This is a genomic window from Acinetobacter sp. SFD (assembly GCF_001647575.1).
In the GTDB taxonomy this organism is placed as follows: domain Bacteria; phylum Pseudomonadota; class Gammaproteobacteria; order Pseudomonadales; family Moraxellaceae; genus Acinetobacter; species Acinetobacter pecorum.
Map to the genome: position 1 here is coordinate 1 of NZ_LSZJ01000003.1, position 50,027 is coordinate 50,027.

A 50,027-nucleotide genomic window follows, 5' to 3' on the forward strand; every position below is an offset into this window, starting at 1 on the left:
TCAGTGCCAGAAGCTGGACTTCGATATACTTAACAACTCAGCAATCTGCTTCGTTCGTTTCCGTCTATCTCGTCGGTATGTGCTCATTATAGGGCAATTTCTTACACGTGCAAGCGCTTTTAACGCACAAGAATCACGAGTGTTTTATTTTTATGCACCAAATTGGTTCAATTTTATGCAAATAATTACATAAGTACATATTTTTAAAACAGAAATATAAATTAAATATTTCTGTTTTATTCTATGCCTAGTTTTTCACAACTGGTGCTTTAATCGTCACACTGGTGATTTTTACAGGGTTTACTGGCACATTTTGATGCATTCCATAGTTTCTAGTGGGTACTTTAGCAATCTGATCGACGATATCCATACCTTTAGTGACCTTACCAAATACCGCATAGCCGGCATTTCTAGCAGAACGATCCAGAAAATCATTATCGACCAGGTTTACAAAGAATTGTGCGCGGGCAGAATCCGGCTGATTGGTACGTGCCATGGCTAAAGTGCCACGCTTGTTATGCAGACCATTTGACGATTCGTTTTTAATCGGTGCTTTGGTATTGGCTTTTTCCTGCATGTTCACATCAAAGCCACCACCCTGAACCATAAAGCCAGGAATGACCCGGTGAAAAATGGTGTCCTTATAAAAGTTGCTCTTTACATAATTTTCAAAATTTTTTGCCGAGATGGGGGCTTTATCATTAAAGAGTTCAATTTCAATATTTCCCATTGAAGTATTCATCTCAATAATCGTATTTGCAGCAAAGCTTGGCAGACTGGTCGCGGCAAGCGCGATCACACATAATGATTTCTTTAACATTTATTAACTCATCTACTTAGAAGTAATGGTTGTGAATGACTATATATTAATCTTTTATGATTTATATTGCAGTGACCTGCCGACTAAAGACAAGAGAATAAGAATGAAACATGCATTATTACAGGAGCAAAATATCCATCAGTTTCCACCTTGGCGCTTGCAGGGTGAAGGTTTTATTCTGAACTATTGGCTGACCCCCAGCTTCATTGAACAAGCAAAACAGTTCCGGATCGCGCCCTCTCCGCTGGGTCGTATGGTTCAAGTGATGCTGGTACGCTATCAAACTTCACCGATTGGTCCCTATGATGAGTTACTAATTCTGGATCATCCTTTAATTAGTAAACGGCGTCTCAGCTCGATTCCTAAAATTTATGTGTCTACCCATGAATCTGTCATACATGGTCAGCATTTATGGGGCATTCCCAAACAATATGCACAATTTAAATGGCAAGAAAAGGATCAGGAAATTCTGTGTCAGATTCAGCATCAGAACCAGCAGATGACGATTCGGTTGAAGAAAACCAAATCTGCACGTCAATTTTATATTAATAGTCACCATATTCCAGCATCTATGCTCAAGATTCAGCAGGCCTGGAAAGGTCAACGTTTTCAGTTTAGTCCCCAGTTTCGTGGACACCTCTCCACACTTTCACAAGTAGAGTGGCAAGATGCTGAGGATATATTTCCAGATTTTTCCAAAGCCAAATTGCTGCAAAGCTTTTATGTCCCCCAATTTAATCTGATCTTTCCTGAAGCACAGATCAGTAACAAGCCATAACCTGCATTTAAATTTAGCTATAAATATAAAAAAGGTGTTTCATAAGAAACACCTTTTTCTTCATGCTTTCGGCTTAACTGTTTTTGTCCCAAAATTTGCGGAAGTTCTTACTGATCTCAATCACATATTTTTTGGCACGACGGGAAATCGGCGTCAGATTGATAAAACCATGGGCCTGATCGGTATATTCATCATAATGAACAGCTACACCATTCTGACGCAACTTGTGTGCATAGATTGAACCCTCATCATGCAGGACATCATGACGTGCTGTAATCACATAACTTGGCGGCAAGTTTTTCAGCTCGCCATAGGTCGGCGAAATCAGTGGGTCATCCAGTTCAATCTGATGGGTTTGGGCATACATGAAGGTCACCAGATCAATATCCTGCTCTGAAAGTACCAGTCCATCTTTATAGGCATAAAAAGATGGATGGCGACTTTTGAAGTCAACCGCAGGATAAAGCAGAAGTTGTGCCCGTGCGGCATAAGATTTTCCTGCGCTGCGCTGCGCTACCACAGCTGCCAGATTTCCGCCGGCACTATCCCCTGCCACGGCAATACGGTTTTTATAGACTTTCAGTTGCTTGCTATGCTGATGTACCCACGCCAAGGCATCTTCACACACCTGTACCATCTGCAAGGGGCTAAATTCTGGCGTCAGCGGATAGGCTACACTTAATACCTGAACTTTGGCATGCACTGCCAGCAAGCGACAAAATTCATCGTGAGTATCCAGACCGCCGACCATAAAGGCACCGCCATGATAAAAAATTACCATCGGTAACTTCTTTTGCGGTGCAGGATGATAATGTCGTGCAAAAATACTGCCACTCTGTAGAGGAAGGCGGAGCTCTTCGACAAATTTGACCGCGGTCGGTCTGGCCCGGATGGCTTTCATGCGTGCGTCAAACAGGGCACGTGAATGTACAACATCTTTACTGATAAAACTGCTGTGCCCCTGTTTGATCTGGATGGCCATCAGGCATTTTACCAAAGGGTCTAAATCAGGATAGACATGAGGATAATCCAAAGCCTTCACTACTGCCTCCTGGGCCATACCGGGTAAGCGATCCAGCATACGGGCTGCAGTTCCCTGTCCTTTTTCCATCAAACGTTGCAGAACCGGATGATTCACTGTCATTACTTTTAGTCCTTATTCTCTTAATTCTTCATAGTTTCTACACGATTAGCGTTTCAGTGACCGTTTTCTTATAGAAGTCTTAATATCTATGTACAGATAGCTTTTACCCGATACGTTATCCTCATTTATAGAAGATGTCATTGACCGGTTAAAGGTTATTTTTGACGTAATTTTGCATGGTTAAGTATATTTTTTATTAAAAATCGGGAGAATGCCTATGGCTATTAAAATTATAGCTTTGTCTTTGGCGACTGCATTTTTAGCTGTAGGCTGCGTCGCATTTCCTGAAGATGGCGGCTATTATGACGGTCGCTATGATCAGCGTTATGACCGTCGTTATGAACAGGATCGTCGCTATGACCGGCAACGCTGGGAATATGAACAGCAGCGCAAACATATTGAACAGGATCGACGTAAACAGGAATTACAGCGTCGTAATTGGGAACAGGATCGCAAAAGACAGTTAGATCAGGATCGACGTAAAAACCAGCTAGAACGGCAACGCCAGGAACAGCAGCGTAAAAATCTGATGACGCAACGGCAAAAACAGGTAGAAGCAGATCGTAATAAGCGTCGTCAGGAGCTGGATCGTAAACGTGCCACAGATCAGCGCACGAAAAAAGTCCAGCAAAATCGTTCCAATCCACGCTGGAATGATAACCGACGCCATCAGGAGCAACGTTCACGCGATCGTCGTGATTAAGATCTGTTATTGTATTCACTAAAAGCCCGGATCGGGCTTTTTATTTGAATGCGAGAAAATATCAGGCAAAAAAAAGGCTTATCTAGAGAATAGGATAAGCCACGAAAACACATTCAAAATAAGAAGAAACTACAGCGATAGAATCTAAAATGAATCATACCGAGTTGCTTATTTTTTGTGTAATACTTTATTAGTTAAATATTAATCGCTTTTGTGTCTAATAAATAAGCAGCTAAAAAAGCTGAGTTTTTGGGAGAGGTGTAGCCGAGAAAAGTAAGTTAAAAACAGGAGATTATGAGGCTGGTTTAGTGCATTTTTCTAATTAAGGCCACTAGGATAAGCAAAAGTGCAAGGTTACTTTTTTATAGTGACTTAAAATAAATCAAGACTGCCATTTTAATTTAAAAATACGATTATTATTATTTTCATTTTAATATTTAGTGGATTTTTCTTTTTTATATTCTAATAAATACAACATATTTACATCAGGATACTGGACTTAGACACATACAGACTAGCTATCTTTTTAAGATTTTTCCGCTGTATTTTTTTCACAATTATAAAATCTTCTCCCTTCTGTATTCGGGATTTTGCATAAATCATAAAATTTATCTGGGCTTATGCTTGAATTTTTATACCCCGCCCCGATTTCTTAAGGTAATTGACTATTTCAACCTTGGCAGTTCCATCTTAATACGATGAACACTAAGGGCCAAGGACTGTAGACTGTACATGTTTAAGAACCCATTCAAACGGAGTAAATCAATGGCGACTGAGCAAAATGAGCAAGCTCAAGAATTTGAGCAAGAGCAAGCGGAAAAAGATATAGCGCAAACTCAAGCTGAATCCGAGCAGGCAGAAGTTTCTGTTGAGTCTTTACAAGAACAGATTGCGCAGCTTGAAGGCGACTTAAAGCTAGAGAAAGCACGTACGGCCAATGCAGTCTATGAAGCACAGAAAAGCGTGGAACGTATTCAGCGTGAATCTGAAAAACATAAAGATACAGTATTAGAAAAATTCGCCAAAGAGCTTTTGGATACGGTTGATAATCTTGAGCGCGCAATTAATGCTGCGAATGAAGAAGAATCTCCTTTGCTTGAGGGCGTCAAACTTACCTTGAAATCATTACTCACTACACTGGAAAAATTTGGTGTTGTGGTTGTAGATACCAGTAGCGGATTTAATGCTGAGCTTCATCAGGCTGTAGGCATTGATGCAAATGCTAAGGCCAATGAAATTGGTAGTGTTTTGCAGAAAGGCTATACGTTAAACAGTCGCTTATTGCGTCCCGCAATGGTGATGGTTGGCGCTTAAGCTGAATAAATTAGGGAGTTTGTACATTTTTTTCAAAAATGTTACTTGAAAAAAAATGAATGACTCTCATATCAGATAACAAGTGGAAATCACAAGAAAATTTTTGAGGAAACATCCAAATGGCTAAAATTATTGGTATTGACTTAGGTACTACCAACTCATGTGTTGCAGTACTTGAAGGCGACAAAGTTAAAGTAATCGAAAATGCTGAAGGCACACGTACTACGCCATCTATTATTGCCTATAAAGATGGCGAGATTCTTGTGGGTCAATCTGCAAAGCGTCAGGCAGTAACTAATCCGAAAAATACACTATTCGCGATCAAACGTTTGATCGGTCGTCGTTATGAAGACCAAGCGGTACAAAAAGATATCGGTCTGGTACCTTATAAGATCATCAAAGCGGATAATGGTGATGCCTGGGTTGAGGTCAACGACAAAAAACTTGCGCCACAACAGGTTTCTGCTGAAATCTTGAAAAAGATGAAGAAAACTGCTGAAGATTACCTGGGCGAGACAGTGACTGAAGCAGTCATTACTGTCCCTGCTTACTTCAACGATGCACAGCGTCAGGCTACCAAAGATGCAGGCCGAATTGCTGGTCTAGAAGTTAAACGTATCATCAACGAACCAACTGCTGCGGCACTTGCGTTCGGTATGGACAAGAAAGAAGGCGATCGTAAAATCGCAGTTTACGACTTGGGTGGTGGTACTTTTGACGTATCAATCATTGAAATTGCAGACCTTGATGGCGACCAGCAAATTGAAGTGTTATCTACCAACGGTGATACATTCCTGGGTGGTGAAGACTTCGATAACGCGTTAATCGAGTACCTGGTTGAAGAGTTCAAGAAAGAACAGAACTTCAACTTGAAGCAAGATCCTTTAGCGTTACAACGTTTGAAAGAAGCTGCTGAGAAAGCGAAGATCGAACTTTCATCTTCTAATGCAACTGAAATCAACCTTCCATACATTACCGCGGATGCAACTGGTCCTAAACATTTGGTGATTAACGTTACCCGTGCAAAACTTGAAGGTTTGGTGGCTGATCTGGTAGCACGTACGATTGAACCATGTAAGACTGCACTTAAAGATGCAGGTCTTTCGACTTCTGATATTTCTGATGTGATTTTGGTCGGTGGTCAATCACGTATGCCACTGGTACAACAAAAAGTTCAGGAATTCTTTGGTAAAGAGCCACGTAAAGACGTAAACCCTGACGAAGCAGTAGCGATTGGTGCAGCAATTCAAGGTGCAGTATTGTCTGGTGATAAAACTGACGTACTTCTTCTTGACGTAACTCCATTGACTCTTGGTATTGAAACAATGGGTGGTGTGTTAACTCCAATTATCGAGAAAAACACTACAATTCCGGCGAAAAAATCACAAGTGTTCTCTACAGCTGCTGACAACCAGCCTGCAGTAGACATTTCGGTTTACCAAGGTGAACGTAAAATGGCTCAACAAAACAAATTGTTGGGTAACTTCCAATTAGGCGATATTCCACCGGCTCCACGTGGTGTGCCACAAATTGAAGTATCGTTCGACATCAATGCTGATGGTATCTTGAAAGTATCTGCGAAAGATAAGAGCACAGGTAAAGAGCAATCTATTCAAATTAAAGCAAACTCCGGTTTGAGTGATGCTGAAATTGAAGCGATGATCAAAGATGCTGAAGCGAATGCTGAAGAAGACCGTAAGTTTGAAGAGCTTGCAAAAGCACGTAACGAAGCTGATGCATTAATTGCTTCTGCTCAAAAAGCAGTGAAAGATCTTGGTGAACAAGTGACTGCGGACGAGAAAACTGCGGTTGAAACTGCGGTTTCTGAACTTGAAGCTTCAACTAAAGAAAATGACGCTGAAGTGATTAAGTCTAAAACTGAAGCATTGCAAAACATCATCATGCCGATCACACAACGTGCATATGAAGCAGCACAAGGCCAAGGCGGTGCACAAGGTTTCGACCCGAATGCATTCCAAGGTGGCGAAGGCCAAGCTCAAAAAGCGGATGACGGCGTTGTAGATGCTGAGTTCACTGAAGTGAAAGATGACAAAAAATAATTTGTCGCTTTAACTGAAAAAACCGCGCGAAAGCGCGGTTTTTTATGTCTCGAATTGAGGGAATAAAATAAAAATTACTAAAATTTGATCGTATTTTCAGGAAAAGCTGTTTAAGTTAAATCAATCATTAAAATACCTTGAACCCATGAAAATTCTGATTTTGCTGCTTTTACTGAGTTGCTTGGGCCTGACAGCATGTAGCCTGCCCGTTTCATCTTCCCCATCTCAAAGCACTTTGACTCAATCCACCCAAGCCATCGCCAGCTTATTTGATCAAGCACAAAGCTCTGGCGTTCTAGTGATTCAGCGTGGTCAACAGTTACAGGTCTATGGCAATGATTTGAGCCGAGCAGATACCGAATATGTTCCTGCTTCAACCTTTAAAATAGTGAATGCCCTGATTGGCTTGCAACATGGCAAAGCCACAGCCAATGAAATCTTTAAATGGGATGGCAAGAAACGCAGTTTTGCCGCCTGGGAAAAAGATATGACGCTCGGCGAGGCCATGCAAGCTTCTGCGGTACCGGTCTACCAGGAACTGGCACGTCGTATCGGTCTGGAATTGATGCAGCAGGAAGTGCAACGCATCCGGTTCGGCAATCAGCAGATTGGGCAGCAGGTCGATAACTTCTGGCTGATCGGGCCTCTAAAAATTAGCCCGAAACAGGAAGTCGAATTTGTCTCTGCTCTTGCTCGAGGAGAGCTCCCCTTTGATCCTCAAGTCCAGCAGCAAGTTAAAGCCATGTTACTTTTACAGGAACGGCAAGCTTATCGCCTGTATGCCAAATCCGGTTGGGGCATGGATGTAGAACCGCAAGTTGGCTGGCTCACCGGGTGGGTCGAAATCCCTCAGGGGGAAATCGTGGCATTTTCCCTGAATATGCAAATGCAAACCAATATGAATCCAGCCATTCGCCTTGAAATTCTACAGCAGGCTCTGGGCGAATTAGGGCTTTACCCAAAAGCGGAGCAGCAAAGCAAATAAGCATGGGAAAAGTATTAAAATTAGGCTATATTTTTAAAAAATAAACATTTAAATAAAAATATGCGTCTCTTGCTCTGCCTGTTCATTATGGGATTGATCGTGTCTGCCTATCTACATATGCAGACCAAAACCCATCCACAACTGCGCTATAACTCACTGGCTGATCGCTTGACGCATCCTTTCGACACCCGCTTACGTTTTCGCATTGATCAGGTCGATTCAGGCTTTGGAATGAGTAAAGATCAGGTCATTCAGCTGAGCAAGGAAGCAGTCGAGATCTGGCATCAGGGTACAAATCGTGATGATCTGCTGGTATATGATGAAAATGCCAGACTAAGTATTCGCCTGATCTATGATCAACGCCAGCAAGACTACAATGCCTTAAAGAAAATTGAAAAACAGTTACTGGCAGATGACGCCAGGTATCAGCGGCAGGTCAAAAATCTGCAAGCCTCCCATCAACATCTGGAAAGTCAGCAGCAACGCCTCATTCAGCAAAAAAACCAGATCAATAGTGAATTTCAAGCCTTACAGCAACGCCGTCAGCAGCCAGATTTATCCGCATATGAACGCGAACAGATTGAATATGAAGTCTTGGCTTTACAGCGCAAATCGGCAACTTTTCAACGGGAGTTTCAGTACCTGCAGGAACAGCAAAGTTCCTTTAATATGAATGTTTCCATGCATCAGCATGGCCTCCAGAACCATCAGCAGAATATCATTCAGGCTCAACAGCGTTTTCCTGCCCGCGAATTTCATAAGGGTGTTTTTATGGGTGATCAAATTCAGGTTTATCAGTTTGATGCAGAAGATGATTTGCGTCTGACCTTAGCCCATGAACTTGGACATGCCTTGGGTCTGTATCATCATAATGACCCGGAAGCGCTGATGTATCCTGTACTGGGTAAACAGAATCTGCAACACTTCCAGCTACGCCCTGCAGATAAAACCCTGCTATATAACCGTTAGTTAATCAGTCTGAATCCCCTAATTAATTTAAGTGTATAAGTATTATAAAAAAGACTCCATTCTGATTTCATGTTATTGTGAACGGCTACATTGTTCAGGCCATCTTTGGAGATTCGTGTGAGTTACTACCATATTTTAATTGAAGTAAATGACCACATTAGTACGATTGATGAAACCCGTGATATCGAAATCTTTGATATCGAGGACATCCAACCCTATCTTCATTCGATTTTATTGCCTTATTTCAATGAACAACTGATTGAACTCGACGATGAAAATCTGGAATACAAAGATATTCTGCATCTGGCAATCAAACAGACTTTATTACCGATCAATGACCTGATTGAAGAAGAACAGCGTCTGTTGCCAAGCGATACCGACATTACTATTAGCGCCTATGAAATTTTTAATAACCGCGAGTTGAGTCAGGATGTTACTACCGTAATCTTTGACCTGCTTGAAGCGGTTAAACTGGATAGCTAAACTTTATCCAGATATAAAAAAGTCCTCATTAAGAGGACTTTTTTATATCTGGATTTAGATCGAGAATGAAGATCCACAACCACAGGTGGTAGTGGCATTCGGGTTTTGTACCACGAAACGTGAACCTTCCAGACCTTCTAAATAATCCACAACTGAACCGACCAGATATTGATAACTCAATGAATCGACCAGGACTTTAACATCACCGTTGGCAAATTCTGCATCATCTTCATTCTGGCTTTCTGCAAAGTTAAAGCCATAAGAGAAACCTGAACAGCCGCCACCGGTGACATAAACACGGAGCATTAAGTCTTGGTTACCTTCACTGTCACGCAACTGGCGTACTTTATTTGCGGCATTGTCGGTGAGCACAAGCGCTTGGGCATTCATGGCGGATTCCTCTGTTGAATGGAATGTCTTTAGAAAGAAAAGACCATATTTAAGTATAACACACTCAATATATGGTCAGTCTCTACAGATTAAAAGTCAAATCAGAGTAATTTTATCAGGATTATTTGTAGTTCTCATCCTGTAAGGCACATTCAAAATTTGTCGGATTCTGTTTGCAACGGAATTGCCACAGCAGTTTCATCATACGTTTGTCATAAACGCCGCGTTTGGTCAGGTCAATTCGGGAATCCCGCATCATTTTTTGATAACCCGGTTTATCTGCCGCAGGAATATCCATCCAGTATTTTGATGGAATATCTGATTTCATTTTACCCAAAATGCCAAAGGCACGCGGTAACTGGCTCTTGACCCACTCACGTGATTTTTGTCCGTATCCGGCCGGGAATTTATCGGGACGGATAATAATATTACCGGTAACCTGCAACACCGGATAATTCACAATCGCACCCTTACTACCTAACCCCTTATGTAATTCTAAAGGCTTAAATGCTGCAGCTGGTGCACCGATAATATCCACCTGACCATTGTTAAACATACTGGCAAAATTGCTGATTTCGGCACTCACCGCTTGTGCACCGACCTGCTGTACCATGATTTTTTGTGCTTCGTCATGGCTCAGTACCGCAATTTTCTTGCCGGCTGCTTTGGCAACAGTATTGATACTGCGGTCATTCACCAGCAGATAAGCGTCCCCCACCGGAATCACGCCGACAATTTCATATTTACCTTGCAGCATTTGTTTGGCGAAGGTGGGACTGGCCAGGCCCTGCATGACTTTAACCGCTAGATTCAGATCGGTGATAGCCCCAATTGCATCCAGAGAACCGGTAAACTTGTTAAATTGTCGGCCACGCATACCGGTCACACTAATCCCGTCACATTTTCCAGCTTTAAAATCTTCTGCAACCACGGCTTCATTGGTATTTACTCGCAGTTCGACATCTGCTCCCCAGTTTTTGGCCGCCAACTGATAGTCTTTCATCACACTATAGACATCACCGTTTTTACCGACCAGATCAAATACGCAAATCACCTGTTTAGCTTGGGCCAGACCTGAAACAGCCAGTGTCGCCGTAGCCAATGCCAGTGCTTTCCATCCTCTATGCATCATCCTCATTTCCTTATTGCTTGTTTTTGTTATTGCAGTTTTAGTCACATGTGACTGTTTTTTATATAAAACATGTGAATTTAATATTTAGATCAAGCTTAAGCTATTTTATTCGCTGCACAATGGCAGATCTGACCGAGGCATCCATAAAAAAAGCTTAGATGACTCTAAGCTTTTTTCTTTAAAAATCAAATTATTCGCCAGAAAGTGAACATTCAAAGTTGGCTTTATCGACAGAACAGCGCGCACGTTTTAATACCGACATCATGCTGGCATCATAGATTCCGCGTTTGGTCATATCCATCCGGCCATCACGTAACATTTTCTGATACTTGGTTTTATCTTCAGCACTCAGATTCATTTTATACTTTGACGGAATACCTGCTTCCAGACGGCTGATCATTCCCATGCTCTTTGGCAGGTTTTTGATAAACCAGTCACGCGATTTTTGCCCAAAACCTGCCGGGAATTTTTCCGGACGGATCACAAAATCAGAAGTCACATGCAGCACCGGGAAATTAAACATCGCGCCGTTATTACCCAGGCCCTTGTAGATTTCCAGCGGCTTATAAGCATAGGCAGGTGCACCGACCATATCTACCTGACCATTATTAAATTTGGCCACAAAGTTGGAAACATCGGAAATTACTGCCTGCGCACCGACACGCTGTACCATGATTTTCTGGGCATCGTCGTAGCCAAGTACTGCGAATTTTTTACCTGCGGCTTTTTCAATCGAATTGATATTTTTATCACGAACAAAAATAAATGCCGAACCCAGCGGAGAAATACCGGCGATTTCATATTTTTTGCCGCCCATATTGGTCACCATTTTGCCTGCATTACGTTTATCCAAGGCAAAACTGATGGCACGCTGGGCGATGGCATTATTCGGTGCACCACCCAAGGCATCGATGGAACCGGCAAACTTGTTATATTGACGGGCACGCATGGCAGTCATAAATACGCCATCACATTTGCCTGCCTTAAAGTCATTGTCAGCAACCGCTTCATCCTGACGCGCAATCAGATTGATGTCTGCGCCCCAGCCTTTTGCAGCCAGTGCCCATTCTTGCGCCATCTGGAAAGACTCACCGGATTTACCCAGTAAGTCAAACACACAGATATCGACTTTTTCTGCATGTGCCACACTTGCAAAACCAAATGCAGAAAATGCAGCCAATGATAAGAGTGTTTTTTTCATTGTAGTGATCCTTTGAAATCTTGTTATTTGCTGAGTGTCCGTACACGGAACAAATATTAAGCAAGTTTAATTAAAAAAAATAGAGCATTTACTCCATTCAAAAGCCGCATTTTGGCCTCTAAAGATAAATTCATTTAAACCGCTCACACCAATTTTAAATATATTATTAATTATCAATAAGTTAGTTTTAAATACTGCTTGCTTATAATTACATTTAGCTCATCATAGTTACAAAGATATACATGATTACAGTTTTATTCACCACTAATTGAACACTCAAAATTGGTTCTTTCTACCGTACAACGCGCACGCTTCAACACAGTCATCATGCCTGAATCATAAATCCCCTGCTTGGTTAAATCGATTCGGCCCTCACGCAAAATCTTTTGATAAGCCACACGGTCTTCACGGCTGAGATTCAGAATATATTTGCTTGGAATTTCAGCTTCCATGCGCTTGACCATGGCAAAGCTGCGTGGTAACTGTCTGACAAACCAGCTTCGGGATTGCGCCGCAAAGCTTGCCGGGAACTTATCTGGTCGAATAATCAGGTCTGCAGTGACATTCACTACCGGAAAATTGATCATGGCACCTCTAGAGCCCAGGCCTTTTTCCAGCTCCAGCGGTTTAAAAGCATAGGCCGGTGCAGCCACAATATCGACTTCCCCCTGATTGAACTTACGGATAAAATTGGAAATTTCCGACATTACCGGTACCGCTTCAATCCGGTTCACCATGATCTTTTGTGCATAGTCATAATGCAATACGGCAAATTTCTTGCCTTTGACCTGTTCCAGTTTATTCAGTCCGCGATCACGAACAAAAATATAAGCCGGACCAATCTGGCCGATGCCTGCGACTTCAAATTTTTCCTTGCCAATTTGGGTCATCAGGCGTTTGCTGTTGCGTTTATCCAGTACATAACTGATAGCTTTCATGGCAATGTCATTATTCGGCACGCCACCAATCGCATCAATTGATCCGGCAAATTTGTTATAGGCCCGGGAGCGCATGGAGGTCATATAAAAAGCATCACACTTTCCAGCTTTGACATCCTGATCTACCTTGGCTTCATCCTGATAGGCGCTCAACTTTACCTGTACTCCCCAGCTTTTTGCTGCCAGTGCCCATTCCTCCAGTAACTTATAGGACTCACCCGATTTTCCCAGCAAATCGAAAACACAGACATTCACACTGGCTTGACTCGAAGTCGACACAAACAGACCCAGCGCAGACAAAATTAAATATCCCTTTTTCATTTTTATTTGACTCTATCGTACTTATTGTTCTAACCATATGAACTATAAACGACTACTCACAGTAAAAATAGAGCTTTTACTCAACTTGAGCGTTTACCTCCTAGTAGGGAACAGAGGTCAAAAAACTTTTCATTTCAGTAAAAACTGCAAGATTTTTCATTTTTCTGGGGCTTTCCTTTAGAATAGGCACATCTTATTGCTTAGCCTTGATTTCTCAATGATTCAGTTAGACCAGTTATCTATACGTCGCGGTGGACGTGTTTTATTTCAAAAAGCGTCGATGCAGTTACACCCAGGATGGAAAATTGGCCTAACCGGTGTCAATGGTGCGGGGAAATCGACCCTGTTTGCAGCCTTGCTCGGTGGTATGGAATCGGACAGTGGTTCACTGACCCGACCTGCGGTATGGACCGTGGCGCATATGGCTCAGGAAATTAAAGCCCTGGATATGAAAGCCATTGATTTCGTGTTGTCGGGCGATGAAGAATACTGGGAGATTCAGCAGAAACTCGATCAGCCGGATCAACTGGATGATGCAGAACTGGCCCATTTATATGGCCGTTTTGATGAAATTTCAGGTTATTCGGCTCCTGCCAAAGCCTCGCAGCTGATGGCTGGTCTGGGCTTCTTTGAACACCAATCACAACTGGATGTTTCAAGTTTTTCCGGTGGCTGGCGTATGCGCCTGAATCTGGCGCGTACCCTGATGAGCCGGTCAGACTTACTGCTTCTTGATGAACCGACCAACCATCTGGACCTGGATGCGATTCTCTGGCTCGAAGACTGGCTGAAAGCCTATGAAGGTACGCTGGTACTGATTTCGCATGACCGGGATTTCCTCGATGCGATTACCGACCATATTTTACATATCGAAAATCAGGAACTGACTTTATATACCGGTAACTATTCGACCTTTGAGCGCACCCGTAGTGAACGTCTGGCACAGCAGCAGCAAGCTTATGAAAAGCAGCTGGAAACCCGCGCGCACCTGCAAAAATATATTGACCGGTTCAAAGCACAAGCGACCAAAGCCAAACAGGCCCAAAGCCGGATCAAACAGCTGGAACGTATGCAGGAACTGTCCGCTGCACATGTCGATACGCCATTTACTTTCAGTTTCCGTGAACCGACCAAAATGAGTTCGCCATTATTGCAACTGGAACATGCCGATATCGGTTATGGTGACAAGCTGATTGTGACCAATGTAAATTTACAGATCACGCCAAACAGCCGGATCGGTTTGCTCGGGATGAATGGCGCTGGTAAATCCACGCTGATCAAATCACTGGTCGGTGACTTAAAACTGATTCAAGGTCTGCGTAAAGATTCAGAATTGCTCAATATCGGTTATTTTGCCCAGCATCAGATGGACGCACTGGATGGCAATGCCAGCCCGATGTTACAGCTGGCACGTATTGCCGATAAAAAAATCAGTGAAGCCAGCCTGCGTTCTTTCCTGGGTAGTTTTGGGTTTAGTGGCGAACGTATGGATACGCCAAGTGAAAGCTTCTCTGGCGGTGAGCGCGCACGTCTGGCCTTGGCACTGATTGTCTGGCAGCGTCCCAATGTACTGATTCTGGATGAGCCAACCAACCACTTAGATCTGGATATGCGTCATGCACTGACTATGGCCTTGCAGGATTTCCAGGGTGCCGTGGTACTGGTTTCGCATGAACGCCAGCTGATTGCCAGTGTCTGTGATGAACTGTTACTGGTTCATAATGGTCAATGCCGTGAATTTGACGGTGATCTCGCTGCTTATGCGGACTGGTTACGCCAGGCCCGGAGCGAGATGATCAAAAACGGGCAAAAGCCGGCCGAACCGGTGAAATCCCAGGTTGAAGTCAAACCGACCATTTCCAAACTGGATAAAGAAGCTCAACGTAAAGAAGCTGCGCGCCAGCGGGAACTCAGTCGTCCGATTCGTAAAAATATTGAAAAATGCGAAGCACAGATTGCAAAGCTTCAGCCGCGTCTGGCTGAAATTGAAACCTTACTCGGTGACAGTGCTTTATATGAAGCATCACGTAAAAATGACTTACTGAAATTGATGAATGAGCAAACCGAGCTGAAAGCCAAGCTGGAAACAGCCGAAGAACAGATGCTGGAACTGATGATGGAACTGGAAAATCTGGAGCAATCCTTCTAAAGCTGTTTCTATCCCATTCATTAGCTGAGAGATGGGTAACAATCGTTACTCGTCTCTTTTTTATTTGAATAGTCTAGTTTCAATATTTTTTTACCCACTTTATTCCCCCGTGCTTTCAAGTTTCCTCTTTATTGATTAATTGACACATTTTGTATGTGAATTACGCAACTCTTATATAAGTTTATTTTTTAAACAATTGAGTGGCTTTTTTCATACATTAATTTACAGCGCCAGTTTACCTCCTAAGGCTCTAATACAAGTACTTTTAATTTTTGACAGCCTTAAATTCAAGTCTGTTTAATGTTGAACTAGAGAGGAAATCCGCATGCGTGCTCTTACTTATCACGGTACTCGCGATGTACGAGTTGAATCCGTTCCTGATCCAGTCATTCAGGAAGCAGATGATGTCATTCTTAGAGTAACGGCCACTGCCATCTGTGGCTCAGATCTGCATCTTTATCGGGGGAAAATTCCAGCAACCGAACAAGGGGATATTTTTGGTCATGAATTTATGGGGGTGGTTGAAGAAGTCGGTCCTGAAGTTACTTCAGTAAAAAAAGGTGACCGGGTTATTATTCCGTTTGTGATTGCATGCGGACACTGTTTTTTCTGTGAACATGAACTCATGGCTGCCTGTGAAAATACCAATACAGGCCGTGGTGCCATCCTGAATAAAAAGCAGATTCCACCTGGTGCAGCATTGTTTGGATATAGCCACCTGTATGGTGGTGTGCCAGGCGGTCAAGCCGAATATGTGCGAATTCCCAAAGGCAATGTGGGCCCGTTTAAGGTACCCGGCTCCTTGCCGGATGAAAAAGTATTGTTCCTGACCGATATTCTGCCGACTGCCTGGCAGGCAGTCACCAATGCCCAAGTTGGTCGAGGTTCCAGTGTCGCCATTTATGGAGCCGGACCAGTGGGTCTACTTGCTGCTGCCTGTGCGCGAATGCTCGGTGCTGAACAGATCTTCATGGTCGATCACCATCCTTATCGCTTGCGATTTGCTCATCAAACTTATGGGGCGATTCCGGTCAATTTTGATGAAGTCGATGCTGCTGAGTTTATTATTCAAAATACCGCAGGTTATCGTGGGGTTGATGCAGTCATTGATGCTGTTGGTTTTGAAGCTAAAGGTAGCGTTCTGGAAACTGTAATGACCAATCTAAAACTAGAAGGTTCGAGTGGCTCTGCATTGAGACAATGTATTGCGGCAGTCCGTCGTGGTGGTGTGGTGAGTGTACCGGGAGTTTATGCCGGCCCAATTCATGGCTTCCTGTTCGGGGATGCCTTCGACAAAGGTTTGACCTTTAAAATGGGACAAACCCATGTGCATAAATACCTGCCGCAGTTACTAGAATATATTGAAAATGGGGATCTTTCTCCTGATGTGATCATTACCCATCGCATGAAACTGGAAGAAGCCGCAGAAGGTTATCGTATCTTTGATAAACGGGAAGAAGATTGCCGTAAAGTCATCCTGACGCCATAAAGATGATTAAAGGAAAGCGCCGTCAGGCGCTTTTTTTATTTTTATAGTTATTTTATCACTTCTCTTTTTTCTACTCCTCATCATCACACTTCAGCAATCCCCTCCCTTTTTTCTCTAGAAACGAAAGAGATGTTCGATTTTCAATAATGAAGTCAAAAATAAGCCCTAAGAGAAAAAAGAAAAAATTAAGCAAAAAGCGATAAAAGTATGATTTTAAATAAAAATGAAAGTTCACTTGATTATTAAATTAACTATGTAGTTTAACTACACCCTGAATTTTGATTAAAAAATATGTTCCACGCCAATGATTAGATAAACTACACTATACCAACAAGTACATAATTTATAATAATTTATTATTTTAAAACCCATATAGAAAATAGTCTGGACACTCTACGAATATCTCGCCAAATCCATTTTTAAATTTAAAGTGCTATTTTAAATTTAAAAACACTTATCCACAAGACCATAAAGTTTAACTTTGAATTTAGAAAAAGGAATTAAGAAGTGAATTAAGACTTATTGCAAAATACTATCTTATTCACATAAAAATCGTGGATAACTTCAGAGTTATCCACATATTTAATCAGGTTTACTACACGATTAAAGCAATACCATTCACGTATTATTTAACTTCTTACACCAAATTTTTTACAAGTTATTGAAAATTTAAAAGTTTATATTCAACAATTTTTCATTTCTTTTTGGGATATTGGATTTTTTTGAACAAGCTATTTTTTATTTTTAGCCAATTCCATACTAAGTGTTTGAACAGTCCTTATTGTATTTATATTCCTTTAATTCCATTTTGACCGATACAGTGTTCACCCAGCATTTTGGACTGCATAGATACTCCTCATCATATAAAGAGCGTCCTTCTCCCTCACCTTATTATTCAAAAAATTCTCTTGAAAGTTCTGATGCAGTTCATTTTTATAATGAGATACTCATTCCAAATTTCCTGTATTCCTCCAAGCTGGTGGATCTATACCTAACCCCTTTCCTAGAATCAAACTGGCTCACTCAAGCCGGCTTTTTAAAACTAAAATGAACCAGTTCGATATCTAAAAATCTGTCCATATTTACTCTATTCTGCCTAGTCCACAGGATATGAGTAAAAAATTGATCTAAAAAAAGCGCCTCGAAAGGCGCTTTTTTATGTTTGAGTTTATCCTGAAGGATCAGGCATCAATGTCAGCATTCAAGGCATTTTCTTCAATGAAGGCACGACGTGGTTCTACATCATCGCCCATCAAGCAAGAGAACATACGGTCCGCCTCAATCGCATCTGTGACCGTCACTTGCAGCATGTTACGATTGTCTGGATCCATGGTCGTTTCCCACAACTGCTCTGCATTCATCTCGCCCAGACCTTTATAACGCTGGATCATCATGCCACGACGTGAGTCAGCCAAGATGTTTTGCCACACTTGATGGAAGCTTGAAACAGGGATTTTACGCTCGCCTTTTTGTAGGTAAGCCCCTTCTTCAAGCAAGGTGAACCAACTCTTCGAGTTTTTCAACAAACGTGCGTATTCACTTGAACCCAACAAGTTTGCATCCAGCAAATAAGAATGCGGTAAGTTATGAATATAAATCGTGATACGTGGTAAATAGGTATTTGATTTATTACCTTCAGCATCTTCTTTTTCAAAGGTTTCAATGCTGAGTTCAGGCCGCAAACTTGGTTGCATATTCTCAACATGGTCACGCATTTGCTTAGCCCAAGTTTCTACATAATCCAAATCATTGGCTTGATCAAGTTTGAACGCATCAAGAGCAAGCAAGCCATCAAGTACCGTTGCAGGATAGCGTACAGTTAAACGCGCCAAACTCTTTTGCGAGGTTTGATAATCTGCAATGACTTGTGCCAAAGCTTCACCACGAATCGCGGGAGCCTCTGCGCTAATATGCAGTTCCAGCTCATCAATCGCATTGGAGATCAGGTAAGTTTCCAGTGCATCATTGTCCTTGATGTACTGTTCCTGCTTGCCTTTTTTCAGCTTGTACAATGGTGGCTGCGCGATATAGATATGACCCCGCTCGACCAGTTCCGGCATTTGACGGAAGAAGAAGGTCAAGAGCAGCGTACGGATGTGCGAACCATCCACATCAGCATCGGTCATGATGATGATTTTGTGATAACGCAGCTTGTCCGGATTATATTCTTCACGGCCAATACCACAGCCGAGCGCAGTAATGAGAGTACCCACTTCAGCAGAAGAAATCATCCGGTCAAAACGGGCACGCTCTACGTTCAAAATCTTACCTTTCAACGGTAAAATCGCCTGCATCTTACGGTTACGGCCCTGCTTGGCTGAACCACCTGCAGAGTCACCCTCGACCAGATATAGTTCCGACAGTGCCGGATCTTTTTCCTGACAATCAGCCAGTTTACCTGGAAGACCGGCAATATCCAGCGCACTCTTACGACGTGTCATTTCACGCGCTTTACGTGCTGCATCACGGGCACGCGCTGCATCAATAATCTTGCCGGCAATAGCTTTCGCTGCTTGCGGATTTTCCAGCAAGTACTCAGAGAATGACTTATTCATGGCCTGTTCAACCGCAGTCTTCACTTCACTTGACACCAGTTTTTCTTTGGTTTGTGAAGAGAATTTTGGATCAGGTACTTTGACTGACACGATGGCAGTCAGACCTTCACGCGCATCATCACCCGAGACTACCACTTTTTCCTTTTTCAGGATATTTTCGCTGTCCATGTAGTTATTTAAACCACGGGTCAAAGCAGCACGGAAACCAGCCAGATGTGTACCGCCATCCTTTTGCGGGATGTTATTGGTAAAGCAGCGCACGTTTTCCTGATAAGAATCATTCCACTGCAACGCCACTTCCACACCAATGCCATTTTCAGCCTGTGTGGTGAAATGGAAGATATCATTCAGGTGCGTTTTGCCTTCGTTAATATATTTAACGAATTCGGACAGGCCACCCTCATAGTCATAAACATTTTCAAGATTCACGCGCTCATCGCGAAGCACAATGCGTACGCCAGCATTCAGGAAGGACAGTTCACGCAAACGACGCGCTAAAATATCAACATTGAAAATGGTCTGGCTAAAGGTTTCTGCACTTGGCCAGAAACGAACGGTAGTACCCGATTGATCTGTTGTGCCTGTTTCGCGTAATTTATAAACAGGATCACCATGACGGTATTCTTGTTCATAGGTTTTTCCGGCACGGCTGATATTCAGTAGTAATTTTTCAGACAGTGCGTTGACTACGGAAACACCCACACCATGCAGACCGCCAGAGACCTTATAACTGTTATCGTCGAACTTACCACCGGCATGCAGAATCGTTAAAATTACTTCTGCTGCAGACACACCTTCTTCAGGGTGAATATCGGTCGGAATACCACGGCCATTATCAGAAACTGAAACCGATTCATCTTCATGGATGGTGACTATAATTTCATCACAGTGGCCCGCCAAGGCTTCGTCAATCGAGTTGTCGACTACTTCGAACACCATGTGGTGCAGGCCCGTACCATCGTCTGTGTCACCAATATACATGCCCGGACGCTTACGGACTGCGTCTAAACCACGTAATACCTTGATGCTAGAGGAATCATAAGCCTTTTCAATGGTTTGTTCTGTTTGAGAAGCAGCTTGGTCTTCTGAACTCATGGTTTCTCCCTAGTAAAAAATAGGTCTATCCAAAGATGGGTAAAACTCAAAAAATATTATTGCACAACTTGAACAGTACCGTTTTCAACACTGAATAACTGATATGAGATAGACAAATCATGTAAGTGCTTCTGTACTGCTTCATGGTCTAAGGTGGTAATAAAAACTTGACTACCAAGTTGGCTCAATCGCTCAATTAAACGTTGTTGTGCGGTTAAATCTAATTCTGCTGTCACATCATCTAATAATACCACAGTTTCCTTATTACAAGAATGTAGCATTGCGATTTGCGACAGTTTTAATGCGATCATCAGCAGCTTTTTCTGCCCGCGCGACAGGATTACATCTGCGTCCCCCATCGGGGTCTTTAAACGCAAATCTGCGCGATGTGGACCATATTCGGTATAGCGTCGCTCGCAGTCTTTTTCATGATGATTGGTCAGGTCATTCAACAGACCGCTTTCACTATGGAAGCCTGGACTGTATTCCAGACTGACCTGTACGTCAGGTAACAACTGTTTCAGATCATCTTCAAAAAATGGCTTCCATTGTTCTACGATCCCGACACGCTGCGAATGCAGGATTTCTCCATATTCACTCAGCATCTGGTTCCACGGTTCCAGATCGGAAAGACTGAGAAAGCGTTTGCTTTTGAGCAGGCTGTTCCGCTGTTTCAGCGCACGCGAATAATATTGCCAGGCATGATAAAATTCCGGTTCCACGTGGAACATCAACCAGTCCAGCAATTGACGCCGTGGTTTGGCACCATGATCAATAATATCGGTACTTTGCGGATCAATCAGCTGCAAGGGTAGCAGTTTGGCCAGCTGACCCTGAGTCGCGACCAGATCACCATTGACCTTAATCAACTGTTCCCCGCCAGCCATTTTTTGCATGCCAATTTTTTCAGTCGTAGACTGTGCAAACACAATCGCATCTTGTGCGCCATGCTGGATATAATTTTTGGGAATATGGGTACGGAAGGAACGCCCGGCAGCCAGTAAATGAATCGCCTCTAAAATCGAGGTTTTACCTGAACCATTTTGGCCATAAAAAACATTAAACGGCTGCAATCCGTGGAGAGCAACCGTCTTTAAATTCCGTACACGCTCAATATGTAAACGCGTAATATGCATAGCTTATCTGAGTATCAAAAAGCCGCGGCTTAAACACGCATCGGCATGACAACATAGACTTGATCTGTATGTGCCGGGTCCTGTACCAAAACAGACTGGTTCGCTTCAGTCATGGTCATCGACACATCATCGCCATCCAGCACCCCGAGCACTTCAATCAGATACTGCGCATTAAATGACATTTCTAGCGGGGAATCTGAATATTGAATTGCCAGATCTTCAATTGCTTCATCCTGCTCCGGGTTATTGGCGCGAAGCTGCAAGGAATCGGCATTGAAGTTCAGAAACACACCGCGAAGTTTTTCATTACTTAAAATCGCCACACGTTGCAAAGACTGCTTGAACACGTCATGTGCGATCATCACCACTTTGTCGCCACCACGTGGAATTACACGGCGGTAGTCCGGGAACTTACCATCAATCAGTTTAGTCGTGAAACGTACGGTAATATCCGCCTGTTCCTTGTCACGGCTTGGCATGGTAATGGTCACATTGAGCAGTTCACGGCCAATCAATAAAGATAATTGCTCATCTTCAACGCTCAGCAGACGCTGTAATTCTGCAACGGCTTTACGTGGCACAATCGCCTGAATCGGCTGGGTTGCTGTAGATTGTGCTGTCGTTTCACACAGTGCCAGACGGTGACCATCGGTAGTCACTGCACGAAGCTGATTGGCATCAATTTCCAGCAAGGTACCGGTCAGGTAAAAACGCACATCCTGAACCGCCATGGCAAAAGCAGTTTTTTCAAACAGGCGTTTCAGTTCACGCTGTGTCACTGTCACTTGCGTGCCTTGCGTGTTTTCAGTATTTAGTAATGGATAATCATCAGCAGGCAAGGTACCCAGTACAAAACGGCTGTTACCTGATTTAAGAATGCAGCGCTGGTCTTCAGTAATATGCAAATCGATCAATGCCGCTGAAGGAAGTGACTTACAGATATCAATCAGTTTACGTGCAGGAACTGTGGTCTCACCTTCCTGCAGACAGGCACCTTCAGCCAGCGCCGTACTCGCCACCAGCTCAACCTCCAGATCCGAACCGGTTACGGTCAATGCTTGTGCGGTCACCTGAATTTTCAGATTAGACAGGATATTCAAGGTATGGCGACGTTCAACCGCTCCTACGACATGTGAGAGAACATTCAGTAAGCTTTCTTTCGCGATTTTTAAACGCACGGTGCATTCCTCTAAAGCTGAAGATTAATATAGAAAAAGTGATTTTTTGACGGTTTACTATGCGGCAAAAGCAGCCGCATAGCAAGAATAGAATTTGAGCGTTTTCGGTCAACTTTGCAACAGACGTTGCAGGTTTTTATAGTCTTCGTTAAAGATCGGATCTTCTTCGCGCAGGCTCTGTACTTTCTCGCAGGCATGCATCACGGTACTGTGATCACGCCCCCCAAAAGCCATGCCAATTTCCGGAAAACTGTCGCCGGTGAGTTCACGGGCCAAGCCCATCGCCAGCTGACGGGGGCGGGCATAAATCCGGGTACGTTTTGGACCAACAATCTCTTTTAACGGAATACGGAAATATTCACTGACCACACGCTGAATGTTTTCAGTACTGATGGTACGCGCTCGAATCGCCAGCACATCTTTCAAAGATTCACGCACTACATCCAGATCAATCGGCGTGCCTTTGAAACGTGAAATCGCCACCACTTTATTCAGCGCACCTTCAAGCTCACGTACATTGGCCACGACCTGCTGAGCAATAAACAGCGCACAGTTACGTGGTAAATCCACTCCGGTGTTTTCTGCTTTTTTCAGCAAAATTTCAATCCGGGTTTCAATATCCGGTGGTTCAACACCTACCGATAAGCCCCAGGAAAAACGTGAAACCAGACGTGGATCCAGTTCGGTCAGCTCTTTAGGATAACGATCCGAGGTCAGGATAATCTGCTTGGACTCGTCCAGCAGTGCGTTAAAAGTATAGAAAAACTCCACCAGACTGGCTTCTTTACCCGCCAGCAGATGGATATCATCAACCAGTAACAGATCCAGAGAGCGGCAGTTCTTTTTAAACTCTTCAACCTTGCCCTGCTGCAAAGAGCTGACAAAATCCTGCACAAAACTTTCTGCGGTCATGTACATGACCCGGGCATTCGGTTTGGCCTGCAACAGTGCATTGCCGACTGCCTGCATCAAATGGGTTTTACCCAGACCAGTCGGACCATATAAAAATAAGGGGTTATGCTGGGAAGCACCCAGCTGGGTCAGTACCTTACGACAGGTTTCTGCTGCCATCTGGTTAGAACGACCTTCCACAAACAGCGAAAAGGTGAATAAGGGGTTCAACTGACGTTTACGGCTATTTTTGCCTGAATCTTCTTTTTCTTTCTTGGGACGCGGGGATGGCGCGACAACAGGTGCGGATTCTAGTGCAGCAGTCGTGGTGGCCGGCTGTTCACTCGCAGACAGGATTGCCCCCGGGCGAGAATCTACCAGAATTTCAACTTTACGCACACGACCTTCAGACAGCTGTTCTGCCAGAATTGAAATCAGTTCCAGATGATGTTCCTGAATGTAGCGCGTCCAGTAGGGATTCGGTGCATAAAGACGCAAGGTATCATCCAGCTCTTCTGCAACCAATGGCCGAATCCACATGGTAAAGACATTTCCAGAGAGCTCTTGTCGCAGGCGATTTAAGCAGTCCGTCCAAAGCATGTGAATCCCCTATTCATTCCATTGTTCATTCGAAAAAAAGCTGCCCGCGACCAAAAGCGGGTCGCCATTCTAACCAAGTTATCCACATCTGTCATGGCAATTTCCACAAAAATTGTGCAAAAAGAACTCAAGGTGCATAAATTTAAATTTAAAACCCGGTGTGGATAAGTTTATCCGCAAGCTGTGGATAAAATATATCACAAAGTTATCCACAAAGTATAAAATTAATAACAACAGTTTTATCCACAACATAACTTAATGTTTATATAAATAAAAAATAGCTTATCCATAGAAAAAGCGCTTCCTAATAGTAATAAATTTAAATTTATAAATTTGAATTTACTTATAAGATCGCGAGTTTTTGTGGATAACTCATAAAGCATTAAATTTAAATTCAAAACTCGAAGTTCAAATTTAAACTCTGGATAACATGTGGATAACTTTGTTGATAGAGTTGTTTATAACTTATATTTATTTAAATAACAATAACTTGATTTGTGGTTAACTCAAATCGAGATAGTGTTATCCAGTTCTGCATAAAAAATACACCTTCGCTCTTTTTTGCTGTTATTTGAAAAGAAAAGTGCTTTTGCATTGACAGCTCAAGCAATGAGCACTAAAATCGCGGACCTTCACAGAAAGATCATTTTTTGGAGTTTCAATATGAAACGTACATTCCAACCGTCTGAATTAAAGCGTAAGCGTGTTCATGGTTTCCGTGCTCGTATGGCTACTAAAGCTGGTCGTCAAGTATTAGCTCGCCGTCGTGCAAAAGGTCGTCATAGCTTAACTGTTTAATCAGTTACGCTAAGACGATTTTGGGTGTTATGACAAAACTTTATAGTTTTGGCACAGAGTTGCGATTACGCTGTGCTGCCGATTATAAAGGTGTCTTTGATGGTGCGCTTTTTAAAGTGCATCAACCCCATTTCTTATTTCTTGCAAAACATTCCGAACTGCCAAATAGCCGTTTGGGTTTAGTTGTTGCCAAGAAGAAAGTGCGACGCGCACACGAAAGAAATAGAGTAAAACGACTTGCTCGCGAAAGTTTTCGCCTGCATCAACAGCAATTAGATGACTTAGACATTGTAATCATGCCGAAAATTGGTATTGAGACAGTATCTAATGCAGAATTGCACCAGCAATTACAATTTGCCTGGCAAAAACTTAACCGTCTTGCCAAAAAGCATTCAAAAATAGCCCCCTTCCCACAAAAGTAGAGTTGGCCAATGGTACGTTTACTGCATTGGTTGATCCGTTTCTATCAGATTGCGATTAGTCCTCTTCTTGGACCGCGCTGTCGTTATATTCCAACTTGTTCTCAATATTCCTTGGAAGCAGTCCAGATGCATGGCGCTGGGCGTGGAGTGTGGCTGGCTACTAAACGTATTTGCCGTTGTCATCCGTGGGGGGGCTCGGGATATGATCCTGTTCCCTCAAAAGCGATTCGTTTTATTTCATTTCAGCAAATAGATTCTCAAACGCTTCACGTTGCTGTACCCTTTCGTGATCGTTTATTGAACCAAAATCACTCTCACCACTTGGGGTAATACATATGCAACAATGGGCCAGGATTGCAATTCTCGGAGCCATGTTTGTTGTCGCATATTTGCTCATTTTGGCGTGGCAAAAAGATTATGGAAATGCTGAAACAAAACCGCAGCAGGAAACTGCTGTTGTTTCGCATGACGTATCTGCAGATTTGCCAAATGGTCAGACGGCTACAGTTGCCTCTGATCTGCCACAAGCAAATGTGCCAGCGCAGCAAGCCACGGATGCCACAGCACCTGTAAGTCAGCAGCTTATTTCAGTACAAACTGACCTTTATCATCTTTGGATCAATCCCAAGGGTGGTGATATTGTTCGTGTTGAATTACTCAATCATGACAAGAACAAAGACAGCGATGAACCTTTCGTCATGCTGGAAAGCGATGCGAAACGGACCTATGTCGCCCAGTCTGGCCTGATCGGTCTGAATGGACCGGACAGCAGCCGTAACGGTCGTCCAACCTATGAAATGGAAAAAACCGCTTATACTCTGGCAGATGCAAAGACAGTCAAGAGCAAAGACGGTAAAAACCTGAAAGTCTTGTCTGTACCGCTGGTGTTTAAAACCGCTGATGGTGTCGAGATCATCAAGACCTTCAATTTCACTGAAGGTGAATATCCGGTCGTGGTGAACCATAAAGTGGTTAACCGCAGTGGCCAGACCTGGCAAGGTCAGATGTTCGGTCAGATCAAACGGGATAACTCGGAAGATCCAGGCAAATCCGATCAGGGTATCTTCACGCTGGGAACATTCCTGGGCGGTGCATGGGGTACTCCGGACGAGCAGTACAACAAACTTAAATTCGACAACTTTGTTGAAGAGAAAGTCAGTACTGAAGCCAAAGGTGGCTGGGTGGCAATGGTGCAGCATTACTTTGTGAGTGCATGGGTACCAGGTCATCTGAAGTTGACTCAAGGCGATGGTGAAGCCTATAGCGCCAAGCTTGAATCACGCAAATCAACCGATAACATGAACATCATCGGTTTTACTTCACCGACTTTCAATGTGCCTGCAGGTACCGTGGCTGAAGTAGATGCGACTTTCTATTCAGGTCCAAAAATCCAGTCAGAACTGAAAGATTTGGCTCCAGGTTTAAACCAGACCGTTGATTATGGCTGGTTATGGCCAATTGCAAAATTGCTGTTCGTGGGTCTTGAATTCTTCCATGGCTTGGTAGGTAACTGGGGGTGGGCAATTATTCTGTTGACCGTTCTGGTGAAACTGATCCTGTGGCCATTGTCGTCGAAGAGCTATCGCTCGATGGCGAAAATGCGCTTGATTGCCCCGGAAATGCAGCGCATGAAAGAAGAATTCGGTGAAGACCGGATGCGCTTCTCTCAAGAAATGATGGCATTGTACAAACGTGAACAGGTCAATCCGCTTGCGGGCTGTTTACCGCTATTATTGCAAATGCCAATCTTCCTGGCCTTGTACTGGGTATTGATGGAATCGGTTGAACTGCGTCATGCCCCATGGATTCTGTGGATTCAGGATTTATCTTCAATGGATCCTTGGTTCATCCTGCCATTGCTGATGGGCTTGACCATGTATATCCAGCAGTCGTTAAATCCGCAGCCGACCGATCCAATGCAGGCGAAAGTCTTCAAGTTTATGCCGATTATCTTTACGGTATTCTTGTTATTCTTCCCGGCAGGCTTGGTTTTATACTGGATCGTCAACAACTTGATCACGATTCTGCAACAAACTTTGATTAACAAGTCTGTTGCCAAAGATCGTGCTAAACGTGATGAGGCCACTCCAGTCAACTAAGTTGTACGGATAGGCTGAATAAATCCGCTTAAGATGGTAATCTTAGGCGGATTTTTTTTGGCTGTACTTTTGAGTCTTTGTAGGTGAATTTTATGCTCAACCGAACCACAACTATTGCTGCGATTGCAACTCCACCAGGACGTGGCGGCGTTGGGGTGATTCGCCTGTCTGGTCCAAAATCCTATGAGATTGCCCAGCAACTGACCCAAAAAGCGCTGCCTAAAGCACGTTTTGCCGGTTTCCGCCAGTTCTATGATGCAGCCGGTGAGGTCATGGATGAAGGACTGGTCATCTGTTTTCCGAATCCAAACTCATTTACCGGTGAAGATGTGGTGGAACTGCAAGGTCATGGCGGGCCGGTAATTCAGAATGCCCTGCTCGGCCGTTTGCTTGAGCTGGGCGCTACTGCGGCCAAAGCGGGTGAGTTTTCCATGCGTGCTTTTGAGAATGGCAAGCTGGATCTGGTGCAGGCCGAGGCGATTGCCGACCTGATTGATGCAAGCTCGCAAGCAGCCGCCCGTTCTGCGGTACGTTCTTTGCAAGGCGCGTTTTCGACCAAAGTCAATGCAGTGCTTGAGCAGCTGATTCACCTGCGTTTGCATGTGGAAGCCGCGATTGATTTCCCGGAAGAAGAAATTGATTTTCTGGCGGATGGCAAGATTTTAAATCTGCTGGATGGCGTATCCAGTGCAGTCACTCAAGTACAGCAATCTGCACGTCAAGGTCAGTTATTACGTGAAGGCTTGCAAGTCGTAATTGCAGGTAAACCGAATGCCGGTAAATCCTCTCTGCTGAATGCGCTGGCCGGAATTGAACGTGCGATTGTGACCGATATTGCCGGTACCACACGTGATGTCTTGCATGAAAAAATTACCTTAAATGGTCTGCCAATTACCCTCACCGATACCGCAGGTTTGCGTGAAACCGGCGATATTGTTGAAAAAGAAGGAATCCGCCGCGCGATTAAAGAAATTGAACAGGCTGATTTATTACTACTGGTCTATGATTTAAGCCAGGGGGAAGATCCGCTGCAACTTGCTCAGGAATATTTTGCCGAATATATCGAACCGAAACGTTTGATGCTGATTGGCAATAAATGCGACCTGACCGGTACTAAAGCCAAGATTGGGGATTTAAATGGCTTTCGCCATATCACCATCTCCGCCAAACAGGAAACCGGCGTTCAGGCGCTCATAGAAGCGATTACAGCGCATGCAGGCTTCCAGCCTGAGGAAGACACCTTTATTGCCCGTACCCGTCATTTAGACGCAATGAAGCGCACTCAAATGTACTTGGCTGAAGCGCGTGAACAGCTGGTGGTGTATAACGCGGGGGAACTGGTGGCAGAGTCCTTGCGTCTGGCACAAAATGCCTTGGGCGAAATCACGGGTGATTTTAGTGCCGATGATCTGCTGGGCAAGATCTTCGGATCGTTCTGTATTGGTAAATAATTATTTAAAAAATCCCTCAGTTGAGGGATTTTTTAGGCAGCTACAGGGGCTTTTTGATAAGTCCACCACAGTGCAGAACACAGCAGACTGATCGCGATACAAAAGCTGATTACGGCGAAATCCAGCCCCCAGTGATCGGCCAGATAACCCACGGCAATAATGGGCACAATGGTGCCCAGATAGGCAATAAACAGATAGGTTGACATGACGGCTGCACGGTTGTTCATGCTGGTGATTTGGTGAATCATTGCAAAAGCCCCCATCAGGGCAAAACCATGGCCGATTCCAAAGCAAAGATCACTGATGAAAAAAAGCAGGCTGATTTTTGCGTACATACAGAGCGCCAGAATTATCATGCTCAAGCCCATCATCATCAGGCCGATATTCAGACATTTTGAAGCTGCGACCGTTTTGGCCATCATCTGCACGATCACCGAGACCACCAGAATACTGGTAATGGCTAGGCCACTGACCAGAGGACCATGCCAAGGTAAAATATTGCGGACAAAGGAGGGTGACAGAGAAGCAAACAGGCTAAAAGCGGCAAAAGCACTAAAAGCCGTTACTGCAATAATCATAAACACCAGATGAAACTTGGCTTCAGGTCGTTGCAGTTTGGGTGCCATACTAAAGGGCTGCAGCTCAACCTTGGGCACCTTGATCCAGAACAGACCAAACAGACAGAACATAGCGCCCAGAATAACCGGTAAATATGGCATCACCAAAGGTGCAGCGGAAAACTGTGCAATCACTCCCCCGACCAGAGGTCCCAAACCAAACCCCATTGCGGTAATGATTGAAATCAGTTGTGGTGCTGTATGTTTATGGCTTTCTGGAATGGTATACAGCAAACCCATCATGGCAGAAGTAGTCATCAGGCCTGAGGCAATCCCAATAATAAAACGGCCAATCGACAGTATGAGTGCATTCTGGGCAAAGACCGAAACGATGAGTCCCAGTGTGATCAGTGCCAGACCAATTTGCAGGGTGCGTAAAAATCCGATGCTATTGCTGGTCCTGCCCAAAAATAACAGGGTCGAGAGACAGCCCAACATATAGGCAACAAAAATGTAGGTAATCTGACTGGGCAGTAAATGCCAGAGTTGCTGATAGATCGGATAAAGAGGGCTCGCCAAAGCTGTGCCAAGCGTTCCCATCATTAAAGCCAGGCTAACCATCAAGAACGGTCGCCAGCTGGTCGTTATTGTCATGAAAATGCCATTTTAGTATTAATCCTTGGCCAATCCATGTCAGGGCATAGCGAGGAATATAGAAAGTGTCTGCAGTTTAGAATGGATAGAGAAAAATGGTCAAGGCTCAATTGCCCAGATATTTTTCTGGAATAATTTAGATCATAATTTAATTATAAAATACAAAAACTTATTTGTTTTTATTCTGGTTTTGGTGTGGTTGAATTAAATATAATTCTTCTTTTTGTTCCACGTGAAACATCACAAGAGGATTTAACCCAGAATGCGCAGTAACATAAATGCTTGAGAAATTTAAAAGAAGAGCGTTTAGAATCGAAGTACATTTTTATCTAATTCATGTAGAACATTCATGTTAAAAAAAATACTGATTATGAGTTTAAGTGCCTTCGTTTCAAGCTTTGCATTCGCCAATATTGATACGGTGAAAACGAATTTGGCCAAAAACAGTCCTAACTTAAAAATTGAAAATATTCAGACCACAGAAATGCAAGGCATTTATAGCGGCTCCATGCAGGACCAGGTGGTTTATCTGAATGAAGATGCCAAGCATGTAATTGCCGGCCCGATGCTGCGGATTCAGGATCAGCATAATTTGACCCGCGATTTAATGCTAAAACAAAATAGTATCGACTGGAAAAAATTACCGCTTCAGGATGCACTGAAAAGTGTAAGAGGTACGGGTAAACGTCAGATTGCGATCTTTTCTGACCCAAATTGCCCGTATTGCAAAAAACTTGAACTAGAGCTGAAAAAACTCAATGATGTAACCATTTATACTTTTATCCTGCCATTAAAATCGCAATCTGTGGCTCCTTCAAAACAGGTGTACTGCGAGTCCAATCCAGCACAGGCTTGGGAAGATTTGATTGCTAAAGGAATTCAGCCGGGTTCTAAAAAAGGCTGTACCAATCCGATTGAGCGTAATAACAAACTGGCGCAATCTTTAGGTGTGAATGGAACACCAGCGATTATATTTTCAAATGGTTTTAAGGTGATGGGTGCCTATCCGGCAGAACAGATTGAACAGATCTTTAAAGAATTCGAGCTATAATATCCAATCAAATGATCCGTTATGCAATATAAAAAAAAGCACCTGATCAGGTGCTTTTTTTTATATGCCGGCAATTAAGCCTAGCCTAACCGAAATGGCAAATTGCTTTAGATGGTATGGCGTTTGTTGATCATATTATAAATAAACAGAATAATCACCGCACCAATCACCGAAGCGATCAGACCGGCAGCTGAGTCCGCAGAATACAAACCCAGCATACGGCCAGCAAAAGTTGCCAACAAGGAGCCTGCTATACCTAGCAAGGTCGTCATAATAAAACCTGCCTTATCGTTACCGGGATGAATGGCACGAGCAATCAGACCTGCTATAAAACCGATGACAATAGCCATAATAATTGTCCACATATGCATACTCCTTCTTGTCATGTCTTTGTTTTACATCGTTCACTCATATTGAAATAAAGTCGGGTGGATAAAAAGTTGAATCCTGAAACGGGCTGTTGTGTTTTTGTTCCCTGTGTTACTGAAATTATTCAAGAAATAAAAAAAAGTGGCACAAGGCCACTTTCTAAACAGTGCTTATCGATTTAACCCAATCTTAAAGACCGATTTCACCAATAAAAGGAATATGACGGTATTTCTGATCATAATCCAGGCCATAACCGACAATAAACTTGTCTTCAACTTCAAAGCCCAAAAATTTCACCTCAAGTTCAATCTCGCGACGTGAAGGTTTGCTTACCAACGTACATAACTGAATAGAATTAGGTTTACGGGTCTGCAGGATTTCCAGTACTTTGCTCAAGGTATTGCCCGAGTCGATAATATCTTCAACGACCAGTACATCTTTACCATGAATTTCACCGTCCAGATCTTTCAGGATTTTAACATCGCGGCTTGACACCGTACCGCCAGCGTAGCTAGATACAGTCATGAAGTCGAGTTCATGCGGCTTGTTAATGGCACGACATAAATCAGCCATAAAAATCACTGAACCGCGTAATAAACCGATGAGCACAAGTTCTTTGTCACTATTGGCATAGTGTGCATCGATTTGAGCACCAAGCTCTTTGACTTTAGCTTGAATTTCTTCAGCGGAAATCATTACGCTCATTTGAACGGTCATGGGTAGATACCTAAAAAGTAAAAATAGCAAAATAAAAAAGGTGTTGACCTGCAACACCTGAATTACGGTAATTTTAATACATCCTTAGCTGAGATGCACCTGTTTTACCTGCGGTAAATGTAATCATTTTTTCGGCTGCCGAGAGTCTCGTTTCAGTGCAAAAGCACAGAGAGCGACGATTGCAGTCAAAATGATCCGGCGCTGACGCGGTTTATTGGGCTTTGACATAGACAGCTTGTCCAGCAACATAAGTAGCTGCAATATTACGGTCATCCCCCAGCATGGTCAGTGCAAAAAAGGTATCTTCAATATTCCTCGCCTTGCTCTGACGCAGTGTTTGTAAGGCAGTCGCATTCAGATCCAGAACCACAAAGTCTGCCTCTTTGCCAATGTTGAAGTTACCCAGCCGGTCATCCAGACTTAAAGCTCTAGCACCACCTAAAGTGGCATGATACAGCGATTCAAAAGCTGATAGTTTTTCTCCCTGCAGCTGTTGAACTTTATACGCTTCATTCAGGGTTTGCAGCTGGTTAAAGGACGTTCCTGCTCCAATATCTGTACCTAAACCTACTTTAACTCCTTTACTCCAGGCTTTCTTCAGGGGAAATAAACCACTGCCAAGGAACAGGTTGGAGGTTGGACAGAAAGCAATCGCAGAGTCGGTTTGCTGCATACAGTCCCACTCCCCTTCTTCCAGATGTACGCAATGCGCGAAGACGGATTTGCTGCCGGTTAAGCCATAATGATGGTAAACATCCAGATAACCTTCATGTTCTGGAAAGAGCTCTTTTACCCAGGCGATCTCGTTTTTATTTTCACTGAGATGGGTATGTACATACACGTCTGGATATTCACTTTTGAGCTGGCCGGCTTTTTGCAGTTGTTCAGGTGTTGAGGTCGGAGCAAAGCGCGGTGTGATGGCATACAGGTTTCGTCCTTTACCGTGCCATTTCTCGATCAGGGCTTTAGACTCAGAATAAGCCCTGTCTGCAGTGTCCATTAGGGCATCTGGTGCATGACGATCCATCAGAACTTTACCTGCAATCAGGCGCATATTGCGCGTGGTCGCCGCATTGAACAAAGCATCTACAGATTCAGGATGAACGGTACAAAACACCAATGCCGTCGTAGTGCCATTTTTAAGCAATTCCTGCACGAAAAATTCGGCAATTTTTTCGCTATAGGATGAATCCTGGAACTGGATTTCAGTGGGAAAAGTATAGGTATTTAACCATTCCAGCAGCTGTTCACCATAAGCCCCGACCATTTCAGTTTGCGGAAAATGGATGTGGGTATCAATCATGCCTGGAATAATGAGCTGTTCAGGATAGTGGGTCACCGTGAGCCCTGCAGCAAGTTGATGCTGTCCTTCCTGCCAGGAGCCGAACCACTGGATTTTTCCATTTTTCATGATGAGTAAACCATCTTCTACATATCGCACTTGGTCGTGTATGTCACGTGCTTGGGCAACTGTATTCTGAATGTCGAGGAAGCGACCACGGATCGCTGTAGTTGCAAGTACAGAAGACATTTTAAACCTACGCTTTTAATTTTTTCGATTGATTGTAGCTGAAAAAATTGCCATGTTTATATGAACATTCATATTTAAAGAGTGATCTTAATTTGCCATGACCTCCCAAAATGCTCTTGATCAGTTTTATCAGATTGTGCGTGCGCAACCTGTACGGATGAAAATTTTGCAGACATTGGCTCTGTTGCACCCCCCATGCCTATATCGCAGCAGATGATTACCTCATGTGATCTGGGCACATTTACATGGATCTGACTATGAGATTGATCATACCGAGGTCGACGTGATTTTCTTTGCTCCCAATGAGCAGGCCCGTCCTTGAGAGCGGCTACTGGCAGATCAGCTAAGGAGCTATTTTTCCAGATATTATTTTGAATGTGACCAATCAAGCTTTTGTGCATGAATGGTACCGGAGCGATCAAAATAAAAGGATTGCATCTTTGATTTCAATTGAACAGGTACTATCTCTTTGGCCAGAAACAGCCATAGCTTTGGCACTGCGCCTGCAAGATGATAATGCGTTAGAGTGGATCACCCCTTTCAGTTTGACCGATTTATTTGAGTTAAAGCTGCGTTGGAATCCAAATTTAGTCAGCTATGCCGTGTTCGATCAACGCATATTGAGCAAACAGTTTTTGCAAAAATGGACCAAATTATCCCTGATAGAACAATAAAAAAAGCCTGCTGATGCAGGCTTTTTAATGATTAATTTTACAGGGTGGTTTCGTTATGCTTCTTGCTATGTCGAATCGACAAGATTGCAGTGATAGTCAAGACAAGCACAATAAAGCTTAAGGAAATCCAGATCGGCATATGGAATACATCCAGCATCAGCATCTTAAAGCCGATAAAGACCAGAATGATCCCGAGACCATAAGGTAGATAATGCATTTTTGAGGCTGCACCTGAGAGCAGGAAGAACATGGCGCGTAGGCCTAAAATCGCCATCAGGTTTGCAGTGAGAACAATAAAGGGATCGGTGGTAACGGCAAAAATAGCTGGAATAGAATCGACGGCAAAGATCACATCAGAGGCTTCGACCAGAATCAGGACCAGGAACAACGGCGTTGCCCAGAGCAATCCGTTTTGACGTACAAAAAATTTGTCACCCTGAAGTTTCGGGGTGATACGCATGTGTTTACGTAGCCATTTCAGGATGGCCATATCTTCAATATTACTGTCTTCTTCATGCTGACCGCGCAGAAACTTGAAGCCGGTATACACCAGGAACGCACCGAAGATATACAGAATCCAGGAGAACTCCTGTACAAACCAGGCACCAATAAAAATGAAGATGGTTCTGAGTATAATCGCACCCAGTACACCATATAACAGCAATTTACGTTGTAGTGCCGGTGGAATGGCAAAGGCGGCGAAGATCATCAGCCAGACAAAAACATTATCAATTGCCAGGGATTTTTCCAGCAGATAACCGGCAAAGTATTCCATGACCTTGGTATTGGCAATTGCCACACCTGCAGTCTGTTCCAGATACAGCCATAAACCGCCACCAAATAAGGTGGCGACACTGACCCAGGCAATACTCCAGTAGGCCGCAGTGCGGACTTTTACTTCCTGGCCATGCTGATGCTTAAAGCCGATAAAATCGATCACCAGCATGACGGCGACAATTGCGAAAAAGACAAGATACAACCAGAGCGTACCAATTGTTTCCATGTGAACTCTCCACATCGGACGACTGGCCATAAAAAAAACCTTGACCAGCTGCCAGATGAAAAACATCTATAACAACATGATCAAGGTCTTGCCTACATCTTGGTGTTTCACTTTTTTATATCAAGTGTGACCTAAAGATGCTCAGATACCGACTTTTTGCAAAGTGTAATGACGATATTCTGACACGTTCAAAAACTGAAATTTCATTCTTAAACGTTTGGAGGAGGCTACTCCCCTTGTTCAAACTCAATTCTGTTTGAGCGATTGCTCAATATGGAGGGAGCATGACAGATCTGACTGGAAATCACAATCTATTTTACAAAAAAGCAGCGTTTAATCAGCAGCTTTGGACAGAAAATCTGGACGTTTGACCAGATAGATACTGAGTAGAAATCCAAGCATTGCCAGCCCTGCCCCTACCCAGCCTATGCTGTCTAAACCGATCTTTTTGGTGATGATACCGCCAAGTAAGGCACCCGCACCTATACCGACATTATATAGTCCTGAATAAATGGCCATGGCGACATCGGTAGCATCTGCCGCAAGATTCAGGGTTTTGGATTGTAAGGCCAGACTAAAGCCAATAATACTCAAGCCCCACAGCAAGGTTAATCCAGACAGTCCTGTGACCGTAGCAGAGAGTGGCAAGAGCAGTAACATTGAAATGGCCATACCCAAGCTAAAAGCAGGAATTGTCATTTTCGGGAATTGTGCAGTAAAGCGGCCAAACAGATATGAACCCAGAAAACCCGCTCCGCCATAGACCAGCAGTAAGGTCGTAGTCTGTTCAGAAGTAAATCCGGCGATATTCAGGGAAAACGGCTCAATATAACTATAGGCGGTAAATTGCGCTGTAATCATCAGAATGGTCAAAGCAAAGACCAGCATCAGGCTTGGACGTCGAATCAGGACTTTTAGGCTGCTCAAGGAGCCTGAATTTACACTGGGCAGAAGTGGCAAGGCTTTAGCCAGAATCAGACAAATGATAAGCGCTGCACAGGCAATCAGGGCAAAACTGTTACGCCAGCCATATGCTTCACCAATCATCCGGCCAAACGGAATGCCCAGTACCATAGCCATGGCTGTTCCTGTGGCCAGCAAGCCCAGTGCCTGAAATTCTTTGCCTTTAGGTGCCACCCGAACCGCGAGTGAGGCAGTAATCGACCAGAATAAGGCATGTGCGATGGCAATCCCGACCCGGCTAACTAGTAGTACACTAAAACTCCAGGCAAAATAAGACAGGACATGACTCAAAATAAATACTGCAAAGACCAGCATCAGCAAAAAACGCCGTTCTACGGTTTTGGTGAGTAGCATGATCGGAAGTGAGAGTAATGCCACGACCCAGGCATAAATAGTGAGCATGATGCCGACCTGGGTCGCAGACATGGCAAAGCTATGGCCGATTCCGCTCAGTAAGGCCACAGGAATAAATTCAGTCGTATTAAAAATAAAAGCTGCACAGGCTAAGGCAATTACCCCAATCCATTGCTGGGTGACAGAAGAAGCAGAAGCTGAATCAGACATAAGGGATTGCCTGTAAAAAGATGCAGTATTCTAATCCTGTCTCTTAATCAGGAAGTAGATAAAAATTAAAATTCTAGAAAGAAAAAAATGTAGAAAAAACTGTGATGATTTAAGCGAGATTATCCCTGCAATTAAGACAGCAATAAAACCTGATAGAGGGCAGGAAAATTTAAAATGAATAAGGGAGTGAAATAAAAAATTTCATTACCTATTAAAAACTTAACAATAATTCATATTGTTAATTCAGCAAGATGTTTTAAATTGAAGGAACCAGCAATTTTATACAGGATCAGCTTTCAGTATGGATATTCAACATCAGGATTCAAAACGCGGCGGTGTATTTTTTATGGAAGAGAATGGCCGACGTCTGGCCGAAATTACCTACCAGTGGCATGATGCGTCAACCATTGTGGCCGATCATACCTGGGTAGACAATTCCTTACGCGGTCAGGGGATTGCACGCAAAATGCTGGACGTACTGGTGGATTTTGCCCGCCAGAAACAGTTGAAAATTGTTCCGCAATGTTCCTATGTGGATGTCATGTTTAAACGTGATTCTAGTCTGGCCGATGTCGCAGCAACGGCTATTTGACTATCCAGGGGGATTTTTCAAAAGATCGGCCTAGTTTTTCTTTTAAGACAGGCAGAACTACACCCTGTAACAGGGTATATATACCAAAGCCTGCCATCATACCGGTCATGGCCCAGAAAATTTCTTCAAATTGTTGCAGCATCAACAAAATTGCCATAATCAGCAGATAACTGGCATGGAAATAAATGTGATGACCGACAAATTGCAAAATGGCCCAGCTGATAAAAATCGAACTGATGAGCAGATTGGTTTGAGTACTGAAGGTCAGATTATTTAAAGTGATCATCAGGGCAAAACACCCACATAGTAAGCCAAGGGTTAAGATCAAATCTTTTAACATCAGGCTGTGTCCTTATGTTTATGATAGGTGTATGAAAATATTCGTTTAATAATTTAGAGCTATTGTTAAAAGTTCAAATCTAAAATGCAAACAGAAATGCTTGTAAGCAAAAACGGATATTTGCTTAAAAAATAGTCGACTTGAGGTAAAATAATTGATTAAACTGTAGTTTTAATTCCTCCTCTGAGTAAGACGCATGATGCTACAACTTTGCTATGCCAGTGAACGGATAGAATCTGAACAAGAGTTGAGCGATATTTTGGCGACTGCCCGGAATTTTAATCAACAGCATCAGATTCATGGCGTTTTATATTATTCCCATGGCAAGTTTTTCCAATGTCTGGAAGGTCAGGCTGAAATAGTGGAAAGCTTATTTCAGCGCATTTCTCGAGATGCCCGCCATCACAATGTCCTGCGTTTTGAAGATGCGATCGTAGAGCAATCCCATTTCTCGGAATGGTCAATGAAATATGTGCATAAACATAGTGAAATTTCTTCTTTATTTTCACGTTTAGGTTTCAAGCAGTTTGAACCGCATGCTTTACAGCAGTCAGGAATTTCTGAATTTTTAAAAGTGCTGTATCGCCTGGAGGAAAATCAGGCCAGTCTGGCATCACCAAAAGGTTATAAGCAACGCGGGTATGTCCCCTATTTCTGATCTATTGATCTGTAGATAAAAGTAGAAAATAAAAAAGTCCGCATAGCGGACTTTTTTATCTGACAGGCATCAGTTCATGTCAATCATGACTTTTAATGCCTTTTCATCAGCTGCATGTTTAAATACATCATAGGCTTTTTCAAAATCGGCAAATTTAAAATGATGGGTTGCCAGTTTTTCCAGTGGCAGTTTGCCGGAACAGCAGGTTTTGAGCAGCATACCGGTTGTATTGGCATTGACTAGACCTGTAGTAATCGTCAGGTTTTTAATCCAGAGTTTGTTCAGTTCAAAGCTGACAGGTTTGCCGTGCACGCCGACGTTGGCAACATGTCCACCCTCTTTGACGATATGTTGACAAATATTCCAGGTAGGTTCTATCCCTACTGCTTCAATGGCACAGTCCACACCGCGCCCATCAGTAATCTCTAAAATTTTCTGGATGGCATCTTCCTTGGCGGAGTTGACGGTATGAGTCGCCCCTATAGTTTTGGAAAATTCCAGCCGGTTATCATCTGTATCTACCATAATAATATTGGCAGGTGAGTAGAATTGTGCAGTCAACAGGCAACTCATGCCAATTGGCCCTGCGCCGACCACAGCGACATTGTCACCTGGTTTGACATCGCCATATTGCACCCCAATTTCATGGGAAGTAGGCAAAATATCTGAGAGAAACACGGCCACGTCTTGATCCAGGCCTTCAGGTAAATGATAAAGTGAAGTGTCGGCAAAGGGAGTACGCACATATTCGGCATGAGTGCCGTCAATCATATAACCCATGATCCAGCCGCCGTCATTGCGACAATGGGCATACAGCTGTTTCTGGCAGTTTTCACAGGTTCCACAGCGGCTGACACAGGAGATAATGACCCGGTCACCCTTTTTGAAGTTCTTGACTGCCGCACCGACTTCTTCCACTATGCCAATGCCTTCATGGCCCAGAATCCGGCCATTAAAACTACCTTCTTTTCGTACGGCTTCCTGCTCAATTTCCGGGTTTTTACCTTTCCATATCCCGAGATCGGTACCACAAATCGTGACTTTTTCTAGTTTGATGATGGCATCGCCAGGATGCAAAAGGGTGGGAACAGGGCGGTCTTCAAAGCGGATATCATTTTCGCCGTAATAGACCATTGCTTTCATACTTGTCATGACACATCTCCTAAGGGAGTGAGGAGTGAGAATGACCTGGCTTAGCCAGAATGGTGAATGCCTTGATCGCTTTTATTAGAGTGGCAGCAATGGGCTGATTCATGATCTAGCTTTCAGGTCTATAAATACCTGTATTCTTCCCGATTATGCCTTGCGTGTTATGGGGCTACAATGAGTCTTATGTATAGATTGCAACAAAAAATCATTAGAGGGATTTAGGTAGGAATCCGCAGTTTGGATCAATATCCAAGTCATGGTATTTCAAGATCAGCACAGGTATACACTTTTGCTCAATGAATATTTTAAACTGTCAAAAAAAGCCCGCTTAGCGGGCTTTTTTACTAGATCGAGATTAATTTATGCTTGTAAAACAGTCATTAGCTTCTGATGCAAACCGCCAAAACCACCATTTGACATAATCACTACGGCATCCCCCTCGCCTGCTTCAGCGACCACAGTCTGAATGATGTCATCCAGTGTGCGTGCAACTTTGGCTTTGTTGGGTGCAGCATCAATGACCGGTTGCAGATCCCAGTCCAGCCCTTCAGGTTGATACCAGATCACTTCATCAGCCAGACGAGCAGAATGGGCCAGGCCATCTTTATGGCTGCCCATACGCATGGTATTGGAGCGCGGTTCGATAATCGCCCAGAGTTTGCGTTCACCCAGACGTTTGCGCGCGCCTTCCAGGGTCGTGTCAATCGCCGTCGGATGATGGGCAAAATCATCATACACCTCGATACCACGGACTGTACCTAGCAGCTCCATACGGCGTTTTACCCCGCCAAAATTCGATAGCGCTTCACAGGCTGTTGCAATGGATACCCCGACATGTTCAGCGGCTGCGATTGTCGCAAGTGCATTGGCAACTGAATGTTGCCCGGTCATATTCCACAGCACTTCGCCTTTGACCACACCGTGCTGCAGCACTTTGAAATGGGAACCATCTTCCGATAACTGCTCAGCATACAGCTCAGCTTTTTCATTGGCATCCAGACTGGTACGCACCACCGGTGTCCAGCAGCCTTGTTCCAAGACTTCATCAATATTACTTTCAGTAATTGGTGCGATAATCCGGCCTTCGCTGGGAATGGTACGGACTAAATGATGGAACTGTTTTTGAATTGCTGCCAGATCATCGAAGATATCGGCATGGTCAAATTCCAGGTTATTTAAAATTGCAGTTTTAGGATGGTAATGTACGAACTTGGAACGCTTGTCGAAGAAAGCAGAGTCATATTCATCCGCTTCGACACAGAAGTATTTGCCACCGCCCAGACGTGCGCTTTCCGAAAAGCCAAGGGGTACACCACCAATCAGGAAACCCGGCTCCAGACCGGCTTGATCCAGGACCCAGGCCAGCATGGTGGTCGTCGTCGTTTTGCCATGTGTTCCGGCAACACCTAAAACATGTTTGCCCTGCAGCACATGATCGGCCAGGAACTGCGGACCCGAAATATAAGGCAGACCTTCATTCAGCATATATTCCACAGCATCAATGCCGCGCTTCATGGCATTACCGACAATCACCAGATCCGGATGAGGCTGCAAATGACTACGATCATAGCCCTGCATTAAAGTAATGCCTGCATTTTCAAGTTGGGTCGACATCGGCGGGTATACATTCAGGTCAGAACCTGTTACCTGATGGCCCAGATCGCGTGCAAGTAGCGCTAACGAGCCCATAAAGGTGCCACAAATACCCAAAATATGCAGATGCATCTACTTCACTCCGTTCCTGTCTGACCCTGTCACCTTAGATTGGTGCTACTGGCATGATTTATTCAATTTGCAAGCAACGATAGCAAGGCTTTACACGAAAAGATAGTCAAAACTCAGAGCGGATTGCGGGATTTTTTTAATCCAGTTTCAAGGATAAACTCAAAGAAAAGTTACAAGCAGTGCAATATCTTTTCACCAAATAAACGGTAAAATAAGTTAAACCTTTTTGCAGAGTGCATGCAGATGCTCCAGGCTCTATTTCTTCTGGTGATTGCCAACTGTTTTATGACACTGGCCTGGTACGGACATTTAAAGTTTTTGCCGCATGATGCACCCCTCTGGCAGGCAATTTTATTCAGCTGGATCATTGCCCTGTTTGAATATAGCCTGATGATTCCGGCGACCAAATTACTGGCACAGCAAGGACTGGCTGTCGGTCAAATGAAAATTACCCAGGAAGTGGTGACCTTACTGGTGTTTGTACCTTTCATGATTTTCATGTTTAAACAGCCGCTTAGACTGGATTATCTCTGGGCCGCTTTGTGTCTGTGCGGATGTATCTATTTTGTATTCCGCAGTTCCTAAATGGCAGTAACTACGACTACTCCCCTATTTTTATTCCAGTTTTTAAGAATTCAATAAAAAAATAAGAAAAATCGAGTCTTGCTTTGACCGTTAAATTTTATGAAGCTGAATTTTCAGTCTATAATGAGTACTCCTATTCAAGCTTGGCTCTCTCGTCGAGATTTATCTTTTCTTACTTTAATCTCTGGAAAATTTGCAATGAATGCGGCTGCTGCACAAGATACTCCTCTCGTAGGTATTATCATGGGTTCTCAATCAGATTGGGCAACTCTCGAACACACTGCCAATATGCTTAAACAGCTTGGTGTCCCATTTGAAGCCGAAGTCGTTTCTGCACATCGTACCCCAGACCGCCTGTTTGAATATGCCGAGCAAGCGCGTGATCGTGGTATTCAGGTGATTATTGCCGGTGCAGGCGGTGCAGCGCATTTACCGGGGATGTGTGCAGCGAAAACTGATTTGCCAGTACTGGGCGTACCGGTGAAATCTTCGATTTTAAACGGTGTTGATTCATTGCTGTCTATTGTGCAAATGCCAGCCGGTATTGCAGTCGGTACCTTGGCGATTGGTCCTGCCGGTGCCACGAATGCTGCCATTATGGCGGCGCAAATTCTGGGTTTGACCCGTCCAGAGATCGCAAAAAATGTTGCAGATTTCCGTACGGCGCAAACAGATAAAGTGGCAAGCAACAATATTCCAGGCCAGGTTTAAGTCGAGATACAGATTATGGATAAAACCATCGGTATTTTTGGTGGCGGTCAGCTGGGTCGTATGATGGCGCAAGCGGCACTTCCATTAAATATTCAATGTACATTTTTTGAAGCCAGCACAGACTGCCCTTCTGCTGCATTAGGTCCAGTGATTTCGAGCAAAGCTGAAAATGGTCTGCAAGACTTTATTAACAGTGCAGATGTATTTAGCCTAGAGTTTGAAAACACGCCCCTTGCAGATGTTGACGTACTGACGCAAAGCAAGCAACTGCATCCGCCACGTCAGGCTTTGGCGATTGCACAGCATCGTCTGTCTGAAAAAGCCTTGTTTGATGAACTGGCTATTCCGGTTGCACCGTATAAAGCGGTCACTTCACTGGAAAGTTTAAAAACAGCTGTAGTTGAACTGGGCTTGCCGATCGTACTGAAAACCTCGCGTGGCGGTTATGATGGCAAAGGCCAATTCGTTTTACGTTCGGCAGACCAGATGGATCAGGCCTGGGCAGAATTGGGTCCTGCGGGTGAACTGATTGCTGAAAGTTTTGTAACTTTCTCACGTGAAGTCTCAATCATTGCAGTACGTGGCCAGAATGGCGATGTCAAAACCTGGCCTTTGGCAGAAAACCATCATCATAACGGGATCCTGTCGCATTCGATTGTGCCTGCACCACACAGTGCAGATTTGCAGCCTGTGGCGCAGGACTACATCACTCGCCTGCTGAATCATCTGAACTATGTTGGTGTGCTGACCCTTGAGCTGTTTGTGACAGACAAAGGCTTATATGCCAACGAGATGGCGCCACGCGTGCATAACTCGGGGCACTGGTCGATTGAAGGCGCCGTATGTTCACAGTTTGAGAATCATGTACGTGCAGTGGCAGGTTTACCTTTAGGTTCAACTGAAGTGATCCGTCCAACTGTCTTGGTGAACATCATTGGGCAGTATCCAAAGTCTGGAGATGTACTGGCATTAGAAGGTGCGCATTTGCATCTTTACAACAAGTCAGAGCGCGAAGGCCGCAAGATTGGTCATATTACCCTGATGCCAAATGACAGTACGCAATTGTCTATACTTTGCCGTCAACTGGCGAAAATTTTACCGAATCCATTGGCATTGAGCGAAGATATGACCATCTAAGTTGTAACCTGCTGATAAAAAAAGCGATCACTACTGTGATCGCTTTTTTATTTGCCTGCTTTCAGGCATGATTGCGCCTCTTCAAAAATACCTGCCATTGGTCGGATCATTTTGTGGATGAATTGATTATAAACCGGTCAATTGATTATAAATATCATCATCTCATTCAAGCCGATTTTGCGCGGGATTGTGTACTATTCAATTATGGATAAGCCTGAATCAATATTTGAATTTAAAACTAGGATATGGGTTTGAATTTAAATTCATAAAAATAAATTCAAATTTAAAACAACTTTGAATTCAAATCTGTACTTTTAAATTTAAAAGTATGAATTCAAATTTAAAATCCAATAAATAAATTCAAAGTTTCTGAATTTAAAACTGGCTCGTCATTTTAATGAATTTAAAACCAGCATCGTGTCAGCCAGAAGCTCTGACGGTTTAAAGCACTCTATTATCAACTTAAGTTATCCACAATTAATTTTTAAATTCATAAAATTGGACTCAAGTTATAACTTTAAATTCAAAACCGCGCACATTTTGAATTTAAAAAACAACCTGTGGATAAATATTTAAATTTAAAACTACAAAATGAATTCAAAAGTGTAGAAATTATGAATTTAAATTTACGTATTGGCGCTTTAATTTTCATCATGAGCTGCTAAGGTAAAAACATAATTCGAAATCTAAATATTCAGGGGTCTTATGCAACGGCTTGCACTTTTTGTTGGTTCTGTGGTTTTGGCTGTCACTCAGGCACAGGCAGAACTTATTATTAATGGCCAGCGTGTCACACCGACTAATTTGCCTGCTAGTTCAAGTAGTCCAAATTATGCATCCCAAAATAATTTTCAGAACTGTCTTGCCAATTTACGCAGTCAGGCAGTTGCCCAAGGAGTAAGTGGGTCAACTTATGATCGCTATACCCAAAATTTAACACCCGATTATTCTGTGATCGAGCGCCTGAACTATCAGCCTGAGTTTTCAACACCGATCTGGGATTATTTGTCAGGTTTGGTTGATGAAGAGCGTGTCCAACTGGGCCGGCAAAAACTGCAGCAGCATCGTGAAGTGTTAAACCGTATTAGTGCCGTTTATGGGGTGCCTGCAGAAACCATCGTGGCGGTATGGGGAGTAGAAAGTAATTTCGGTGATATTTCGGGTCGTTACCCTTTATTGCAGGCTTTGGGTACCTTGAGCTGTGAAGGTCGTCGTCAAAGTTATTTCCGTGGTGAGTTCTTTACCACCATGAAACTGCTGCAGCGTGGTGATGTGCGTGAAGAGCAGCTGCGTGGCTCATGGGCAGGCGCATTTGGTCATACCCAGTTTATGCCATCGACTTATGATGAACTTGCAGTTGATTTTGATGGTGATGGCCGACGTGATCTGGTTTCAAGCATTCCTGATGCGCTGGCGTCGACGGCAAATTTTTTAAGCAAGCGAGGCTGGCAGAGCGGCCAGCCTTGGGGTTTTGAAGTCAAGATTCCGCAAGGCATGTCGGTTTCTGGTGAAGGCCGTCGTAATAAAAAATCCTTGAGTAACTGGCTTAATCAGGGGGTGGTGCGTGCCGACGGTTCGCCTTTAATTCAAGGAAATTTATCACAATCCTCTCAAGCTGGATTACTTGCGCCTGCGGGGCCGAATGGCCCGGTGTTCCTGGTCTTTAAAAACTTTGATGCCATTTATAGCTATAACGCGGCAGAAAGTTATGCCTTGGCGATTGCACATTTATCCGATCGCCTGCAAGGTAAAGGCTCGTTTATGGCCACATGGCCTACTGATGATCCGGGAACTTCTCGTGCAGAACGTCGTGAGATCCAGCAATTTTTATTGAATCGAGGTTATGACATTGGTGCGGTGGATGGCCTGATTGGAGATAAAACCCGTCAGGCGATTCGTCAGGAACAGCAGCGTTTGGGCTTAAGTCCTACAGGTCGTGCCGGTCAGCAAATTTTGCGGGCCTTTAGAAATGAAAATGCCAAACGCATGATGCAATAAAGAATATTGAAAACTGAAAAAGGTCTGCATTTTTGCAAACCTTTTTTGATGACTGTTTTTGAGTAGCTATATAGTCATGCAAGATAATAGTAATTCGCTGAATTTAAACAGCAGTAATGGTGCCGAGAACGCGATAGCCAGCGGCACCAGTGACTGCAGGCAGGTTGCCATTTAGCTGATTCATAAAACGCATGGCCAGCCAGGCAAAGGCAGTAGCTTCTACCCAGGTCGGACTGAGGCCTAGATCGGCGGTAGTCTGTACGCTCCATTCATGTTTGCGCAGGCGCCAGCGCAACTGCTCCAGTAAATGTGAGTTGTAGGCACCACCACCGCAAACAAAAACCTGTCCGGTATCCATGCCGGAGCGGTAAATGGCTTTTTTAATGGCACGAGTGGTGAGCTTTAATAAAGTCGCCTGTACATTTTCTGGAGTGTCTTCCAGTTCATCGTATTGCAGGTCATTGCGCCAGTCAGCAATCTGTTCATCCAGCCATTCCAGGTTGAAATCTTCACGACCGGTACTTTTCGGAGGTTCTTTGGAGAAGAATTCGTGTGACTGCAAGCGATCCAGCAAGCTGCGAATCGGGGTGCCATAGGCTGCCCAATTGCCATTTTCATCAAAAGGCTGGCCGGTATAACGGGAACACCATGCATCCATCAAGATATTGGCCGGTCCGGTATCAAAACCATACACCTCTTCAGGCTTGCCGGCAGGCAGCAGGCTGACATTGGCAATACCGCCCAGATTTAAAATGACCCGGTGAATGCTGTCATGCTGGAAAATATCCTGATGAAATGCCGGAACTAAAGGTGCTCCCTGACCACCTGCCGCCAGATCACGACGACGAAAATCTGAAATCACCGGAATCTGGGTAATTTCAGTAATGATGTTCGGGTCACCAATTTGCAGGGTGAAGCCATGTTCAGGACGATGCCGGATAGTCTGGCCATGCGAGCCAATCGCCTTAATTCTAGATTTATCCAGGTTATTTTTTTCAATCAGCGCATTAATACCATGACCAATCATTTGTGCTAGCGCAACATCGGCCTTACCCATGCGGTCAATTTCATTGTCATCTGGCAAGGTCAGTGCCATCAGCTCATCCCGAAGGTCAGGATCAAATGCCAAAGTGAGTGTGGCATGAAGCTGGAGTGGATCAAAAGAAGCAGCAACAATATCGACACCATCCATGCTCGTGCCGGTCATTACCCCAATATAGATCGCTGTCATGGTTATTCTTAAGCCTGCAATATGCTGAAAAAGTGTTAGTATATCGCACAAATTGAGTAACTGATGTATTGGATTTTGTGATGTCAAATTTCCTGCCGGCTGAAGAACAACTTGCCCTCATTCAACGAGGCACCCACGAAATTATTTCTGAAGAAGACCTTCTCAAGAAATTAAAACAGAATCGCCCATTAAAAATTAAAGCGGGTTTTGACCCGACTGCGCCTGACTTACACCTGGGTCATACGGTTCTCATTAATAAGTTAAAAGTATTTCAGGACTTGGGTCATGAGGTGTACTTCCTGATCGGTGACTATACTGCGATGATCGGTGACCCAACCGGAAAAAGTGCTACACGTCCACCGTTGTCACGTGAACAAGTTTTAGAAAATGCTAAAACTTATCAAGAACAAGTATTTAAGATTCTTGATCCAAACAAAACCAAAGTGGTGTTCAACTCGGAATGGTTTGCTCAAAAAACTGCAGCTGATCTGATTCAACTGGCATCTCAGCAAACGGTTGCACGTATGCTTGAGCGTGATGACTTTACCAAGCGCTATAACAATCATCAGCCAATCGCGATTCATGAATTCTTGTATCCATTGGTTCAGGGTTATGACTCGATCGCACTGGAAGCAGATGTAGAGCTGGGTGGTACAGACCAGACCTTTAACCTGTTGATGGGTCGTACGCTTCAAGGTCGTTATGATCAGGAACCACAAGTCTGTATTACTGTACCAATTCTTGAAGGTCTGGATGGCGTCAACAAGATGTCCAAGTCTTTAGGTAACTATATTGGTGTATTTGATGCACCAGGTGCGATGTACCAAAAAGTGCTTTCAATGCCGGATTCTCTGATCGAGCGTTATTTTGACCTGTTAAGTTTCAAGTCAATTGAAGAAATTCAGCAACTATTAAAAGAAGTGGCAGAAGGCCGTAATCCGCAAGAAGTCAAAAAGATTCTCGCGTTAGAGCTGGTCGAGCGTTTCCATGGTGCTGAAGCAGCTGCCAATGCACATAAAGGTGCAGGTAATATCATTACTGAAGGTGAATTGCCTGAAGGTACGCCTGAAGTGACCATTTCACGTGCTGAATTCGGTGGCGAAATCTTTATTACTTCAATTTTACGTGAAGCAGGCTTAACTAAAAATGCAGCACAAGCCAAAGATGCACTTGGTCGTGGTGCGGTAAAAGTGGACTGGAAGCCAGTTGATGCCTCTTTTTCTGTGAAAGAGAACGTGACTTTGATTATTCAAGCGAGTAAAAAATCCATCGCTAAAGTGACTTTTGTTGACTAAATTTAGAGCTAAGTTATTGAAATAAAAGCAGGCTTCGGCCTGCTTTTTTATTGATGTCCTATATTCATAAATCGAATAAGTAACTTCAAAAAAAACCCTATGAAAACAATAGGTAATTTTTTCCAAATTGCTTGCTTTTCGGGAATATTATGTATAGGATTTATTCATCTAGAGAATTTGTTTAGACATCTAGAGGGTAGTAATAATAAGGTAAATCCACAATTTATAAGGTCTCCTTCCAAAGAGACTCTTTTTAAGCTTTAAAGTGAATAACTATAATAATGACATCGTGGATCGGGTAAAGATTCAATTCTAAGGGAGAGATTTTGGGAGAGATCTCTTCCTTTTTTATTGCTGTGGTCTAAGCGCGATTTTCGGTATTCAACAAATGAAATAAAGTCAAAATTAGCTTCATCCTTTTTTAAACCTCATTTCATTTATAAAAAAGAAAGGTAAATAAGGTGTATCACTACCAGACTGAACAGATGTTTGATGAAGATATTGATTTCATTTTACGTTTTTTATTTGAATATGACGTTTCTGAACAAAAGCGAAAGTCTTTTCACTATGCTTGTGCTTTATTCCAGCAATTAGATCTTGCCTCACATTATCTGCTTTTTTCCTTAGTCAAAGAACGATTACCACATCGGGCTAAATTATTATTCGCTGCTGAAGACTATAACGGTAAAAAAGAGGTTATTCAGGAAGTGATGCAGCATTGGATAAAAGATCGTAGTTCATCAAAGACGAATTAATCTACTTTAATCCCTTTTTATCTTTAAATATCTTTAATGAAATTTTAGATCTGATCTGGAACAAGGAAGGATCAGGCCGGTATTTGTGCTTTTAAAAATTTACTAGTAAAAAAGATCATAGAAAAAGTAGTAAATTTGGCTTTCTACCCCTATTTGTCTAATAAGCCAGTTACAAAACAGAAAAAGATATAAATAGATATAAGGAAATTTTAGAAAGTTCTGGATATAGAGTGTGGGAAACTTAACGTCTGATTGAAGTTTAGGCATTTTTTTGAAATTTATACATTTTTGATAGCTATGAGGTCTTAATGAGATTGGCGGTATTAAAGAAAATTGCACTGAGTACAGCTTTTAATGCAGAAAAATGCTCAAAATTTAGATAAAAAAACGATTTTTTAATGAATTTTGTAGAAAAAAGATACATGCGTGAAAAATATAGTGAATTGGGGGTTGCAATGATTCTGAAATCCTCTAGAATGCACCCATACCGACGAGATAGACGGAAACGAACGAAGCAGATTGCTGAGTTGTTAAGTATATCGAAGTCCAGCTTCTGGCACTGACGAGGTGTTAGAAAGATCATTAAGAGATTATGAAGAACAACTTGTGTGGATTTTTACTGGTTGATTGATCGAAATTATTTTCATTGATTGATGGTAGAAATTAC

Annotated in this window: 44 protein-coding genes; 24 read left to right on the forward strand and 20 right to left on the reverse strand. The window is 43.4% G+C overall.

What is annotated here, in order from left to right:
• Positions 1-247: 247 nt before the first annotated feature.
• The gene (locus AY605_RS04325; RefSeq protein ID WP_064095244.1) at positions 248-820 is read right to left on the reverse strand and encodes a peptidylprolyl isomerase; all 573 of its coding nucleotides are present in this window, start codon (positions 818-820) and stop codon (positions 248-250) included.
• 103 nt (positions 821-923) lie between these two features.
• Between AY605_RS04325 and AY605_RS04330 the strand changes: the two genes are divergently transcribed.
• On the forward strand, positions 924-1,598 hold the full coding sequence (locus AY605_RS04330) for an acetoacetate decarboxylase family protein (RefSeq protein ID WP_064095245.1): 675 nt from the start codon (positions 924-926) through the stop codon (positions 1,596-1,598).
• Positions 1,599-1,671: 73 nt separating this feature from the next.
• Here AY605_RS04330 and AY605_RS04335 read toward each other — a convergent pair whose 3' ends face one another.
• Positions 1,672-2,742 (reverse strand): alpha/beta hydrolase, encoded by a 1,071-nt coding sequence (locus AY605_RS04335; RefSeq protein ID WP_064095246.1) that lies wholly within the window; start codon positions 2,740-2,742, stop codon positions 1,672-1,674.
• 217 nt (positions 2,743-2,959) lie between these two features.
• Here AY605_RS04335 and AY605_RS04340 point away from each other — a divergent pair, with 217 nt between their 5' ends.
• The 6 genes from AY605_RS04340 (at position 2,960) to AY605_RS04365 (ending at position 9,256) form a co-directional block, all read left to right on the forward strand.
• Positions 2,960-3,445: a hypothetical protein gene (locus AY605_RS04340; RefSeq protein WP_064095247.1), complete on the forward strand. Its 486-nt coding sequence runs from the start codon at positions 2,960-2,962 to the stop codon at positions 3,443-3,445.
• A gap of 765 nt (positions 3,446-4,210) precedes the next feature.
• A complete protein-coding gene (grpE, locus tag AY605_RS04345; protein WP_064095248.1) occupies positions 4,211-4,759 on the forward strand; it encodes a nucleotide exchange factor GrpE in 549 nt (182 codons plus the stop codon).
• 119 nt (positions 4,760-4,878) lie between these two features.
• Positions 4,879-6,819: a molecular chaperone DnaK gene (dnaK, locus tag AY605_RS04350; RefSeq protein WP_064095249.1), complete on the forward strand. Its 1,941-nt coding sequence runs from the start codon at positions 4,879-4,881 to the stop codon at positions 6,817-6,819.
• 145 nt (positions 6,820-6,964) lie between these two features.
• Complete coding sequence (gene blaOXA, locus AY605_RS04355; protein ID WP_064095250.1) at positions 6,965-7,804, forward strand: OXA-134 family carbapenem-hydrolyzing class D beta-lactamase; 840 nt, start codon at positions 6,965-6,967, stop codon at positions 7,802-7,804.
• Between the two features lie 60 nt (positions 7,805-7,864).
• The gene (locus AY605_RS04360; protein WP_064095251.1) at positions 7,865-8,773 is read left to right on the forward strand and encodes a matrixin family metalloprotease; all 909 of its coding nucleotides are present in this window, start codon (positions 7,865-7,867) and stop codon (positions 8,771-8,773) included.
• Between the two features lie 105 nt (positions 8,774-8,878).
• A complete protein-coding gene (locus AY605_RS04365; protein WP_171254913.1) occupies positions 8,879-9,256 on the forward strand; it encodes a hypothetical protein in 378 nt (125 codons plus the stop codon).
• A 54-nt stretch (positions 9,257-9,310) separates the two neighbouring features.
• Here AY605_RS04365 and erpA read toward each other — a convergent pair whose 3' ends face one another.
• The 4 genes from erpA to AY605_RS04385 form a co-directional block, all read right to left on the reverse strand.
• A complete protein-coding gene (gene erpA / locus AY605_RS04370; protein WP_004281944.1) occupies positions 9,311-9,646 on the reverse strand; it encodes an iron-sulfur cluster insertion protein ErpA in 336 nt (111 codons plus the stop codon).
• 121 nt (positions 9,647-9,767) lie between these two features.
• Positions 9,768-10,775 carry a putative solute-binding protein gene (locus tag AY605_RS04375; protein WP_064095279.1) on the reverse strand — a complete coding sequence of 336 codons (1,008 nt, stop codon included), beginning with the start codon at positions 10,773-10,775 and terminating at the stop codon, positions 9,768-9,770.
• 193 nt (positions 10,776-10,968) lie between these two features.
• Positions 10,969-11,979: a putative solute-binding protein gene (locus AY605_RS04380; RefSeq protein ID WP_064095253.1), complete on the reverse strand. Its 1,011-nt coding sequence runs from the start codon at positions 11,977-11,979 to the stop codon at positions 10,969-10,971.
• Between the two features lie 254 nt (positions 11,980-12,233).
• Positions 12,234-13,238 (reverse strand): putative solute-binding protein, encoded by a 1,005-nt coding sequence (locus AY605_RS04385; protein WP_064095254.1) that lies wholly within the window; start codon positions 13,236-13,238, stop codon positions 12,234-12,236.
• Positions 13,239-13,455: 217 nt separating this feature from the next.
• Here AY605_RS04385 and AY605_RS04390 point away from each other — a divergent pair, with 217 nt between their 5' ends.
• A complete protein-coding gene (locus tag AY605_RS04390; protein WP_064095255.1) occupies positions 13,456-15,387 on the forward strand; it encodes an ATP-binding cassette domain-containing protein in 1,932 nt (643 codons plus the stop codon).
• Between the two features lie 325 nt (positions 15,388-15,712).
• Positions 15,713-16,876: a zinc-dependent alcohol dehydrogenase gene (locus AY605_RS04395; protein ID WP_064095256.1), complete on the forward strand. Its 1,164-nt coding sequence runs from the start codon at positions 15,713-15,715 to the stop codon at positions 16,874-16,876.
• 1,181 nt (positions 16,877-18,057) lie between these two features.
• On the opposite strand, the gene gyrB is transcribed toward AY605_RS04395, so the two are convergent.
• From gyrB to dnaA, 4 genes are all read right to left on the reverse strand, one after another.
• On the reverse strand, positions 18,058-20,526 hold the full coding sequence (gene gyrB, locus AY605_RS04400; RefSeq protein ID WP_064095257.1) for a DNA topoisomerase (ATP-hydrolyzing) subunit B: 2,469 nt from the start codon (positions 20,524-20,526) through the stop codon (positions 18,058-18,060).
• A gap of 56 nt (positions 20,527-20,582) precedes the next feature.
• On the reverse strand, positions 20,583-21,662 hold the full coding sequence (recF, locus tag AY605_RS04405; RefSeq protein WP_064095258.1) for a DNA replication/repair protein RecF: 1,080 nt from the start codon (positions 21,660-21,662) through the stop codon (positions 20,583-20,585).
• 29 nt (positions 21,663-21,691) lie between these two features.
• The gene (dnaN, locus tag AY605_RS04410) at positions 21,692-22,840 is read right to left on the reverse strand and encodes a DNA polymerase III subunit beta (RefSeq protein ID WP_064095259.1); all 1,149 of its coding nucleotides are present in this window, start codon (positions 22,838-22,840) and stop codon (positions 21,692-21,694) included.
• Between the two features lie 108 nt (positions 22,841-22,948).
• Complete coding sequence (gene dnaA, locus AY605_RS04415; RefSeq protein ID WP_064095260.1) at positions 22,949-24,331, reverse strand: chromosomal replication initiator protein DnaA; 1,383 nt, start codon at positions 24,329-24,331, stop codon at positions 22,949-22,951.
• 663 nt (positions 24,332-24,994) lie between these two features.
• Here dnaA and rpmH point away from each other — a divergent pair.
• The 5 genes from rpmH to mnmE all read left to right on the forward strand — a co-directional run bounded on the left by rpmH (position 24,995) and on the right by mnmE (position 29,101).
• A complete protein-coding gene (gene rpmH / locus AY605_RS04420; RefSeq protein ID WP_000831329.1) occupies positions 24,995-25,129 on the forward strand; it encodes a 50S ribosomal protein L34 in 135 nt (44 codons plus the stop codon).
• A gap of 29 nt (positions 25,130-25,158) precedes the next feature.
• A complete protein-coding gene (gene rnpA / locus AY605_RS04425; protein WP_064095261.1) occupies positions 25,159-25,551 on the forward strand; it encodes a ribonuclease P protein component in 393 nt (130 codons plus the stop codon).
• Between the two features lie 9 nt (positions 25,552-25,560).
• On the forward strand, positions 25,561-25,881 hold the full coding sequence (gene yidD, locus AY605_RS14775; RefSeq protein WP_004281931.1) for a membrane protein insertion efficiency factor YidD: 321 nt from the start codon (positions 25,561-25,563) through the stop codon (positions 25,879-25,881).
• Positions 25,882-25,886: 5 nt separating this feature from the next.
• Complete coding sequence (gene yidC, locus AY605_RS04430; protein WP_064095262.1) at positions 25,887-27,650, forward strand: membrane protein insertase YidC; 1,764 nt, start codon at positions 25,887-25,889, stop codon at positions 27,648-27,650.
• 92 nt (positions 27,651-27,742) lie between these two features.
• Positions 27,743-29,101: a tRNA uridine-5-carboxymethylaminomethyl(34) synthesis GTPase MnmE gene (gene mnmE / locus AY605_RS04435; RefSeq protein ID WP_064095263.1), complete on the forward strand. Its 1,359-nt coding sequence runs from the start codon at positions 27,743-27,745 to the stop codon at positions 29,099-29,101.
• A gap of 32 nt (positions 29,102-29,133) precedes the next feature.
• On the opposite strand, the gene AY605_RS04440 is transcribed toward mnmE, so the two are convergent.
• Positions 29,134-30,279 carry an MFS transporter gene (locus tag AY605_RS04440; RefSeq protein WP_064095264.1) on the reverse strand — a complete coding sequence of 382 codons (1,146 nt, stop codon included), beginning with the start codon at positions 30,277-30,279 and terminating at the stop codon, positions 29,134-29,136.
• Positions 30,280-30,661: 382 nt separating this feature from the next.
• Here AY605_RS04440 and AY605_RS04445 point away from each other — a divergent pair, with 382 nt between their 5' ends.
• Positions 30,662-31,363 (forward strand): DsbC family protein, encoded by a 702-nt coding sequence (locus AY605_RS04445; protein WP_064095265.1) that lies wholly within the window; start codon positions 30,662-30,664, stop codon positions 31,361-31,363.
• Between the two features lie 107 nt (positions 31,364-31,470).
• Here AY605_RS04445 and AY605_RS04450 read toward each other — a convergent pair whose 3' ends face one another.
• From AY605_RS04450 to guaD, 3 genes are all read right to left on the reverse strand, one after another.
• Positions 31,471-31,728, reverse strand: coding sequence for a GlsB/YeaQ/YmgE family stress response membrane protein (locus AY605_RS04450; protein ID WP_064095266.1), 258 nt, complete (start codon positions 31,726-31,728; stop codon positions 31,471-31,473).
• Between the two features lie 193 nt (positions 31,729-31,921).
• Positions 31,922-32,449 (reverse strand): hypoxanthine phosphoribosyltransferase, encoded by a 528-nt coding sequence (gene hpt / locus AY605_RS04455; RefSeq protein ID WP_064095267.1) that lies wholly within the window; start codon positions 32,447-32,449, stop codon positions 31,922-31,924.
• Between the two features lie 211 nt (positions 32,450-32,660).
• Entirely contained in the window at positions 32,661-33,980 is a 1,320-nt protein-coding gene (guaD, locus tag AY605_RS04460) for a guanine deaminase (RefSeq protein WP_064095268.1), read from the reverse strand.
• Between the two features lie 377 nt (positions 33,981-34,357).
• On the opposite strand from guaD, the gene AY605_RS15175 reads away from it, so the two are divergent.
• A complete protein-coding gene (locus tag AY605_RS15175) occupies positions 34,358-34,654 on the forward strand; it encodes a nucleotidyltransferase family protein (RefSeq protein WP_265732882.1) in 297 nt (98 codons plus the stop codon).
• 37 nt (positions 34,655-34,691) lie between these two features.
• Here AY605_RS15175 and AY605_RS04470 read toward each other — a convergent pair whose 3' ends face one another.
• Both AY605_RS04470 and AY605_RS04475 read right to left on the reverse strand, forming a co-directional pair.
• The gene (locus tag AY605_RS04470) at positions 34,692-35,657 is read right to left on the reverse strand and encodes a TerC family protein (RefSeq protein ID WP_064095280.1); all 966 of its coding nucleotides are present in this window, start codon (positions 35,655-35,657) and stop codon (positions 34,692-34,694) included.
• A 333-nt stretch (positions 35,658-35,990) separates the two neighbouring features.
• Positions 35,991-37,184: a sugar transporter gene (locus tag AY605_RS04475; protein WP_064095269.1), complete on the reverse strand. Its 1,194-nt coding sequence runs from the start codon at positions 37,182-37,184 to the stop codon at positions 35,991-35,993.
• 301 nt (positions 37,185-37,485) lie between these two features.
• On the opposite strand from AY605_RS04475, the gene AY605_RS04480 reads away from it, so the two are divergent.
• Complete coding sequence (locus tag AY605_RS04480; protein ID WP_064095270.1) at positions 37,486-37,776, forward strand: GNAT family N-acetyltransferase; 291 nt, start codon at positions 37,486-37,488, stop codon at positions 37,774-37,776.
• Here the strand turns inward: AY605_RS04480 and AY605_RS04485 are convergent.
• Entirely contained in the window at positions 37,769-38,116 is a 348-nt protein-coding gene (locus tag AY605_RS04485) for a hypothetical protein (RefSeq protein ID WP_064095271.1), read from the reverse strand. The two genes, AY605_RS04480 and AY605_RS04485, sit on opposite strands and share 8 nt — an antisense overlap.
• A gap of 196 nt (positions 38,117-38,312) precedes the next feature.
• Between AY605_RS04485 and AY605_RS04490 the strand changes: the two genes are divergently transcribed.
• Positions 38,313-38,774 carry a BLUF domain-containing protein gene (locus AY605_RS04490; protein ID WP_064095272.1) on the forward strand — a complete coding sequence of 154 codons (462 nt, stop codon included), beginning with the start codon at positions 38,313-38,315 and terminating at the stop codon, positions 38,772-38,774.
• 69 nt (positions 38,775-38,843) lie between these two features.
• On the opposite strand, the gene AY605_RS04495 is transcribed toward AY605_RS04490, so the two are convergent.
• Together AY605_RS04495 and mpl are read right to left on the reverse strand one after the other, a co-directional pair.
• Positions 38,844-39,926: a zinc-dependent alcohol dehydrogenase family protein gene (locus tag AY605_RS04495; RefSeq protein WP_064095273.1), complete on the reverse strand. Its 1,083-nt coding sequence runs from the start codon at positions 39,924-39,926 to the stop codon at positions 38,844-38,846.
• A gap of 357 nt (positions 39,927-40,283) precedes the next feature.
• On the reverse strand, positions 40,284-41,648 hold the full coding sequence (mpl, locus tag AY605_RS04500; RefSeq protein WP_064095274.1) for a UDP-N-acetylmuramate:L-alanyl-gamma-D-glutamyl-meso-diaminopimelate ligase: 1,365 nt from the start codon (positions 41,646-41,648) through the stop codon (positions 40,284-40,286).
• A gap of 243 nt (positions 41,649-41,891) precedes the next feature.
• Between mpl and AY605_RS04505 the strand changes: the two genes are divergently transcribed.
• The 4 genes from AY605_RS04505 to AY605_RS04520 all read left to right on the forward strand — a co-directional run bounded on the left by AY605_RS04505 (position 41,892) and on the right by AY605_RS04520 (position 46,079).
• Entirely contained in the window at positions 41,892-42,233 is a 342-nt protein-coding gene (locus tag AY605_RS04505) for a DMT family protein (RefSeq protein WP_064095281.1), read from the forward strand.
• A gap of 198 nt (positions 42,234-42,431) precedes the next feature.
• A complete protein-coding gene (gene purE, locus AY605_RS04510; RefSeq protein ID WP_064095275.1) occupies positions 42,432-42,944 on the forward strand; it encodes a 5-(carboxyamino)imidazole ribonucleotide mutase in 513 nt (170 codons plus the stop codon).
• A 15-nt stretch (positions 42,945-42,959) separates the two neighbouring features.
• Positions 42,960-44,081 carry a 5-(carboxyamino)imidazole ribonucleotide synthase gene (locus AY605_RS04515; protein WP_064095276.1) on the forward strand — a complete coding sequence of 374 codons (1,122 nt, stop codon included), beginning with the start codon at positions 42,960-42,962 and terminating at the stop codon, positions 44,079-44,081.
• 705 nt (positions 44,082-44,786) lie between these two features.
• Positions 44,787-46,079 (forward strand): lytic murein transglycosylase, encoded by a 1,293-nt coding sequence (locus tag AY605_RS04520; protein ID WP_064095277.1) that lies wholly within the window; start codon positions 44,787-44,789, stop codon positions 46,077-46,079.
• Positions 46,080-46,182: 103 nt separating this feature from the next.
• Here AY605_RS04520 and AY605_RS04525 read toward each other — a convergent pair whose 3' ends face one another.
• Positions 46,183-47,310: an anhydro-N-acetylmuramic acid kinase gene (locus AY605_RS04525; protein WP_005094877.1), complete on the reverse strand. Its 1,128-nt coding sequence runs from the start codon at positions 47,308-47,310 to the stop codon at positions 46,183-46,185.
• A gap of 80 nt (positions 47,311-47,390) precedes the next feature.
• Here AY605_RS04525 and tyrS point away from each other — a divergent pair, with 80 nt between their 5' ends.
• Both tyrS and AY605_RS04535 read left to right on the forward strand, forming a co-directional pair.
• Positions 47,391-48,605, forward strand: a complete 1,215-nt coding sequence (tyrS, locus tag AY605_RS04530; RefSeq protein WP_044112806.1) for a tyrosine--tRNA ligase — start codon at positions 47,391-47,393, stop codon at positions 48,603-48,605.
• 485 nt (positions 48,606-49,090) lie between these two features.
• Positions 49,091-49,360 carry a hypothetical protein gene (locus AY605_RS04535; RefSeq protein WP_225215812.1) on the forward strand — a complete coding sequence of 90 codons (270 nt, stop codon included), beginning with the start codon at positions 49,091-49,093 and terminating at the stop codon, positions 49,358-49,360.
• The last annotated feature ends 667 nt before the right edge of the window (positions 49,361-50,027 follow it).

What these genes read in the sequence shown, in the direction of transcription:
- grpE (WP_064095248.1), top strand. Translation starts at nt 4,211, where the DNA reads ATGGCGACTGAGCAAAATGAGCAAGCTCAAGAATTTGAGCAAGAGCAA.
- AY605_RS04495 (WP_064095273.1), bottom strand. Translation starts at nt 39,926, where the DNA reads ATGACAAGTATGAAAGCAATGGTCTATTACGGCGAAAATGATATCCGC.
- AY605_RS04440 (WP_064095264.1), bottom strand. Translation starts at nt 30,279, where the DNA reads ATGGTTAGCCTGGCTTTAATGATGGGAACGCTTGGCACAGCTTTGGCG.
- purE (WP_064095275.1), top strand. Translation starts at nt 42,432, where the DNA reads ATGAATGCGGCTGCTGCACAAGATACTCCTCTCGTAGGTATTATCATG.
- guaD (WP_064095268.1), bottom strand. Translation starts at nt 33,980, where the DNA reads ATGTCTTCTGTACTTGCAACTACAGCGATCCGTGGTCGCTTCCTCGAC.
- AY605_RS04470 (WP_064095280.1), bottom strand. Translation starts at nt 35,657, where the DNA reads ATGGAAACAATTGGTACGCTCTGGTTGTATCTTGTCTTTTTCGCAATT.
- AY605_RS04375 (WP_064095279.1), bottom strand. Translation starts at nt 10,775, where the DNA reads ATGCATAGAGGATGGAAAGCACTGGCATTGGCTACGGCGACACTGGCT.
- recF (WP_064095258.1), bottom strand. Translation starts at nt 21,662, where the DNA reads ATGCATATTACGCGTTTACATATTGAGCGTGTACGGAATTTAAAGACG.
- AY605_RS04395 (WP_064095256.1), top strand. Translation starts at nt 15,713, where the DNA reads ATGCGTGCTCTTACTTATCACGGTACTCGCGATGTACGAGTTGAATCC.
- erpA (WP_004281944.1), bottom strand. Translation starts at nt 9,646, where the DNA reads ATGAATGCCCAAGCGCTTGTGCTCACCGACAATGCCGCAAATAAAGTA.
- AY605_RS04330 (WP_064095245.1), top strand. Translation starts at nt 924, where the DNA reads ATGAAACATGCATTATTACAGGAGCAAAATATCCATCAGTTTCCACCT.
- hpt (WP_064095267.1), bottom strand. Translation starts at nt 32,449, where the DNA reads ATGACCGTTCAAATGAGCGTAATGATTTCCGCTGAAGAAATTCAAGCT.
- AY605_RS04475 (WP_064095269.1), bottom strand. Translation starts at nt 37,184, where the DNA reads ATGTCTGATTCAGCTTCTGCTTCTTCTGTCACCCAGCAATGGATTGGG.
- AY605_RS04520 (WP_064095277.1), top strand. Translation starts at nt 44,787, where the DNA reads ATGCAACGGCTTGCACTTTTTGTTGGTTCTGTGGTTTTGGCTGTCACT.
- dnaA (WP_064095260.1), bottom strand. Translation starts at nt 24,331, where the DNA reads ATGCTTTGGACGGACTGCTTAAATCGCCTGCGACAAGAGCTCTCTGGA.
- AY605_RS04515 (WP_064095276.1), top strand. Translation starts at nt 42,960, where the DNA reads ATGGATAAAACCATCGGTATTTTTGGTGGCGGTCAGCTGGGTCGTATG.
- AY605_RS04535 (WP_225215812.1), top strand. Translation starts at nt 49,091, where the DNA reads ATGTTTGATGAAGATATTGATTTCATTTTACGTTTTTTATTTGAATAT.
- mnmE (WP_064095263.1), top strand. Translation starts at nt 27,743, where the DNA reads ATGCTCAACCGAACCACAACTATTGCTGCGATTGCAACTCCACCAGGA.
- AY605_RS04340 (WP_064095247.1), top strand. Translation starts at nt 2,960, where the DNA reads ATGGCTATTAAAATTATAGCTTTGTCTTTGGCGACTGCATTTTTAGCT.
- AY605_RS04490 (WP_064095272.1), top strand. Translation starts at nt 38,313, where the DNA reads ATGATGCTACAACTTTGCTATGCCAGTGAACGGATAGAATCTGAACAA.
- yidC (WP_064095262.1), top strand. Translation starts at nt 25,887, where the DNA reads ATGCAACAATGGGCCAGGATTGCAATTCTCGGAGCCATGTTTGTTGTC.
- tyrS (WP_044112806.1), top strand. Translation starts at nt 47,391, where the DNA reads ATGTCAAATTTCCTGCCGGCTGAAGAACAACTTGCCCTCATTCAACGA.
- AY605_RS04445 (WP_064095265.1), top strand. Translation starts at nt 30,662, where the DNA reads ATGTTAAAAAAAATACTGATTATGAGTTTAAGTGCCTTCGTTTCAAGC.
- AY605_RS04380 (WP_064095253.1), bottom strand. Translation starts at nt 11,979, where the DNA reads ATGAAAAAAACACTCTTATCATTGGCTGCATTTTCTGCATTTGGTTTT.
- AY605_RS04450 (WP_064095266.1), bottom strand. Translation starts at nt 31,728, where the DNA reads ATGTGGACAATTATTATGGCTATTGTCATCGGTTTTATAGCAGGTCTG.
- gyrB (WP_064095257.1), bottom strand. Translation starts at nt 20,526, where the DNA reads ATGAGTTCAGAAGACCAAGCTGCTTCTCAAACAGAACAAACCATTGAA.
- AY605_RS04335 (WP_064095246.1), bottom strand. Translation starts at nt 2,742, where the DNA reads ATGACAGTGAATCATCCGGTTCTGCAACGTTTGATGGAAAAAGGACAG.
- dnaK (WP_064095249.1), top strand. Translation starts at nt 4,879, where the DNA reads ATGGCTAAAATTATTGGTATTGACTTAGGTACTACCAACTCATGTGTT.
- AY605_RS04505 (WP_064095281.1), top strand. Translation starts at nt 41,892, where the DNA reads ATGCTCCAGGCTCTATTTCTTCTGGTGATTGCCAACTGTTTTATGACA.
- mpl (WP_064095274.1), bottom strand. Translation starts at nt 41,648, where the DNA reads ATGCATCTGCATATTTTGGGTATTTGTGGCACCTTTATGGGCTCGTTA.
- rnpA (WP_064095261.1), top strand. Translation starts at nt 25,159, where the DNA reads ATGACAAAACTTTATAGTTTTGGCACAGAGTTGCGATTACGCTGTGCT.
- AY605_RS04360 (WP_064095251.1), top strand. Translation starts at nt 7,865, where the DNA reads ATGCGTCTCTTGCTCTGCCTGTTCATTATGGGATTGATCGTGTCTGCC.
- AY605_RS04525 (WP_005094877.1), bottom strand. Translation starts at nt 47,310, where the DNA reads ATGACAGCGATCTATATTGGGGTAATGACCGGCACGAGCATGGATGGT.
- rpmH (WP_000831329.1), top strand. Translation starts at nt 24,995, where the DNA reads ATGAAACGTACATTCCAACCGTCTGAATTAAAGCGTAAGCGTGTTCAT.
- AY605_RS04385 (WP_064095254.1), bottom strand. Translation starts at nt 13,238, where the DNA reads ATGAAAAAGGGATATTTAATTTTGTCTGCGCTGGGTCTGTTTGTGTCG.
- AY605_RS04390 (WP_064095255.1), top strand. Translation starts at nt 13,456, where the DNA reads ATGATTCAGTTAGACCAGTTATCTATACGTCGCGGTGGACGTGTTTTA.
- yidD (WP_004281931.1), top strand. Translation starts at nt 25,561, where the DNA reads ATGGTACGTTTACTGCATTGGTTGATCCGTTTCTATCAGATTGCGATT.
- AY605_RS04325 (WP_064095244.1), bottom strand. Translation starts at nt 820, where the DNA reads ATGTTAAAGAAATCATTATGTGTGATCGCGCTTGCCGCGACCAGTCTG.
- AY605_RS04480 (WP_064095270.1), top strand. Translation starts at nt 37,486, where the DNA reads ATGGATATTCAACATCAGGATTCAAAACGCGGCGGTGTATTTTTTATG.
- AY605_RS04485 (WP_064095271.1), bottom strand. Translation starts at nt 38,116, where the DNA reads ATGTTAAAAGATTTGATCTTAACCCTTGGCTTACTATGTGGGTGTTTT.
- blaOXA (WP_064095250.1), top strand. Translation starts at nt 6,965, where the DNA reads ATGAAAATTCTGATTTTGCTGCTTTTACTGAGTTGCTTGGGCCTGACA.